Raw genomic sequence first — 41,363 nt, 5'->3', positions numbered from 1 at the left:
GCGGTCGCCGGAGTCGACGACGTCGAACACGTCCTTCCACGCCCGCTTCCACCCTTGTGGGCGGAGCGTGCCCCGCACGAACGACTCGGTGGCCCATCCGGCGGGGAAACCGTATTGGGCGATGAATCCGGTGCTGTCGCGGTTGGGGTAGACCTCGAAGACCTCGCCGTCGAGCCTGTAGTCCTCGCAGGCCTCCCAGGGGCGAGGAGTCTCGTGGACCGCACCGTCCCTGACATACCGGGCAGGGCTGGCGAGCGCGGTGAGCACTCCCAACGGGGCCCAACTGAACTGGTACCGGAACTCCCCCGGTTCGGCCGGGATGCCGCCGCAGTGCGAGGCGAGGGAGACGCGGACGTCGTCCTCGCCGAGGCGCTCGCGGGCCCGTCCGACGAGCAGGTGGGCCATGAGGTGGTCGATGCCCGGGTCGAGGCCGGCCTCGGTCAGGACGGTCAGGCGCCGCTCCCCCGCCTCGCGCGCGAGCGCCTCGATCTCCGGCGAGGTGTAGCTGGTGCAGGCGAAGTGGGCTCCGACGTCGATCGCGGTGCGCAGCAGTCCGGGGTGGTGCGCGGCCGGGAGCATGGAGACGAGTAGGTCGCCGGGTCGCAGGGCCTCGGCGGGGTCGTCGACGTCGAGCCCGCGGACGGTCACCGGTGCCTCGACGCCGAGCGTGTCGAGGCGAGCCTGGGCGCGGTCGCGGGTGCGGCCCCACAGGACGACGTCGGCGGTGCGGTCGAGGGCGGTGAGTCCGGTGCGGCCGGTGGACAGGCCGGTGCCGATCCAGTGGACGGTCCCGGTCGGTTCGGTGATGCGGTCAGACATGGTCGAGCTCCTCGTCTCGCAGGGCGGTGCGGAAGGCGCGGCGGCTGCGTTTCCAGGCATCGCCGTCAGGCAGCAGGGACAGGTGCGGCGCGAGCTGGGCGGAGAAGTCGTCGCTGGCTTCGCGCGGCAGCAGCGACGGGAGGTTGTCGATCGCGATCACCGCTAGGCCATCGGCGGAGGCGCGGACGGGGACGTCCCAGGTGGTGAGGCGGTCGTAGACCGGCAGCAGGTGGTACGGGGAGCCGACGTCGCAGGTGACGTCGACGATCAGCGACAGGCGCCGGCCAGTCCGCAGGTGCTCGGGCCCGAGCAGGATCTCGGCGGGCTCGGTCACGCCGACGGCGTTGATGAGGATGTCGTGGGCGAGGATCGCCTCGCGGTCGAGTCTCGCGGTCTCGGCGAGGTCCCACGGTACGGGTGTGATGCCGACGCGTTCGAGGGCGCTGAGGGCGCCGCGCCCGCAGCGACCGAGTGCGCCGACGACGAGTACGCGGGGCCGTCGCACAGGCGGTCGGAGGGCCGCGTCGAACTCGGTCTTGGATGCCGGGGCGAGCGGTCCGTCGAAGTCGCCGTTCCATTGCCGGATAGCCAGGGCCGCACCGGCGTAGCCGGCCCAGTGGCCGAACGCGGCGAGGCGCCGGCCTTGGCCGTCGGCGAGGTATTCGAGGTCGAGGATCTCGCCGCGTCCGGCGGCGAACCGGGCGAGCAGCGCGTCGGCGCCTTCCTGTCCCTTGTAGGCGTGGGCGAAGTACAGGTGGCGGCCGGTGATCGGCCCGTCCCCTTCAGGCAGTGCCTTGAGGCCGAGGACGAAGGCGTCGGCGGGGGCATCAGGCCAAGAGCCCGCGGCGGCGGCGCGAGCGCCGACGCGGAGGTAGTCCTCCGTCGGGTGGCAGCGCGCCGGGGAGTCCTCGACGGTCACGGTCGCGCCCTGCTCGATGAGCGCTGCCGCTCCGGCGGGGGTGAGCGGAGTGCGGCGCTCGCTCGGATGGGTCTCGGCGCGGAGCCACAGGTGGGGGCCGGTCATGACGCGTTCGCCTCGATCACGGGGATGCGGGCGTTCGGGGACGGCAGGTATGGGTGCCGTTCGGGCAGGTCGCGCGGGGTCCATCCGGCCGCTTCCGCCTCGGTGACGATGGCGGCGGTGATCTCGACGGCGACGGCGCGTCCTGGGCAGCCGTGCCGGCCGGAGCCGAAGGTGAACGAGACCGGATGCGGGCGCGCGGGATCGAAGTCATCGGGCTTGGGGTTGAGGGCCGGGTCGCGGTTGGCGGCGGCGAGGAGCAGCAGGATCGTCTGTCCTGCCTCGACTGTCTGGCCGGCGTGGCTCCACGGCTCGTGGGCGAATCGGCGCGTGTTCTGGATCGGAGCGTCGTGGCGCGCAATCTCTTCGACGAAGGCGCGCAGGTCTTCGCCCCTGTCGTGGCGGGCCAGCCCGAGGAGGGTGTTGCCGACGAGTCCGGCGGTCGCGTCGTAGGTCTGAGACAGCAACCCGATGCCGTTGGCGAGCGCCGGAGGCCGCGGGACGTGGTGGGCGGCGGCCGTCTCGACGAGGCGGGCGGCCAGGCCGTCGCGTTCGGCGGCAGCGGCGAGGAGCGGCTGGAGTTCGGCGGCGGCCTCGGCTGCGGCGGCGTGGTCGTCGACGGTGGCGGAGGCGGGGATGCAGCGGACGAACGCGGCGGTCAGACCGGCCGCTCGGCGCAGGTCGCTCTCAGGGATGCCGCACAGGGAGCCGATGGCGGCGACCGGGACGCCGAAGGCCAGTGCGCGGTAGTCGATGCCGTCCTCGAGCGCTTCGCGTGCGCAGCGGCGGGCGGCCTCGGCGATCGCTTCGGGAGCGGTTTTGGACATCGCGGTGACGACGGCGGTCTTGAGCTCGACGGCGGCCTTGTCGTCCCGCATGCGGACGAGTTGGCCGAAGACCTCGCCGGCCGGTGTGCCCGCGATGGGCGCGGGCACGGCGTTGCCGCTCGGGCGCACCCGCAGCCGGGAGGCGTTGAAGGCGGTCTGGACCGCTTCGGCGTCGGCGGCGACCCAGGCGCCGATCTCGTCGTCGAACCCGAAGGGGCGCTCGGCGGTGAGTCGGGCGTAGTACGAGTACGGGTCGTCCGCTTGGATCGCGCTGAGCGGTGTGGTCATGGGGCCTCCCGGTCGGTCGTTGTCGGTCACAGGGCCTCGGCGATGCCCATCTGGAGCACTTCGGACGGTCCTTCATAGATGCGCAGAGATCTGATCTGGCGGTAGAGCCGCTCCATCGGGCTGTCGGCGACCAGTCCGGCGGCGCCGAAGATCTGGACGGCGGCGTCGACGATCTCGCCGGCGGCCTCGGTGGCGTAGACCTTGGCGGTCGACGAGGCCTCGGCATAGTCCTCGCCGCTGTCGGCCGCCCAGGCGGCGCGGGCGGCGAGCAGGGAGGCCGCCGACAACTTGATGCGCATCTCCGCGAGCGAGGACTTCACGAGCTGGAGGTCGGCGAGCCGGCCCCTGTAGGCCCTGCGGGCCCGGGCGCGTTCGAGCGCGAGGTGGAACGCGCGACCCGCGAAGCCGGTCGCGGCGGCGGCGACCGTCATGCGGGCGCGTTCGAGGACGTCGAGGGCGACCACGTAGCCGCGTCCACGTTCGCCGAGCACAGCGTCGGGGCCTACGCGGCAGTCGGTGAACGTGAGCTCGGCCCATGACCGGGGCGCGATCGCGCCGATCGGCGATGCCTTGAGCCCGGGGGCATCGCCGGGGACGAGGAAGGCGGTGAGCCCGAGAGGGCCGGGGCCGTCGCCGGTGCGGGCGAGGACGACGTGCACGTCGGCGATGTCGCCCTGCGCGATCCAGGTCTTGACGCCGTTCAGGACGAAGCCGTCGCCATCGGGTGCGGCATCGAGAGCGACGGCGGCCAGGTCGGAGCCGGCACCCGGCTCGGAGAGGGCGAGCGCTCCGGCCCCGGTCCCGGCGGCGAGGCCCGGCAGGTGGCGTCGGCGCTGTTCCTCGGTGCCGTAGCGGGCGATCGCGGCAGCGCAGAGCTCCTGAATGGAGTAGGAAAAGTCGGCGAGGTCCTCGTGGTAGGCAAGCACTTGCCTTCTGATGCAGACGGATCGGAGGTCCGATGCACGCCGGTCGGAGTCGAGGTGGCGCAGCCAGCCGGCGCCGCCGATCTCGGCGAGCAGGGCGCGGCACCGGTCCGCGGGCTCGGCTGCGGGGTCGGTCCAGTCGCCGGTGCGCTCGGCACACCAGCGGTCGAGCCGGTCGGCGAGGTCCCGGTGGTGGTCGCCGAACAGCGGCAGGCGCAGGACGTCGGGCTCGAAGGCGGCGGGAGTCATCGCGGCCCTCCTCAGATGACCAGTTCGGCGGACAGTTCCGGTGCGGCCCTCAGCCGGTTCACCAGGTCGACCTCGAGGTGGTAGGCGAACGAGGCGTAACCGCGCCACACCCGTCGCCACCGCCGCCGCACCTCCTCCTCGCCACTGTGGCGGGCGATGTCGTCGAGGTGGACGTTGACGAGGTCGACCGACTGGCGGGCGTGCCCGGAGGAGAAGTTGTCGATGGTCAGGTGCGCCTCTTCGTAAACGGTGTCGAAGCCCCAGCGACGCAGCTTCTGGATCTCGTGCAGGCGCATCTCGCCGAGCCCGAGCATCTCGATGCCGAGGTTGTAGCCGACGATCTCGTCGTAGAGGGAGTCGGGGAATAGCGCCAGGCTCAGCTGGTGGATCGGGAAGGCGTAGATGTCGGGCAGCTCGGCCTGGTCCTTGAACTGTTCGCTGCGTATGTGCGGCAGGCGGACGCCCATGCTCTCCAGGACGCGGCGGATGAGGGTGATGTGGTTCTTGGCGACGTCGCCGCGGCCCATCTCGTCGGCGTAGATGCCCAGCAGCATGCCGTCGGCGCGGCGGTCGTAGCGGCCGAGCCCGCCGATACGGTGGGCCCACGCACCGTCAACCATGCTGCCGAACGCGGTGAGTTTCTGGCCGAAGACGACCTCGTCGCGGCCGGGCACCTCCTCGAGCCTGCGGTAGGGCTCCACGAGCTTGCGCCAGTAGATCGCCTCGGCGCGTTCCAAGAGCGCCTTGGGCGTGTACTCGAACCAGGAGGCGTCGGTGTAGCGGCCGTCGCCGCCGTGCTCGAACAGGATCTCGGCCTCGGTCAGACCCTGCTCGGCGCGCTCGCGGGCCATCGGGAGCACGTTCGGGAACTGTTCGACGTTGACCAGGCGGTAGAACAGCTCCCGGTCGTCGAGGCCGCCGGACGGTTCGAACACGATGCGCTCGGCGGCGGGCCCGGCTGCGATGCGGTCGTGCCAGCGCCGGGCCGCCGCGTCGCCGGCCTCGTTGGGGGACAGCGTGATCTCACAGCGCTCCCCGGCGTTGACGGCGTCGACCCATTCGGCGAACGTCGCCGCCTCCTCGGCGTCGAATATGCCGAACATCGGCCCGCCGAATTTGATGGCTTCCATGAATCGCACCGTGCCGTCGGCCCGGGGGCTCACCTGACGGGAAGAGCCGAGCGCATCGAGGAACGCCGCGAGGTCGGTCCGGACGGGGTCGGCGAACCAGTCCGTCAAGAGCCGCCCGCCGACCTTGACCTGCCTGTGCTGCTTGCCGGCGAAGGGCATGTGGCGGGCGATGATCGCGGCGACCTTGTCGTCGATCGAGAGGTGCTCGATCCAGGAGGCGAACTCGTCGGCCATGTCGAGGTGCTCCTCCTCGAGGGCGAGGACGGTCGTGACGGCGCGCTGGAGGCGGTTCCAGTCGTCCTCGCCGGTGGCCGAGCCGTCGCACAAGAGCCGGTACTGATCGAAGACGGCGAGCAGGTCTGTCTCGGGGATGGCGGCCTCGCCGCCGAGCACGTGATCGTCCACGCCGAGGAGGAAGTACGCGCAGTGGACACCGATGACCTCGGGGAGCCGGGTGGCCGAGACCAGGGAAAGGGCGGCGTAGAAGGCGGTGTGGACGGCGGTGAGCGGCCGGGTCTCGGACCGGTGGGTGAAGTCGGCGGCGCGCAGGGCCGGCAAGTGGATGCCGGCGGCCTCCAGAGCGCGGCGCCGCGCCGCTTCGAGGGAGTCGGTGACGACGCCGTCGCCTTTGAGCGCGAGGCGGTGGGCGCTGAGTCGGTTCACGATGACGGCGGGTTCGGTGGCGGGCTGGGAGACCATGTCGAGCCAGGAGCCGGCGATCAGCGCGAGCGGCGCGCGCTGGCGCACGAGCCCGTTCCATGCCGGGCCGCCGCGGTGACGGTCGATGCGCGCCTGCAGGGCTTCGCGCCGGTGCAGGACGAGTTCGGCCGGGTCGGCCTCGGCGTGGCCCGGGGCTGTGTCGAACACGGCGTCAGCGATCCGGAGGGCGAGGAGGCGGGCCTTCTGGGATTCGGCGTCGGTGAGCAGGCGCTCGAGCCAGACACGGGGTTGCCGGGCGAGCACCGCCCCGGCCGCGTCGGATGCCTCCGGGGAGAAGCGGTGGGGGTGGATCGGCAGGGAGGTGGTCGTGTCGAGGCGCGGCTCGGTCTGAGGTTCGGCGTTGCGCATGGTTCGCTCCGGTGGGTGTCTACTTCGGGGTGTGGCGCGGGGCGTGGTGGTGCAGTAGCAGGGCGGCCCGCATGCCGGGGACGCTGGAGGCGAGGAGGTAGGGCTCACCGTCGCGGAGTTCACCGGCTTCGGCGAGGTCGGCGAGATTGATGAGCGGGTCGGCGGCGAAGCAGTGTCCGAATCGGGTGATGTTGTCGAGGTGAAGCTGGTCCGGCGCGAAGCCCGCCTGCGCTTCCTTGAGGGACACCAGTGGGAGATAGAGGTTGTTGTGGAGGACGCGGGCGATGTCGCCTGGCACGACGCCGGTGGCGCGGTGCAGGTGTTCGTTGACTTGGACGGCGAGGTCGGCCGAGATCTGGCCGCCGGGGTCGGTGGCGGCGAGGTCCTGAGCAGCGGCCGCGGCGACGAAGCGGAAGCCGTCTCCGCGTTCGTCGGCGGTGACGAGGCAGCTCGCGGCGCCGTCGGAGAACAGCGCGAAGTTCTCGATTCGGTGTGCCCCGTGTTCGATCCGGTCCGCGGTGACTACGAGGGCGGTTCGGGCCTGTCCGGAGTCCACGGCGGCGCAGGCCGCGCGCATGGCCAGCATCAGGTTCGCGCATCGGGCGAGGCTGACGCCGGTGAGAGCCGCCCGGCGCAGGCCGAGGCCGCGCAGCACTCGGGCGGCGAGGACGGTCTGGGCGTCGAGTGAGGTCGGGAAGGCGGTGGAGCAGAGGTACAGGTCGTCGATGTCGTCGGGGTCGATGCCGGCGCGGTCGATGGTGGCGCGGCCGGATTCGATGGCCAGTTCGGCGGTGTCCCGCTCGGTGCGGCGGATCTGCCCCCATCCCCAGAGCTCGGGGACCGGTGCCATCTGGAGTTCCTCGGCGCGTTCGCGCCAGCCTTTGACGACGTCATAGGGCTCGGTGATCTCCCCCAGGACATACTGGGGCGCGCTGAGGTATGCCATGGGCCAGGTCCCCTACTTGCCCATCAGCTCGCGCATGTCGGCCATAGTCAGCGCGTCTCGGGCGAATTCGCAGGTGCCGTGCTCGAGGAGCTCGGCGGCCGCGCGTTTGAACGCGCCCAGGGCGGCACGGGACAGCGAGGAGCCGAGCGAGACCCGTCGGACCCCGAGGTCGAACAGCTCGGGGACGGTGAGCCGTTGGCCGGCGCCGAGGAGGACGTTGACGGGGCGGTCGACGGCCGCGCAGACACGGCGGATGGACTCGGCGTCGGGGAGGGCGGGTGCGTAGAGCACGTCGGCGCCGACCTTGGCGAACGCCTGGAGCCGGGCGACGGTGTCGTCCAAGTCGAGTCGTCCATAGAGGAAATTTTCGGCGCGTGCCGTGATCATGAACGGAAAATCGAGGTTTCGGGCCGCATCGACCGCCGCCTCGATGCGCTCGACCGACTCGTCGAACGGTCGAATCGGTTCTTCAACGCGACCACTTGAGTCCTCAATAGAGCCACTAACCGCGCCGATGGATGCGGTGAGCGCAATGGTCTCAGCGACCGTCTCCGGCGACCGGCCGAATCCGTCCTCGAGGTCGACCGAGACCGGCAGCGGGGTCGCCGCGACGATCTGGCGGGCGTTGTCGAGGGTGTCCTCACGGGTCACTTCGACGTTGCGGTCGACCTTGCCCAGCGCGCCGGCCAAGCCGCCGCTGGTGGTGGCGAGCGCACTGAAACCCATGGCGTGCAATATCTTCGCGGTTCCCGCGTCCCACGGATTCGGGATAACGAAGGGGGCGTCCTCGGCGTGGAGTCGGGCGAAGTCCTCGGACTTGCGGCGCTGCGATGCTTCGATTCGGGCGTCGTCCTCGGCAATGGCGAAGCGATCGGCTACCATACCTGCGTCTTCCTGTAGCTATCCGACATGGACTTCAGGGCGTCTATGCAGTCTAATTCGGCACTTTGTCAATCTTGAGATTTTTTCGTTCGGTACCGACGATGTCCGCTTGCGCCTGGATCAGATTAGCAAAGCATCGACACTTTGGAGGGACCCGTTCTTCCGCGCGACCCTCGACCGATCGTTGCGCTTTTCAACGCAAGTGTCCCATGATCCGACAGTCCAGTGGGTGTCCTCGATGAGAGCACTTGGTGAACTGAGGCTGACTGAATGTCAAGTGACAGATTTCGAATGCGATTCAGCCACATGAGCATCAGATGACAAATTCCGTGCAAATTTATCTTGAACCTGCGAGACCAACGGGGCCGACAAGAAGTGACGAACGCAACACGAACAGGTCGGAGAACGCGGGGCCGTCGAGCGGATCAGTCGCGGACCGACGGGTTTCCCCTCTGAAGGGCGAACCGATCGCTACACCTACCAGGCAAAGGGCGCCGCCGACGAGGGTCAACAGCTCGGCACCACGCCGAGGAACAACCCCTACATGACCACCACCAGCACCGGAAGGCGTGGTTCAACGTCGGCTTCTGTGCAACCGCGCGATGGCACAGGTGACGGCGACGAGCGGACAGAGCCGCAACCCGAGAACGCACAAAGGACGTGGTGTCGGGGCGTCCGCGTCTACTTCTCGAACATCCGCGCGCCGAACCAGTCCCAGCGCGGACGCCAGCCGTGATTCCGCAGGACGGTGAATACCGGGATCTTGGCGTCGGCGGGCTTGATCATGACGGCGCCCTCCCACGACGTGCGGGGTCCGGCCGGAACGGTCACGTGCACTTGTCCGTCGGCGGCCTCGACGAAGGTCCCCGACCTGGTGCCGAACGTCTTGCCCTTCTGCCACGACCACTTCCCGTAGGCCGCAGCCCCAGTGGGACCGGCCGCCGCGTTGAAGGACGCCTGCCCGGAATGCTCGATGAACTTGTACCTCCCCGTGGACGGGTCGAGGTCGACCTTCATGCACCAGGCATAGGCCCGCGACCCGCGCACGAAGAGCGTCTGCCAGCGCATCTCCTCGTGCTTCCACCGCACCTCGACTCGTACGCCGTCCCGGCTCCGAGTGGCGTCGATTCGATATGGCAGCGCGTCGCCGTTCATCGCCACCAGCGCGGTGGCCACCTGGTCCACCGGTGCGGGGTTGTCGGCACCTCGGACCGGAACGCGGGGTGCCTGAGCGCGTTCCCTCTCGGCCAGCGCGCGCCATCCGCGCATCACCGTCATGAGGCCGCGCGCCAACACCGCGAGGAAGGCGAGGACGAGGAGGGCTACACCGAGGCCTATGCGGCCGCTGAGGATCGCGAGAATCCCACCGACGACCAGAGCGCTTCCGACGAGAAAGACGACGCGTCGGCTTCTCACCGCGAACTGCTGGATCGTCGATGATCCCCGCCCGTCGCTCACCGGTCCACCGGTCCGATGCGGTCCTGTGCCGGTGCCATGCCGGCGGTCGGACGTCGCTTCACCATAATTGGCATCTCGCCGGATTCCTCACTGTCGATTGGCGACATGGGCTTGCCGCCGAGACTATTCTGCCCGCGGAAGGCGCGATCTTCAAGGCAGAACGCCGGCGGGATTCCGGCGAGACACCTCCGGGCGAGCCCGGGACGAGCGCCCGCTACCGGGAGCAGGTCCAGGTGACGGCGTTCCAGTAGTACAGGCCCGCCTCGTCGATGCCGACGAAGACGTCCCCGGCGATCAGGGTGCCGTCGCCGCTGATCTCGACGGCCTCGTCACGAGAGGGGTTGTAAGCGGCATCGACCGCTCCCGGAAGCTCGACGATGGCGTCCTCCGTCTGGAAGGCCGCGGTGGGGAGGCCGGGCAGATAGCCGGCGACGGTTCCGCCGGCGCTGACCGCCACGGAGTAGTTCAGGTCGGTCATCTCGGCGGTATCCGCGGCCAGGTTCCATCGGATGCCCGAGTTTTCGAGGCCCGGGGCGAAGATGATGCCAGAGGCCCAGTCGCCGTTCAGGTCCAAGGGCACGGAGTGTGCGTCGGCGAGTGCGACGCCTTCGGGCATCGGCAGATCCGCGGCGGTGCCGTCGGGGCGCCATACGTACGGCTTCGAGCCGGTCTCGCCGTCGGAGTGATAGCCGACGATCGTGCCGTCGTCGCCGATGCCGGTGGCCATCCCCCATTCGGCGTTCGCCGGGAGCGGCAGGTCGACCGGCCCGCTGCCGTCGGCCGGCCAGACGACCGGCTGCTGGAGGTACGAGCCGAGGGCGCCGACGATGTCGCCGTGCTCGTTGATCCCGTGGGCCTGGCCGCCGTTCGGGCTCGGCAGCTGGGAGAGCGCGCCGTCGCGCCAGACGTACGGGATGTCGTCGCCGTCGATGTTGGTGTATCCGGTGGCGGTCCCCTCGGAGTTGACGTCGTGGAGCCGAGGGTGGTCGCCGGGCATCGGCACCTCGGTCACTTGGCCGTCGGTGTACAGGCGCGGATAGGCGCCGAGTCCGTCGGGCCAGGTCTGGTCGAGCGGCAGGGCGTAGTACGCGATGACCGAGCCGTCGTCGCTCATGCCGCTGACTTGCGTCGCGATGAGGCCCTCGGGGATCGGGAGGGTCTCCATGACGCAGGTCTGCGCCGCCTCAGGGGCCGGTTCCTCAGCCGCGGCCGGTTGGACTGAGAGCACCCCGGTCGCGGTGACCGCCGCGGCCGCTGCCGTGGCGGTCAACGCCCTGCGGCCTCTTCGTTGCGCCGTCGCTGCCATTCGTCATCTTCCTTTCGGGTACAGAGGTGCGACCGGGTCTTCTGCCGGTCGCTGAAAGGCTATGCCGCGCTTGGCCCTTATTGCCGCCGTTCGCACTGATCCCGCCGGTTTCCCGCCGGTTCGACGCCTCGCCATCGTGAACTCGCACTGCTGTACTCGACTGAGAACTTGCAGCGGCGTCTTGGCGCCCTTATGAATCGGAGCGAACATGAAGAGTCTGTTCAGGGCCCTCGTGGCCCGCGCTGTCGGCGGGAAGGTCGTCACCCGCCACTATTACCGCCTCCACTACCCCGAGTAGCCATGGATCCCAACGGTCGCGGTGCCGGCTTCCGTGCGGCACCCGTAGCCTCCAGCTTCACGCCGGATACGGCCATCTCCCCGCCCGGGCCGGCCCCGCGGCCGTTCGGACTGCCTCCCGACGACTTCGACCGCGACCCGATGGCGTGCCTGTCCCGCCTCGGGGACGAGTACGGCGACGTGTTCACCTTCGCCACAGGCAGGGTCGCGCTCACCCGCCCCGAGTGGGTGCACTGGGTGCTGGCCCGCACCAACCGCGAGACCCGCGTCAACCCGCCGGAAACGCCGCGCGGACTCCGACGGCGGCCCCTCATCCGCGACCGCGTCGAGACGTGGATGGCAGGCAGACGCACTGCACAGTGGCACCGACTCGGCCGGGACATCGCCGAACGGACGGACCCGGTCATCCGCCTGCACCTCCGGCGGTTCCTGGATGCGGCCGAGCACGCCCCGGTCCGCCTCCCCGATTGCGAACGCGTCGTCCTCGAGGCGACCGGCGAGGTGTTCGTCAGGGACCTGGAAGGAGATCTGTGGAGTCTGCTCGTCCAGGCCGCGGATCATCTCCTCCCGCAGGGGACGTCCCCGATCGAGCTGCCCGAGTGGATGTCCCGCTTCGCCCGTCGCCGGGTTCGCGCCAACGACGCCTGGATCGAGGCCCTCGTGGCGCACGTCCAGATGCGCCGCCGTTCCCGTGATCCAGCCGTGCTTCCCTCGGATCTGCTCGATCTGCTCCTCGATGCCCGCGATGACGACCGTCCGGCGTTCACCGACGTCGAGATCGCGCAGACGCTGTCGATCAACCTCGGCAATCTCTACGCGGTCGGCGGCAGCGGTCTGGCGTGGCTACTGGCCGCCAACGCCGAGCACGACTTCATCCGGCCCGAGGCGACCGACCGGCGCGACTGGGCGGGGGCCGTCGTCAAGGAGACCCTGCGGGCGTACCCGGTCATCGCGCTCACCAGCCGGGAGCTGGTCGAGGACACCGTGTTCGGTGACGTATCGATCCCGGCCGGCACCTCGGTCTTCATCAGTTCGTATCTGCTCCATACCGACCCACGCTGGTGGCGGGCAGACCCGAGCCGGTTCGATCCGGCCCGATGGCTCGCTGATGAAGTCCACGACCAGCACGCGTACTTGCCCTATGGCGCCGGGCCCCGGATCTGCACCGGCGTCCACATCGCCAATGCGGTGCTCGAGACCGCCGCCGACTTGCTTCTCGACCGGACGGTGACGGCGTGGCGGGGCCCGCCGCGACCGCATTGGGGCTCGATCATGCGACCCCGGCGCTTCAGGGTCCGCGTCGTCCCTGATGCGCGATGACTGACGGCCGCGGCGTGTCAGGCGCGGCCCAAGCGTTCGGCGACCGTCATGGCTTCGGGAACGCCGCAGTCGGCGTACGCCCGGGCGGCGCGGCGCAGGTGCCGCCGCTCGGCGGCCGCGTCGCCGAGCCGGGCGCGGGCATCGCCGATACCGTGGTGGGCCCGCGCGAACTCGTACGGGTCTTCCGCGGATCTTGCGAGGGCCGCCGCACGGCCATGCTCGCCGATCGCCGCTTCCGGCAGCCCCGAGTCGGTGAGCGCGCGGCCGAGACTGTTGCGCGCCGACCGCTCCAAGGACGCGTCGGCCAGTTCCTCGGCGGACGCCACGGCCTGGCCGAGACGTGTGACGGCCTCGTCGAGCCGACCCAGCGATCGCAGGTCCTCGCCGATTTCGATGAGCGTCGTGGTCGCCCCGGCGGGGATGCTCTCTCGTCGGCACGCGTCGAGGCAGACGGAGTGCGCTTCGAGCGCCTCGGCCGGCTCGCCGCGCTCGCGGGCGAGCACCCCGCGGAAGCCCTCGAGGCGGATGCAGTTGTAGTCGTCGTGAGAGTCCATGCGGCGTTTCGCGTGCGCGAGCGTCCGTTCGGCTTCCGCGAGGCGCCCGAGCCGAATCAGCGGCACCACCAGGTTCACCCCGATGGACGCCGCCGAGGTCGTGTCTGCGGCTTCTTCCGCCAGCGCGAGCGCCGTCTGGTAGACCTCGATCGCCTTCGCGAACCGCCCCGAACGTCGGTGCAGGATGCCGATGTTGGCGAAGGTCATCGCCGCGTCGCTGATGTGCCCGACTTGACGCTTGAGCGTGGCGGAGCGGTAGAGGAAGCGCAGCGCGTCCCAGGGCCGGTCGGCGGCCACGAGGTGCACGCCCCGCTCGCCCAGGGTGTATGCCTCTTTGCGGGTGTCTTTGATACGGCGCGCGCTGTTGAGGGCGATGCGGTTGACGGCGACGTGGGCGCCGATGTCCGGGTCGTGCATGCGGAACGCGTTGAAGGCGGTGGCGAGGTGCCAGGCGCGTTCGGGGTCGTCAGCGCGTTCTGCCGCTTCGACGGCCGCGACGAGGTTGCCGCGTTCGGCTTGGTACCACGCGAGTGCGCTTCGCCGGTCGGGGAAGTCGGCGAGACCGAGGTCGTGTGCCGCAGCGCCCTCGGTGAAGATTCGCTTCTTCGGCCAGATGCGTGCGGCGGCCTGGTAGGTGAGGTGCACGGAGAGGTCGATCAGCCGCAGGAGTGCCGCGCTTGAATCGTGCTCGGTGTCTTCGGACTTCGTGAGTTTGAGCGCGTAGAGCCGCACTAGGTCGTGGAGGCGGTAGCGGCCCGGGGAACGGGTTTCGGCGAGGTGTACGTCCACCATGGCCTCTAGCATGATCGCCGTCTGCTCCTCCCCTGAGTTGCAGAGTGCGGCGGCTGCGCGGACGTCCACGTCGTCGCCGGGAACGAGGCCGAGCCGCCGCAGCAGGCGCCTGTGATCGGCGTCGAGTTCGAGGTAGGAGGCGTTGAGGGCTGCGGCGACACCGTGTCCCATGTCGAGTTCGTCGAGAGCGCGGTCCTCGTCGGCGAGGCGGACGAGCAGGTCCTTTACGCTCCATTGCGGACGGCTGCGCAGGCGAGCCGCCGCCAAGCTGATTGCGAGGGGCAGGCGCCCGCAGCTCTCAGCGACTTCGGCCGCCTCTTCCTCGGTGATCCGGTCGGCGAGGGCGGCACCGAGCATTGCGGTGGCCTCCGGCAGCGGCGGCGGTTCGAGCCGCACCGCGTATGCCCCGACGAGCATTGACAGGTCGCGTCGGCTCGTCGCCAGGACCAGGCCGCCGGGTGTTCCCGGCAGCAGCGCCTCCACCTGCTCCGTGCTCGCGACGTTGTCGAGCATCAGGAGCACGCGCCGGTCGGCGATGACACTGCGGTATCGGGCGGTCATCTCGTCGACGTCCGTTGGGACGGCCTGGTCGGCGAGGCCGAAGCTGCGCAGCACACGGGTCAACACCGATTCGAGGCTGGGGCGGGATCCGGCCGCGGGTGCGAATCCGCGGAAGTCCACGAACAGCTGACCGTCGGAGTATTCGGGGGCGAGAGCGTGGGCGGCCCACACTGCCAGGGAGGTTTTCCCGACGCCGGCCATGCCGTGGATCGTGACGACGGCGGCGCCGTCGGCCACCGCGGCGAGGATCGCCTCCTGGTAGCGTTCCCGGCCGGTGAACGCGGCGAGCGCTCGGGGCAGCTCCCGGGGTTTCACGGGTGTCCTGTCCGGCGCTCCGCTCGACAGCGCGTGCCAGTCGGACTCGTTGAGGCCCAGGGCCTTGACGAGGAGGCGCAGCGTCTTGGGCTGCGGTCGCACCCTGCCCGATTCGATGTCACGGATGGTGCGGGTGCCGACGCCTGCTTTGAGGGCGAGTTCCTCTTGCGACATCATCGCCCGCGCACGGAGCGGCCGGAGGTTGAAGCGGAGGTCGGGTTCGGGCATGGCGAGATGATAAGCATGCGCGGCCAATGGCGGCGGACGCCTCGTCTGGTGGTCCAAGTCGTCCGCGAGTTGGCCGGGCGCGCAAGCGAGCGGGTACTTGGGCCGCTGTCGATGGAGGTCTCGCGCCCGGCTGGCAAACGCCCAGCTGCTGCGGAGATCGGCGTGCAGCTGGTTTCCCGTAGGAACCCTGCTGAACGACGCCTCGCGGATCCTTGGGCACGTTGCCGGGCCGGTGCGGCATGTGCGGCCGTAAGAGCCCTGGATACGACCAAGGGTCAGGCGTCGTGAAGAAGTTCGGGGATTCTCGTGGCGGTCCCGTCCGCCGGGGCGTGGGCATGGTCAGGTGATGCGCGTCTCATGGCGATGAATCGGCGCCTCTCGTCCAGTCTCAGTCTCCGACGAACGAGACAGGAGATTGTGTCCCATGACTGATCGGAACACCACTCGACCGCAGCCGAACCGCCGAGTGCGATTGTGGCAGATGATCCATGAGGAGCGGGCGTCGCTGGCCTCTGACCTCGCCGGGCTCGGCGAGAAGGAGTGGGAGACGCCATCGCTGTGCGCCGGCTTGTCCGTGCGCGAGGTACTGGCGCACCTGACCGCCGGGGCGAGCCTCGGGCCGGCTCGGTGGATGGCCGGGGTGATCAAGTGCCGGTTCGATTTCGACGAGCAGGTGGCGATGCGGCTGGGCGAGCAACTCGGGCGGTCGTGCTCGGAGACGCTGGACCGGTTCAACCTGGTCGCTACCAGCACGACCAAGGCGATCCCGCTCAAGGCGATGCTCGGCGAGACGATTGTTCACGGCGCGGACATCCGCCGCCCGCTGGGGATCCGCCACGACCACCCAGTGGAGACGCTCACGACGTTGGCCGAGTACTACCGCGGCTCGGACTTCGTCGTCGTCGCGAGGAAGCGCGTGGTCGACTTGCGGCTTGTCGCCGGCGACGGGCCGTTCGCCGCGGGCGAGGGACCGTTGGCCTCCGGTCCGACCCTGGCATTGACGATGGCGATGACCGGCCGCGCGGCCTACTGCGACGAGCTTGAAGGCGATGGCGTCCCGATACTCCGGGAGCGCTGCGACACCATGTGACCCGGTCACCGGTGTGCGGAGATGGCATTCGGCAGCTGAGCGATTCTGCGGCCAGGGCCGCTCGGGAGTCGAGAGGCGAGGTCGGCGGCACAGGAGGGCAGGTTTCTGAGCCGGTCCGCCCGCGGACCTCGTTTTGCCGATGCGCGCGTTCGCTCGAGCCTGGTCGCGGCCAATTGGCCGCTCGGCTCTGATCGACGGCGCCTCTGTCGGAACGGTGTCAGTCCGGTAGGCGACTTGTTCCGTCGCAGGACTTTCCGTACTTGACCCGATACCCAAGGGACGGTTACGATTCGCACAAGTCCATGGAAATACGCAATATCCTGACTTATGGGGACCGGCCGGCCCCTCGAGTCGCCCTACTGCAGTCCTCCACAACGCACCAGCCCCCGAACCCTTGCAGTCCAATGCGATTGCCGGCGCGATCCCCGGTGCCGCAAGCCACCTCAGTCCATCCCGGAGAAAGAGCAGCAACCATGCCTCCATCCACCGTCCCGCGCCGGTTCGCGAAACGATCGACCATCGTGCTCGCCGCCGCAGTCCTGTCCGTCGGCGCTACCGCGCCGGCCTTCGCACACGACGACCCCGAAGCTCACCAGGAGAAGCTCGAGCAGTTCGGCGATCCCATCGACGGCGCCGTCGCCACGTCGGTCTCCTGCGAGAACGGTTCAGCCGGCGAGTACCGGTGCTCAAACGTCGACCTGCTGGCGCACATGCCGCTCAATACCATCGGCGGCGGCAGCGGCAACGACATCTGGGGGTGGACCGATCCCGAGACGGGCGGTGAGTACGCCTTGATGGGCCGCTCCAACGGCACCGGCTTCATCGACATCTCCGACCCGGAGAACCCCGTCTATCTTGGCAACCTGCCCACCGCCACCAGCAACTCCTCCTGGCGCGACCTGAAAGTCCACGACGGCCACGCCTACATCGTCTCCGAGGCCGAAGGCCACGGTCTGCAGGTCTTCGACCTCACGCGACTGCGCGGCGTCACGAACCCGCCGCAGACGTTCAACGCCGACGCCCGCGACACCTCCTTCGGCAGCGCGCACAATGTCGCCGTCAACGAGGAGTCCGGCATGGCGTACGTGATCGGCTCGGGCACCTGTTCAGGCGGCCCGCGAGTGTTCGACCTCGCCGATCCCGCCGCCCCTTCCTTCGCCGGATGCATCAGCGGTGACGGCTACACCCACGACACCCAGGCCGTCGTGTACCGGGGCCCCGACTCCGAACACCAGGGCAAGGAGATCCTGTTCAACTCCAACGAGGACACCATCACCATCGTGGACGCCACCAGCCCGTCCAACCCGGTGCAGCTCTCCCGCACCGGCTATGAGGGTGCGGCATACACCCACCAAGGCTGGCTGACCGAGGACCACCGGTACTTCCTGGTCAACGACGAGCTCGACGAAGCCAGGTTCGGCCACAACACCCGGACCCGGGTCTTCGACGTGTCCGACCTGGACGATGTGAGCCTGGTGGGCTACTACGACGGCGAGACCAAGGCCATCGACCACAACTTCTATGTCAAGGGCGACCACGTCTTCGAGTCCAATTACCAGGCCGGACTGCGCATTGTCGACCTCAGCGAGGTGGCGAATCCGGCGGCCATGGAAGAGGTGGCCTACTTCGACGTCCATCCCGACGGCGACTCGGCCGACTTCAACGGGGCCTGGAGCAACTACCCGTACTTCGACAGCGGCACGGTGATCGTCAGCAGCATCGAGCGCGGCCTGTTCGTACTGCGGCCCGACTTGGACGCCGGCGCGCCCGCGAAATGCGCCGCCACCAGCGCCACCGGCGTCGACCTGCCCGACAGGGCCGACATCACCTCCGCGATCGACCTCGACTGCGACGGCACCGCCGGAACGTCCAGCCGGGTCACGGTCGACATCGACCACACCTACCGGGGTGACCTGGTGATCGACCTGATCGCTCCCGACGGCACCGGCTACCCGCTCAAGCAGTCCGCTTGGGACTCCCGCGACGATGTCAAGGAGACCTACACGGTCGATCTCTCCGGTCACCAAGCGGCCGGGACGTGGACACTGCGCGTCCGCGACGTGCACCAGGGCGATTCGGGACGGCTCAACAGCTGGACGATCGACCTCTAGCACTCCGGGATGAGGAGCCGCGAAAAGCGGCCCTCGCGGCCGGGGAGGCGGCGCACCGTCTCCTCGGCCGTCACCCGGTGTGCGTGCGGCCCCGACGTTCACGTGCACGATCATGCTGCTGGAAGTTGTCGCCGCTCACTCCCGTGTTCGTCGAGTGGAGTCCCGACCGCTGGTACCGGGTGACCGCTCCGGTTCGACGCGGCTGCGCGGGCGAATAGTCTTGCCGGACTCGGTTGATTGGAGTGGCGGCGTGGAATTCGGATTGTTGGCGAGTCTGGCGGGGCTTGCCGTCCTGGATTCGCTGAACACGTCGACCATGCTGGCGGTGGTCGTGATCGTGTTGACCGCTCGGCGGCCGACCGCGACCACGTGGGCCTACCTGACCGGAGCGGTGCTGGCCTTCTACCTGGTGGCAGCGGCATTGCTGCTCGGCGCTTCGGCGGCCGAGGACGCGCTGACCGAGTTCTCGATGTGGGCCCGCGTGACGATCTTCGCGGCCTTGTCATTGTTCCTGACCTGGCTCGGATGGCGCCGATTGCGGACGCGCCCGAAACGACCCGTGGTGCGGCTGCCCTCCTGGGTGAATCCCTGGAGCGCCGTCGGCCTCGGGGCCATGACGACCGCGTCGGACCTGCCGAGCGCTTTCCCGCTGTTCTTCGCGGTGAGCCGACTCGTCGACGCCCCGATCACCATCGCGCAGGGGTTCGCCCTCCTCGCTGGCTATGCAGCGGTCTATGCACTGCCAACAATTGGTGTGCTCGTGCTCGGGCTCAAACTCAAGGACCGGATGCGGGACCGACTCGAGCAACTCGCGAGCGGCTACGGCAAGGGCGAGGTCGCGGCGAGTCGACCGATGGCCGTGCTGTACTTCGCGGCGGCAGCGGCCAGCGCGGCAATCGCGGTGTTCATCCTCGGCTGACCGCCTCTGCGGACGTGAGCACGCGGGTGGAGCGGCGTTGCAGCCACTCGGGAATCCGATCCTCGCACGGTGACCCACTTCCATTGCTGGTTGGTGCCGCCGTTGCAGGACCACTGCACCACCCGGGCGCCTTCGGCGGTGGAGACCTCTTGCTCGGGAGACCTGGGAAGTGAGACGTCCGTTTGTGCAGCGGGGGCCCTCGTTCTCGTTCAGCACCATGATGATCGGCGCTCATCTGCTGGAGTCACTACGCCCATCGATCGTTCGCGAAATAATATAGAAAGTTCTCAATTTATATATAGATGCTGATTGACATGGTTTGAAACCGTTGTCATCATTGGGTTTGACGACCGTCAAAGGAGATGACCATGGCATTCGATCCCAAACGCATCAAGCTCGCCCGCCGCGGCCTGTTCGCAGGCGGCGGCGCCCTCGCCCTGTCCGCGTTCCTGGAAGCGCCCGCATCTGCCGCGGAAATGCCCCCGAACCCGCTCGAGAAGCCCGGTTGGATCCTCGAGCGGAACGACGAGTTCAACGGCAGCCTGGACCCGAACCTGTGGATCACGAAGTACCTCGAGTCCCGCACCAGCACCGACCGGGCCTCGGCACGGTACGGGTTCCGCGACAACGCCCTCGTGCTGCGCATCGACGACGACCAGCCCACCTACTACACCGACAATCCCATGAAGGTCTCGAGTATCCAGACGGGGCAGCGGACTCACCTGCACAAGGACAATCGCTTCGACCACGAGATTCCCACGGACATGAAGTACGCGACCCAGTACGGCTACTTCGAGATCCGCGCGAAGAGCTCCGCGAGAAGCGGAATCCACACCGCGTTCTGGCTGATAGGCCGACAGGACACCTGGGAGCAGCGCGGAGAGCTCGACATCATGGAACACGCGGGCATCCATGGGAAGAGCCGGTTCAACTACAACCTGTTCAAGTGGTCGGACCCGAACCTCTCGGATTCCACCAACAGCGTCGGCGTCGGGTTCGACATGACCACGGAGATGCACATCTACGCGATCGAGTGGACCCCGACCCAGTTCAAGCTGTACATCGACAATGTCCTGACGAGGACCATCGACCAGTCGCCGCGGTACCCGGCGGTGTTCCTGCTGGGCGTCTACGAGAACGCCGGTTGGACCGGCTCGGTCGACCCCGACGACCCCCGGCCGAAGGAGTTCGTCGTCGACTACTTCCGCGCCTACAAGCCCGCCGACGATGCCGCCGATCCGCAGAGCGGCCGGACCTACCGGCTCCGCAACGTCTCGACCGGGCAGTATCTCGACTCGGAAGGCGACGGAGCGGTCGCGCTCGAGCCGAGCAGCATCTACGACGATCAGCTGTGGACGCTCAACGAGCAGCAACCCGGGTACTGGACGATCGACAACGTCCGAGAGGGCCGCGGATATCTCGACACCGACCCGGACGGCCAGGTCATCTGGAACACCGGATGGCTCGGCGACGACAGTCTCTGGGCGATCGCACCCGTGTCCGGCGGGTTCCGGATCGGCAACAAGCTCGGCGGACGCGGCTACCTCTACGGGTCGGGCGGCTCCGTCGGTTGGAACACCGGGTCGACGGACGCCAACACCGTCTGGGCGCTCGAACGGCAGTAGAGCCAGAAGGGCACACGCATATGAAGCGCCGACGAGCGCTCACGGTCACTGCCGCCATCGCCCCCGTGCGACCCTGACCGAGCCCCCCCAAGGTCGGTCAGGCGCCGCTCAGTGGGCGCTGGTGAGCGTGCCGGACAGTTCGCCGTGCAGGTCGGCGCTGGGCCGATTGAGGCCGATGATCTCGACGGTCTTGCCACGCGCGGCGTACTTCTCCTCGATGGCGTCGAGCGCCGAGACCGCCGAGGCGTCCCAGACGTGGGCGTCGGACAGGTCGATGATGACCTTGTCGGGGTCGCCGTCGTAGTCGAAGAAGTGGACCAGGTCGTTGCTGGCGGCGAAGAACAGCTGCCCGGTGACCGCGTAGATCTCGGTCGAGCCGTCGGGGTCGGTCACGCTGGTGACCTCGACCAGGTGAGCGACTCGGCGGGCGAAGGCGACCATCGCGACGATGACTCCCGCGCCGACGCCGACGGCGAGGTTGTGCGTGACCACAGTGGTGACGACGGTGACGACCATGATGATCGTTTCGCTGATCGGCATCTTCCGCAGGGTCTTCGGTTTGATGCTGTGCCAGTCGAAGGTCACGGCGGACACGAAGATCATGACGGCGACCAGCGCGGCCATGGGGATCTGCGCGACCACGCCGCCGAAGACGACGACGAGCACCAGCAGGAACAGCCCGGCCGAGAACGTCGACAGGCGTGAACGCGCGCCGGACTTGACGTTGATCATGGTCTGCCCGATCATCGCGCATGAGGCCATGCCGCCGAAGAAGCCGACCAGGACGTTGCCGATGCCTTGACCGGCGGCCTCGCGGTTCTTGTTGGAGCGGGTGTCGGTGGCGTCGTCGACGACCTTCGCGGTCATCAGCGACTCGAGCAGACCCACCGCGGCCAGTGCCACTGCGTACGGCGCGATGGTCGCGATCATCCCCAGGCTCAAGGGGACGTCGGGCAGTGCCACCCACGGGAGCCCGGAGGGCAGTTCGCCCTCGCCGCCGACGTTCGGGACGGCGATCCCGAAGGCGATGGTGACGATCGTCAATCCGGCGATGGCGACCAGTGGCGACGGGACGGCCCGGGTCAGGTAGGGCAGGCCCACGATGACCACGAGCCCGCCGCCGACCATGGCCCACACGGCCCACGACTCGCCCCAGAAGTACGGCACCTGCGACATGAAGATGAGGATCGCGAGGGCGTTGATGAAGCCGGTCAGGACGCTGCGGGGAATGAACCGCATGAGCTTGGCGATGCCGGTGAAGGCCAGGACCACTTGGATGAGGCCGGCGGCGATGGTGGCCGCGAGGAGGTAGCCGACGCCGTGGGAGGCGACCAGCGGGGCGACGACCAGGGCCATCGCGCCGGTGGCGGCCGAGATCATCGCCGGGCGGCCGCCGAGGAAGGCGATCGAGCAGGCCATGATGAACGAGGCGAACAGCCCGACTCGGGGATCGACGCCGGCGATGATCGAGAAGGCGATGGCCTCGGGGATCAACGCCAGTGCCACCAGCAGACCGGCCAGCAGCTCCGTGCGCAAGAACGGCACAAGGGGACGCGGAAGGGCGAAACGGGCACGGTTGAGCGTGAGTCGGGCAGGTGAGAGCATGCAGCACCGTTCGGGTTGACAAGTGAGAGGGCGCACCGCGCGACGATGAGACGGTGCCAGAACTAGGCGTAAGCCTAGCGTTCTCGATGTTGCCACTGCGGTTCGGAGAGATGAATGGTGTGCAGCATTACAGTACACAATGGATAAATATCTGGCGGGCGAGTCAGGCCTGCAGGACGGACATGGTCGCCGAGTTCGACCCGTAGACCTCGGTGCCCGCAACCGGGTCGTGACTGCGGTTCAGGCTGACCTCGCCTATCGAGGTGGTGGGAATCGAACTCCTCGAATCGCGTCGGGAGACGGGATCTGTCGGCGCTTCAGGCGCTGATGGGCATGTCGGGCAGTTCGGCCCACAGGTCGCGAGGACTGGCGAAGACCTCGTCGGGCAGCTCGCACTTCGTTGCGGGCGGCTGCAGCGACGGCCGCGTCGATCAGTTCGGCGCGGGTGGCCGCGCCGAGAGCGAAGGCGGTCTCGACGCTCTCGAGCAGTTCGGTGCGGGTTGGGAGATCACCGCGAAAGTGCGCCTGCGCGCCGCCTCTCGTGCCACCGCCTCGACCGACATGCCCCTCCTCGCGTCTCCTCGACCGACCCTCTGACCCTAACGTAACGTGAGAGTCAACCGGAGGGTGGTCAGGAACGCGGTGCTGCCGGTTCCGTTTCGGGGCCGAGCGCCGCGATCCGGTCGGTCAGGTCGGCGGCGAACTCCTCGGTGCCCGCCAGCTGATCCCGCAGCGCCTCGGCTCGCGCGCGGGCGATCGACTGGAACGAGCCGAGCGACGCGCGCAGCGCAGCGGCCTCGACCTCGTCCGCATCCCCGGAGTCGGCGCGGTCGAGGGCCTCGAGCAGATCGCGGACCTGCTCCAGGGACAGATCCAGGGGTTTGAGACGGCGGATGAGCCACAGCCTGCGGACGTCGGCATCGGTGTAGAGCCGGAACCCTCCCCGGCTTCGCTCCGAGGGCACCACCAGGCCGACCTCTTCGTAATAGCGGATGGTGCGCAGACTCAGGCACGTCCGCTCGGCGACCTCGCCGATCTGCATCAGTTCGCTGCCTCGCATCACCACTCCGTTCGGGGATTCTCGGGGACTGCCACGTTACCGGCGCTGTCCGAGGCCTGACAGCTGCCCGGCGACCGTCCACACGCGCATCGACTGCTCCAGTCGCAGCGCCCATGACGCCGGGATCGCGCCTTCGCCGCAGCGGGCGCCGGCCAGCGCGCCGGTCATCGCCGCGATGGTGTCCGTGTCGCCGCCCAGCCCGATCGCCTCGGCGATCGCGTCGGCCGGTTCGTCAGGATGGCGCAGGAAGACCGCGATCGCCGCCGGCACCGAACCGAGTGCGGTGGCATCGCAGGCGAACCGCGCGGCGATGTCGGAGGCCGCGCCTTCCAGCAGCCCCGGTACGGATCGCAGCTCGGCGGTGAACTCCGGTGTCCGGGCATACTGTGCGACCACCGCGATCAGGTCATCCGCTGCCAGACGCCTGAGCCGGGACGTGCGGGCCGCGACGGCGACCGCCACGGCCTGGACCACCGCGCCGTCGATCCCCAGCTGATGGGCGTGCGTGACCTGCGCCGATGCCGCCGCCGCCCTCGCGATGTCATCGAGGCTCAAGCCTGCGACCAGGCCGACGGGCGCGACCCGCATCGCCGCGCCGTTGCCCCACGAACCGGCGCCGCCGAAGACCGAGGCGGCCGCACGCTGCCACGGGACTCCGGAACGGACTTGGGAGAGCACCCGCACCGCGCCCATGCCGTACCCGCGGCCGGGCTCGGCCTCCCACGCCCGCGCCAGTGCCGCGGCCAGGGCTTCGCGTCGGATCTCGCCGGTGCACTCGGCCAAGTGCGCGGCGAGCACGAGCATCTGGGCCGTGTCGTCGGTCCATCGCAGCGGCGACGACGGGCGGTTCATGATGGCCGCGATGCGCGCTGGTTCGGCTGCGGGCCGTCCTTCGAAGGGCGCGCCGAGGGCGTCGGCGCATGCGGCGAGCACCAAGGCTCCGCGCACCCGCAAGCGCCATAGACTCGTATCGACTGCCAATGCCGGTTCTGCCATGCCGTTCATAACCTCCGTCACGATGCACCAACCCTACCCTTACGGTAGAGTCGAATTCATTGTGTGCCTGAACCCGCACGCTCATCCGTCGCCCGCTGGGAGGTTGCCCGTGTCCGAATCCGAGCTGCGCGCCGAGATCGCCCACCACGAGCGGGTCCGCGCCGCGATCGCGGCGATGCACCGCGACACCGCCGACCTGATCGAGGGCTTCGAGGCCGAGTTCGTCGAAGGCAAGCAGAACCGGTTCGAGGGCGACAAGGGTCCCGACAAACACCTCGGGTTCTCCATGGCCAACTTCGGGGCCGAGCGCATGGCCGACCTGTCGGTGCGCGATATAGCCCTGTTCTTCGGACGGCTGTGGTTCGAGTCCGGCGAGGACTACCACATCGGCCGCCGTCACGTCCGCGACCAGACCTCGACGCCACTGGTGCTCGACTGGCGCGCGCCGGTCTCCGAGCATTACTACCGCGCCAGCGCCCACGACCGGCGCGGCGTCGTCAAGCGTCGCCGCTTCAGGGCGTCAGCAGGTGGAGTCGGACTGCGTCAGCAGGCCGAGCCGCCAGGGCAAGAGGTTGTACGGTCCGGAGGCGTCCGGATCCTTGCCTTGGTAGAGGAACCGAAGATCGCAGGGACTGACCGTCAGCGTCTGGTCGATGCTGTTCCGGATCAGCTCCCCGTGGCTGATGTCGTTCGTCCAGACGGCGCCGTCGAAAGTGACGTTGCTCCGGGCGGCGAACGGGTTGGACCTGGTGTCGGCCAATGGAGTCCAGGGCCCGGTGATGGACTGCGACGTCCAGGACCGGAACATCCGGCGGCCGCTGTCGCCGAACGCCTCGACCATCAGCAGATACTCGTCGGTGCCCTCCAGCCTGTACACGTTGACGCCCTCGAACAGCCAGTGGTGGTTGGGATCGTGCATCGCGATCACGGGGTCTGAGAAGCCGTTCGGGAAATCCGCCACCGAGGTCTGCGCTCGGTACAGGTTGCCGTTGTCGTCCGAGGAGTACATGTGGCAGTTCGCGCTGTCGCAGATGGTCCAGAAGTCCAGCCACTGACCGCTGCCCATGTTGTCGAGCACGATCTGCGGCGTGTCGGAGTAGAACGGCGTCGGAGCGCTCCACGTGCTCGGGCTGCCGATGTGCGCCGTCGTCGAATAGGCGACGTTGTCACCGATCTGGTAGGTCAAGTACCAGCGCTGCTCCGGCTCGAAGTAGAACACCTGCGGCGCGGCCTTGTATCCCCCGCCGATCGCCGTCTGGTCGAGGAAGTGCAGCTGCGCGGAACCGGCCTGGGACCAGTCCGTGAAGCTCAGATACGCCAGACCGTAGCCCTGGTTGACGCTCACGACGCTGACGAACACGTGGTACCTGCCGCCGTGGTACACGACCGACGCGTCCTTCACGGAGACGATGTCGTGGGTCGCATCCGACTTCGGTTCGACCAGAATGCCGCTGGAGCTCCACGTGAAGCTCGATGGCAGGCTGGTGCCGCTGTTCGCGACATCGAGGTAGTCGATGTTCGCCAGGCCGTCGCCGCTGTCGGCCGCGAGCCTGATGGTGTTGGCGCCCGCCCTCAGGGACACGGTCATGCTCTTGACCGTCCAGTTGCTCCAGGCGGCGTTCGACTCGAACGGCACATTGGACTGAACTACGGTCCCGTTGACGCTGAGCGACGCAGGGCGGCTGGTGCTGCTCCCGTTCGCGTACTTGAAACCGAGCGCCACAGTGCCCGCGCTGGCGGCATTCACCGTGAACTCGACGCCCGTGCCGCTCTGGTTCGGCGGATTGCAGAAACCGGTGCCGGAGAACCCGGTGTGGTTCGAGTCGATCGTGCCGTCGCACGCGGCGTATTCGGCCTCATGCCGACTCGCCTGCGCGCCGGCGCTCGGCGCGCTCACCACGAGCAGCGCCGCCGTCAGTACGACCGGCATGACAGCGAGCCTCAGCAATCGACCCATCGCAACTCCTCGCTGACTAATCGACATACATCGATCTTTGCAGTGTGGCAGAAACATTCATCGATCACAAGGATCGTTTCAGCGTTGCGCTGCGGCAAAAAGTCGTTCGATGCCAAATTCGAACTATATATTGACATATCCATATATGGAAATTAATGTCGATGAATGGCGGTGCCGGTTCAGCTGAAACCGACGAACGTGGCGCGTCTCGATTCGCATCGCAGGAGGAGGCACCATGACACCCCGTCGAGACCGATCCGAGTCCGCAGGGCCGCAGTCGCTGAGCCGGCGGTCGATACTGACGGCGGGCGCCGCGCTACCGGTCCTCGCGACGGCGAAGCCCGCTGCTGCGCAGACCAGGGTGGTCGTCGAGCCGTCGATCGTGCAGCAGACGATCCTGGGCTTCGGCGGCATGAACCACACGGCCTGGATCGACGACCTGACCGCCGGCCAGCGCGAGACGGCGTTCGGCAACGGACAAGGGCAGTTGGGCTTCACCGTGCTGCGCATCCCCGTTCACGAGGACCGCGGGAGATGGAGCGGCGAGGTCGCGACCGCCAGGCGCGCCAGCGAGCTCGGGGCCAAGGTCATCGCCTCGCCGTGGAATCCGCCGGCCTCGATGACCGAGGCCTTCTCGGGCGGCAAGCGCCTGCGCCACGACAGGTACGCCGCCTACGCGCGGCACCTGAACGACTTCGTATCGTTCATGAGCGGCAACGGGGTCAACCTGTACGGCATCTCGGTGCAGAACGAACCGGACTACGCCCACGACTGGACGGCGTGGACACCGAGCGAGATCGTCAGATTCCTGCGCGACAACGCCGGTTCGCTCAACACCAGGGTCATCGCGCCTGAGTCGTTCCAGTACCGGAAGAACCTCTCCGACCCCATTCTCGACGACCCGCAGGCCCTGGCCAATCTCGACATCCTCGGCGCCCACCTCTACGGCACCCGGTCCGCGGACTTCTCCTACCCGCTCTTCCAGGAGAAGGGCTCCGGCAAGGAGCTGTGGATGACCGAGGTCTACCACCCCAACAGCAGCGACTCGGCCGACCTCTGGCCCCAAGCGCTCGACGTGGGCGAGCACATCCACCGGGCACTGCTGTACGGCCGGTTCCAGACCTATGTGTGGTGGTACATCCGCCGCTACTACGGCCCGATGCGCGAAGACGGCCGGATCAGCAAGCGCGGCGCGAACATGGCGCACTTCTCGAAGTGGGTCCGCCCGGGCTACTCGCGGATCACCGCGACCGTGAACCCGCAGTCGAACGTCTTCATCACGGCGTTCAAGAGCGGCTCCAGGATCGTCATCGTCGCCATCAACAAGAACAGTTCACCGGCATACCACCCTTACACCATCGAGGACACCGGTTCAGCGAGCGTCTCGACCTGGCTGACGGATGCGAACCGGACCCTCGAGCACTACAACACGTTCACCATCTCGAACGGCTCCTTCGGCGCCCAACTCCCGGCCCGCAGCATCAGGACCTTCGTCGTGGACTAGTTCCCGTCCTCCGCGAGAGTGCCCACTTGTTCGGTATTCCATCTATGCACGACCTGGCGACGCTGACCGTGGAGTTCGACCAAGTCACGACCGACCGGGGCGGCACCACCGGTGAACGGTGGCACCGCTCGGCTATACCTTGATGAGCCGCAGGCACATCGCGGAGCGCCGCAAACCTACGACGTTCGCGAAGAGACGCTTTGCATCGAGGACCGCCGTCGCCGACTGCCCTCGATGGTGAGCATCGACGAGGAGGGCACCATGGCGGAAATACGCTGGCTCGTTCGGACCAGGCGATCAGAGCAGACGATCATCACTGCACCCGATGCACCGGTTGAGGTCGGTGCCGCCGCCGAGCAACTGGAGGCTGCGCTCGACGGGTTCTCCGGAAGGAAACCTGCCTGGTTCCGCCCGCTCGAACGTCTCGGCTATTGGTGGTATCCGATCTGCATGGTCGCAACGACCGCGGCGTTCGTGGTCGCCGCGCCGAACAGCCTTGGCATGAACATCGCCTACGGCCTCGGCTTCGGCGTGACCGCCGCCGTCGTCACCGGCGCGATCCTCGCGTCCATCGCGCATCTCCAAGTCCGATTGACGAGCGGGCGCACCGTCGAGGAGACGGTCAAGGAAGTCGCCGCGCTCGCCCGCCGAGCCGGCGGCGTCGCCGACCGGGTCGAGGCGGTCCTCGCCTGGGACCCGGCACTTGAGCGCGAGGTGCACCTGCTCGCATGGCGTGCCGCCGAGGTCGACGGCCCCGACCGGTCAGCGGCCGATCGCGAACTCGATGAGTTGTGGAAGCAGGCTGATCCGGTCGCGGCCGCCAATCGCGAAGCCAAGATCCGCGAGATCGAGGAGGGGCTCGCCGCCCTGAGACGTGAAGGCAATCTCTGATCGCTCGACATGGTTCACGACGATCCCGCCGGGTCAGTCGCTCACAGCCGTGTCTGCCTGTCGAGAATGGACTCTTTTCGGGAATCACGACCGGAATCGGAACCATCACAGGCGAGAGGGATCGCTCGCCGGGATTCGAGCCTCCATTTTGTGTCTTCCCCGACCGCGTCGCCCGGTGTCAGGGTCAACCGCCGAGCGAGGAGAACCCGCCGACGATCGAGCCATAGGCCACGTGCGCGGCGATCGCGACCAGTGGTGTCTGCACCCCGTAGTTCCGCAGCATGAAGCCGGGCGGCTCCAGGAGCGGCGCATCGCCCGCTCCTGTCATCGGCGACCCCATTCGCGGATGCACCACCGGTAGCAGCACGTTGACGAGCGCGGTTCCCGCGAACACACCGTGCAGCAGGCCGAACGCGGCGCCGAGCCCCCAGCCGGCGCTCCCGATCGCGGCGAAGACCGCGTAGTAGCCGAGCGCGAACACCAGTCCGAAGCAGAAGTGCAGCGCATAGCCGACTGCTTTCGCCCGGGCGCGGTTTCCGCTCAGCGCCGTGCCGAGCAGGAAGGGCAGGTCCATCCGGGTGAGTTTCAGTTCATTCGCGGCCCTCATCAGGCTCGTGAGGACGAGCGTGCCGATCAGACCGCCTGCCAGGGCGCCTGCGACGGTCATGAGCTCGCCTCCGCGACGGCCGCCGCCGCGCTGATCAGCCCCAGGTGGGAGAGGCCCTGCGGCAGGTTTCCCAGGAACTCGCCTGCGGGATCGATCTCCTCGCTGTAGAGGCCGACGTCGTTGGCCAGGCCGACGAGCTCGTCCATCCGATCAGCGGCCTCGTCGACGCGCCCGATGCGGGCAAGCGCCTCGACGAGCCAGAACGAGCACGCCAAGAACGCTCCCTCCGAACCGGGCACCCCGTCTCCACCGGAGTAGCGGCGAACCAGCACGCCTTCGGCGAGCCCGGTCGCGATCGCATCGACCGTCGAGCTCAGTCGCGCGGCGTCGTCGCCGAAGCCGTGCAGGAGCCCGAGCAGCACGCTGGCGTCCAGTTCCTCACTGCCAGCGGAGCGGACGTAGGACCGGTGCCGCTCGGAATAGCACTGCGAGCCCACGAACCGGCGAGCCGCCGCCGCTTCCCGCAGCCAGCGGTCAAGATGCCGCCGCGGCAGCGAGCCTCGCTCCGCGAGCTGCACCGCCCTGTCCAGCGCCACGACGCACATCATCTTCGATTGCGTGAAATGACGGGGCTCGCTCCGCACCTCCCAGATGCCCGAATCAGCGGTCCGCCAGTTCGCGGCCACGAAGTCCGCGAAACCGCCGAGCCTGCGCCCCACGTCATGGTCGATCATGTTCCCTGCCTCGGCATAGAGCCAGGCCGTCTGCATCAACTCTCCGTAGGTGTCCAGCTGCAGCTGGTCGGCGGCGCCGTTTCCGATCCTGACGGGGCGCGAACCGCGGTAGCCGTGCAGGGACAGCTCGCGCTCGCTTGCACGGCGCCGACCGTCGAGGCCGTACAGCACGCCCAACCTCGGGGCGTCCAACTGCGTCGTGTGCATGAGCCACCAGAAGTAGGCCCGCGCCTCCGCGGGGCAGCCCAGACGCAGGAACGCCTCCAGCGTGAAGGCACTGTCGCGGATCCAGGAGTAGCGGTAATCCCAGTTCCGCTCGCCGCCGATCTCCTCCGGCAGCGATGTCGTCGCGGCCGCCGCGACCGCTCCCGAAGGGGAGAAGACCAGAAGTTTCAGCGCCAGGGCGCTGCGGATGACGGCCTCGCGCCAGGGCCCGTCGTACGTCCGCTCAGCGGTCCAGCGTCGCCAGATCTCACCGGTGCGTTCGAAGCGCGCATCGAGCTCTCCCCGGCTGGGGAACACCAGCGGCTCCTGGTGGGCCATCGAGAGCACCAGCAGGTGCGAGGACCCGTGCGCGGTCTCGAAGGCGCCCGACCATCCCGCCGCCGACGCGCCGGCTCCGAAGGCGATCAGCCCGACCGCGTCAGCGCCGCAGCCCGCGACCGGCAGTCCGAACCTGCGGCCGAAGCGCGGGCTCGCGCCGCCGTAGTCGAAGCGCGGCTCCACACGCCAGTGGAACCGCACGGTCCCGGCCAGGCCCATGATGCGCCGCTGAAGCTCGCGGAACGGCTCGAGTCCCTCACCGGGCAGCGTCAGGGCATCACTGACCCGTGCGCTGCCCGAAGCGGTGTGAAACGTGGTTTCTAGGACGTTCGTGTCAGGCAGATAGCGACGCTCGACGCGGTACGCGACCTCCGGTTCGAGCACGAACCGGCCACCGCGCTCGTCATCGAGGACTGCGGCGAAAACCGTCGGCGAATCGAGGTCGGGTACGGGCAACCAGTCGACTGATCCGTCCCGGGCCACCAGCGCGACGGTCCGCCCGTCGCCGATCGCCGCGTAGTCGCGAAGGGGCGCATAGCCGTCGAGGCGACGCGCCGACGGGTCCGATCGCCGCATGCGAGTCGCCTCGCTACCAGGGTCGAGACGGCAGCGTCCGGTCTCTGCGGGCCGGCGCCACCGCCAAGGCCAGGCGCCACAGAGCCAGCGCACCGAGCATCAGCCCGAAGTCGCGCAGCGCGATGTCGTAGAACTCCGGCGGATTGGCCGTCAACAGGTTGACGGTGATGGCGGCCAGCCAAGCGGCGACGAAGAGCGCCCCGACTCTGGGGGCGAACAGCACCGCGAGCCCGGCGAGGATCTCGACTCCGCCGATGACGTACATGAACTCCTGGCCGGTGCCGGGCATGATGTCGTTGATCCAACCTGCCAGGTAATTCGGCCATTGGACCGACCAGTTGAAGAACTTGTCGATCCCCGCCAGGATCGGCGCGACGGCGAAGCCGATGCGCAGAATCCAGAACACCTGGTGGGCGGCAGTGCTCACGGCCGATACCTCGACTGCGGGACTCCGAACACCGGTGGTCTTTCTGGCATGCGGATCGATAGGTGTCTCGATGGTTACGGTAGCCATGTGGTGCCTCCTCGCTCACGATCGCGGCCCATGTCAGGTCACGCTGGTCACCAGCAGGTGTTCCCCCGGCTGCCCGCTTCCAATCCTGGAAACGAGGTGCCCGGCCGCTCCACGGGCGTGGAGATCATCCGGTGGCTTTCTAGAGGCCCGACGATCGGGCAAGCGGGCCCGCCGGGTTCAGTTCGGCTCGATGTTCTGGTTCAGTCTGTAGAAGTTGGTCGGGTCGTACTGGCGCTTGAGCGCCTTGAGGCGGTCGTACTTGTCGGATCCGTACGCCTGCCTGACCCGGTCCTCGCCTTCGTCCATGAGGAAGTTGACGTAGACGCTGGTGTGGTGGGGTCCGAGGGCCGACCAGTAGTCGCGGGCCCATTGACGTTCCGCGTCAAAGCCCTCGAATGACGTGCTGTTGCCGTTGATGTTGAAGGTGAACCCGGCCTTGCGCCCGTTGAACGCGGTCGCGCCGTCCTCGATCCGTGCGACGGCTCCGCCCATCTGCCAGATCGCGACGCTGCTGATCGCCGAGGCGATGCGTTCACCGTGCTCGACGACGATGTCGATGACGCCGTCGTCGAGCGCGGCGACATCGCAGGCTCGGACGTAGTACCACCAGCCGTGGGGGAACGACGCGTCGAACATCATCTGATGCGCCAAGAACGGTTTCGGTTCACAGAGGTCGAGCAGTGGCGACCCGAACTCCTTGAGCGGTCGCACGACCCGCTCACCGTCCTCCACCGGACCCGTGTAGCAGGCGACGATCGCAGTGATGTGCCTGCCGACCAGTTCGGTCGGAATGACGGGCAGGTCTGGGGCTCTGCGCTGCACGGCAATCGTCATCAGCTCATCTGGGCAGTCCGCGATCCAATCACGGTAGAAGCGAAGCACCTCCGGAGCGTCCTCCATCGCCCAGAAGACCGGCCCTGCCACGACGTACGGGCCGACCGGGTTCAACCGGAACTGGAAGTCGGTCACGATCCCGAAGTTCCCGCCCCCGCCGCGCACGCCCCAGAAGAGCTCGGCATTTCGATCCTCGCTGGCGGTGACGAACTCGCCGTCGGCGGTGACCAAGTCGACCGATTCCAATTGGTCGATCGCGAGGCCGTACTTGCGCTGGATCCACCCGGTGCCGCCACCGAGAGTCAGACCCGCCACGCCGGTGTGCGTGACGATGCCGGAAGGGGCGGCCAGGCCGAACTGCTGTGTCTCGCGATCGAGTTCGCCGAGGAGCACCCCGGCCTGGACCCGTGCCGTCCTCGCGTCGGGGTCTATTCGGATCCCCTTCATGGGGCCGAGATCGATGAGCAGGCCGCGGTCGCACGCTGACAGCCCTGGGAAGCTGTGGCCGCCGCTTCGGACGGCCACCAGCAGGTCTCGATCTCTGGAGAATCGGACAGCGGCGCGCACATCCGCTACACCCGTGCACCTGGCGATAAGACCCGGATTGCGATCAATCGAGCCGTTCCATACCTTCCGATGCTCGTCGTAACCGAAATCCGACGGACGGATCAAGTCGCCACGAAACGACTCCTGCAACTGGTCCACCGCATCGGTTCCGATGACGGTGCCGCGGAGCGGTGAACTCATCGGGCCTCCCTGTCTTCACAGATAGATCTGCAAGTACGACCCGGGGCGATCAGGTCCCCCAGTCTATCCCCGAACCGGAACCGGCTTTGCGCAAACGCCTGGCCGACCACCCACCCGCCGCTCCGATCACGTCCTGCTGCATCCGGCGCACCTCAAGGTGTTCCAAGCTGCTGAGAGCCGCACATACTCGCCATGCGAGACTTCGACGTAGGAAGCGTGGGTGAACACATGCAGGACAGGCCATTGTTGAATCGCAGACTGGAGGGGTTCGGCACCACGATCTTCGCTGAGATGTCGAACCTGGCCCAGCGCACCGGTGCCATCAACCTCGGCCAGGGCTTTCCCGACACCGACGGGCCGCCCCAGATCGCCGAGGCCGCCGTCCGCGCCATCCGAGACGGCCGGGGCAACCAGTATCCGCCCGGCAACGGCGTGCCCGAGCTGCGCCAGGCCATCGCCGAGCACCAGCAGCGCCGCTACGGCCTGTCCTTCGATCCCGACAGCGAGGTGCTGGTCACCGCCGGCGCAACGGAGGCGATCGCGGCCTCCATGCTCGCCCTCCTCGAACCCGGCGACGAGGTCATCGCCTTCGAGCCCTTCTATGACTCCTATGCCGCCTGCATCGCCATGGCCGGCGCGACCCGCGTCCCCCTCACTCTCCGCGCTCCCGACTTCCGCCCCGACCTCGACGCACTCGCCGACGCCGTCACGTCCCGCACGCGTCTGCTGCTACTGAACTCCCCGCACAACCCCACCGGCATGGTCCTCACCCGCGACGAACTGGCAGCCATCGCCGACCTCGCCGTCGCCCGCGACCTCCTGGTCGTCACCGACGAGGTCTACGAGCACCTCGTCTTCGACGGCGAGCACCTCCCCCTGAGCGCTCTGCCCGGCATGGGTGATCGCACGGTCTGCATCTCCTCCGCCGGCAAGACCTTCTCATTCACCGGTTGGAAGGTCGGCTGGATGACCGCCGCCGCCGACCTCATCGCCGCCGTGCGCACGGCCAAGCAGTTCCTCACCTATGTCAACGCGGGTCCCTTCCAGTACGCCATCGCCGAAGCCCTGCGCCTGCCCGATGCCTACTTCGCCGAATTCTGCAGAGACCTGCAATCCAAGCGCGACCTCCTGTCCGCCGGGCTTGCGGCAGCTGGGTTCGAGGTCTACCGGCCCCAGGGCACCTACTTCATCACCACCGATGTCACGCCTTTGGGCGAGACGGACGGCTTCGCCTTCTGCCGATCCCTACCCGAGCGCTGTGGTGTCGTCGCCGTGCCCAACGCCGTGTTCTACGACTCCCCGGAGTCGGGCCGCACGCAGGTCCGCTTCGCCTTCTGCAAACGAAATCAAGTCCTCCAGGAAGCCGTCGACCGCCTCGGCGCGCTCTGAAATGCTGACGGCAAAGCCGACACCACTCCGCCTTCAAGCCGACGTGTATTCCGCGATAGACGAGTAGGGCGAGCAGATGGACGACCGCCCACGAATCCAGATAGGAAGTGCAAGCGAGGAATCGATCCTGCTCGACACCGCATCGGGCTGAAGATGACCGGCCCAGAAGTGCTCGGTGCGCCATCCGGCGACTTCTCCGGGAGCAGCCCGAGCACGGAGCCTGGACCCGGCGGCGCGGTTCGAGCTCCGGCGAACCATCCCGCCACGGCTGGCCAGGCCGAGAGCGACTTACCGCCTGGGAATCAGCGGGGTTCGACCGGCGCACCGCCACGGACCATCACGTCGAACAGCGCGAGTTCGGGTTCGGCGCCCACCTCGCGAAAGAGTCGTGGAGCTGCCGGCGGCTCCGGAGCTGCGCGCATCGCCTCCAGCGCGGCGTGGTCCCGCCACAACGTCTGAATGCGCCAGTGTCCGTCGTACCCGCTCAGCAGCTCGGTGCGCACCAGTCCGTCGGGGAGCGGGCCTTCGACGAGGTCGCGATAGGCCGCGAGGAGGTCGGCCTCACGCTCCGGCGCGACTACGGCGCTGACTTCGGTCAGTACCTGGTCGGTCATTGTCCTCGTCTCCTTTCGACGCCCCGGACATCCTGGATCGTGCCGGTGGGTGCTTTGCCGCTGACCATATGGCACCGTCGGCATGGGCAGGACAATTCATCCGTATCGAGGTCGACAGCCCGGAATAAGATGAGGCCGGTTCGTGACGTTTCACGGCAGCGCTAGAAGCCGTGGCCGGCGCTCCAGTGGCGCTGGTGCGCGCTGATCGACCATGCCGAGACCCGTTCGAGGTCGGGCTCAGGGGCCAGCGGTGCGGTTCCCGAATCGAGGAGGGCGACGATCCTCGCCCGAACGGCGTGGATCTCGGTGAGGACCTGGTCGAGGTCGGCCACGCCGCCGGACTTGACGTGGAGTACTCGTTCTCGGTCGGCTTCCGGCATTGGAAGCGTCAGCCGGGCGTGCTCGGCGATCTCCAAGCCCTGCAGTCCGAGCCTGAGCGCATGAGAGGCGTACTTGACGTCGTACCCGTAGCGCTCGACCAGCTCGGGCCGGTTCGGTGCGGAGCCTTGCCGACCGCGGCCGAGCAGCCGGTCGACCTGCCCGTCGAGATACCCGACGAAGCGATGGACCGCCCGCTGCGACAAGAACCCTGGAGCGAGACCGCGAAGTTCGCCGCCGAGGTCGGTGACCGCGTAGACCGAGTCCTCGGGAGCGAAGAGCGGCAGCAGGGTCGTGGGGTTCCCCGCTACGGCGAGCTTCAAGAACTTCCGCAGGGAGTACATGACGAGGTCGGTGTCACCGTGCCCCGACCGGTGGCCCTCGGGCTGGGTCCGCCACACGTAGTGGTCCATCGGGCCGGTCAAGCCGATCACGCACTCGGGCGGCTCGATGAAGACGCCCATCTCGTCGTGGTCGTCGGTACCGGCGATCGCGATGCCGTGCAGGCCCGAGCCGACCTCGGTGCGCAGGATCTCGCCGTCGCGGGCGATCCGGGAGTCGCCGTGCTCGGTATGGCTGAGGGTGTCGGTCATGGGGCCAGCATTCCAGGCTCGGCGGCCGCAGGCCAGCGAGATTCACCCTCGGCCGCGCCGGTGCCCAGTGCCCCCTGCCGGGATCATCGGGCACTCCCAGCGGCGCGTGGCCCGACACCGCTCCGCGGCGGCGGGCGCGTCCGAGGCCGATTTCGACCACTTCGGTGTTCCCAGCCATGGTCTAACCTTCGTTCGTCGACGTTCGACCACAAGACACCGCTCGACCGAGTCTTGTGCGATCACCCCGCCGGTGCACCTTATGCACCGCGGCGGAAAGTCCACATGCGAGCTCGACACGGCGGGAGTGCGACAAGCACGCCGAGTTTCACGATCTGTAAGGATCAATCCGGGCCGTTCAGTGCTGTACTCAAGACCATGCAGGCAACACACCTCTCGCAACCCCTGCCCACGCCCTCCCGGCTGGACGCACGGCCCAACGCCCGACATGCTCCGTCGACCGCTCAAGACGGCGGTCCGTCGAAGGGAATGCGGTGATGGCAGCGACCGAGACCGCCACGACCGCGGCAAGCGGTTCGCGTCGAGCGGTACTGCTGGGGACGATCGGCTTCGCCGTGGTGGCCGTGGCCGCCCTGACCTGGGCAAAATGGTTGCCCTACGCGCAGAAGCTTCCAGCCGTCGTCGGCGGCGACTCTCTGGGCACGTCGATCGTGAACGGCGAAGCGTCGACTCCGCCGGACCCCTCATGGCGGTCGGCGATGGACTACGCGGTCGCCTACGGCCTGGCGATCTGGCCCGCCCTGGTGGCCGGTCTGCTGCTCGCCGCGTCGGTGGAGGCCTTCCTACCGCGTCGCCGGCTGCTGAAGCTGTTCCAGTGGGACCGTGGGTCAGCGGTGAGCACGGCGGCAGGAGGCGCGCTGTCCATGTCGTCGATGATGTGCACGTGCTGCGCGGCCCCGGTCGCGAACAGCGTCCGGGAGCGGGGCGTGCCGATGCCGTCGGCGCTGGCGTACTGGCTGGGCAATCCGGTCCTCAACCCGGTGGTGCTGGTGTTCATGGCCGTGGTGCTGCCCTGGCAGTTCGTCACCGTCCGCGTGATCACCGGCGTCGCACTGGTCTTCGGAGTCACGCTGCTGGTAGCCCGGTTGGCCGGCGACCGCAAGACCGTCACCGATCCCGTCCTCCGGCCGGAGGACGATTCGTCCGCCCCGGACGATCCGGTCAGCATGGGCGACGCGCTCCGTCGGTTCTTCAAGACGCTGCTCCGGCTGTCGCTGATCCTGCTGCCCGAGTATCTCATCGTCGTCCTGCTCCTCGGCGGTCTGCGCGGCTGGCTGTTCCCGGCGGGAGTGGCAGAGTGGGGCCTGTACGCCGTGCTCCTGTTCGCGGTGGTCGGAACGCTGTTCGTCATCCCGACCGCAGGCGAGATCCCGATCATCCAGGGGCTTGTCCTCTTGGGAGTCGGGCTCGGCCCGGTCGGCGCGCTGATCCTCACACTGCCCGCGCTGTCCCTGCCGTCGATGCTGATGGTCCGGCGAGCCTTCCCGACTCGCGTGGTCGCGGCCACCGGCGGCTCGGTCGCCGCACTGGGCCTGGTGGGCGCGGGACTGCTGGTGGTGCTGTCATGACCCCGGCGGCCGTGTGCGACGGGGGCGCGCTCGACTGCGGGGGCGGGCTGCTCATCGCCATCCGGCGGGCGCTGAACGGGATCGGGGTCGGCGAGATCCTCGAGATCCGCAGCCGAGCCCCGTCGGTGGAGATCGATCTGCCCGCCTGGTGCGACCTGGCAGGTCACCCGCTCGAGCAGACGGCTCGCGACGGATCGACGACGAGCTACTTCGTACGAAAGGGACGTTGACAATGGCGACACCTGATGTGGTGCTGGACGCGGACGGAGCCGACTTCGGCAGCGGGCTGCTGGTCAAGCTGCACGCGGCGATCGAGGCGATGAACCCGGAGGAGATCCTGGAGGTGCGGGGCGGCGATCCGTCGGTTCGCGATGACTTGGCGGCGTGGTGCGTGCTCACCGGCAACGCCCTGGTCGGACCGCTACAGGTCCGCAAGGGAGCGGTGGAGGTCGAGCCGGAGCCGCCGAAGCTGGGATCCCGTCTTTGGCTGTACAGCAACTTCAACTGCAACCTCGCCTGCGACTACTGCTGCGCGGAGTCCTCACCGCGCGCTCCGGCCCGGCACCTGCCGGTCGAGCTGGTCCGGGAGGCGGTGGCGGAGTTCGCGGCCGACGGCGGCACCGAGGTGCTCATCACCGGCGGGGAGCCGTTCATGCACCCTGATCTCGGCGAGCTCATCGGGGCGGTCCTCGAACGCCTTCCGGTCACCGTTCTCACCAACGGCATGGTGTTCGGCCGAGGCGACCGCCGCCGCACGCTGGAGGCTCTGGACCGCGAACGGGTCACCTTGCAGATATCACTGGACTCGGCGACACCGGAGCTGCACGACCGGCACCGGGGCGCGGGGGCCTACGCCCGCGCCCGCGAAGGCATCGCCCTGGCCCGGACGCTGGGCTTCCGGGTCCGAATCGCCGCCACCATCGACGCCGCCGACGCCGAGGAGGTGGCCGCGCTGCGCGAACTGCTCGACACCGAAGGCATTCCAGCTGAAGACCAGGTGATCCGCCGGATCGCCCGGCAGGGTTTCGCCGAGTCGGGAGTGGTCCTGACCCGCGACGACCTGTACCCCGAACCCGCGGTGGCCGCCGACGGCGTCTGGTGGCATCCTGTGGGCATCACCGACCCCGAGCTCCGTGTCACCGACTCTCCACTTCCGATCCGCACCGCGATCGAGGCGATGGACCGAATTCTCGATGCCACGGCAGAACAGCGGGAGAGCACCAGGAAGGCGTTCCGATGCGCATGAACCGGCCCACGACACCCGGCGACCGCGCCGCCCACTGGAACTCCGTCTACGACACCAAGGGCGAGGACGGGGTCAGCTGGTACCAGTCGGTACCGACCGTCACTCTCGATCTGCTGGACGCATTGCGCGTCCGCACCAGCGCGTCGATCATCGACCTCGGGGGCGGCGCCTCGGTCGTCGTCGACCACCTGCTCGCGCGGGACTTCACCGACGTCACGGTCCTCGACGTGTCAAAGGTCGCCTTGGAGGACGCCGAAGCCCGCCTCGGCCCGGCCTCCGAACGAGTGCACTGGCTGCACAGGGACGTCTTCGACTGGGCGCCCGAGCGGCGGTTCGACCTCTGGCACGACCGTGCCGTGTTCCACTTCCTCATCGAGGAGGACGAGCGCGAGGCCTACCTGCAAGTGCTCCGTTCCGGTATCGCTCCGGGCGGCCGGGTCGTCGTGGCCACCTTCGACGCCCACGGTCCGACGCACTGCTCCGGACTTCCGGTGGTGCGCTACGGCGCGACGGAGCTGGCCCAGATCTTCGCCCCGCACTTCGACCTCGTCGACACCCGCTCCGAAGAGCACCTCACCCCGGCCGGTCTCGTGCAGCCGTTCACCTGGGTCGTCCTCAGCCCGTCGTCCTGAACGGAGGACGATCGGGGCTCCTGCGACTCGTTCCCACCTGGCATTCCGAACCTTGACATCGAATATCATCGATATCTATCGTGAGTGGATGAACCGTACTCTGGAACGCAAGAGGCTCCTGGCCGTCGTCGGAGCACTCGGCTTGACCGCGACGGCCGCCGCGTGGGCGCCCTCGGCCCTCGCAGACGGACACGACCCGCTACCGCTGCAGGCAGTCGAGTTGACCTTGACCCAGGTCGCCGCCTCGGACTCGCCGACCGCCGGCGTCGCCGGGCCCGGCGACACGATCTGGATCGCCGAGCGGGCGGGACTGGTGAGAGTGCTGGACGAGCAGGGCCTGGGCGCACCGGTGCTGGATCTCAGTGCCGAGGTGTCCACCGGAGGCGAGGGCGGACTGCTCGGCATCGCGTTCGACCCCGGCTTCGAGCACTTCTACGTCTCGTTCACCGACCTGGGCGGCGACACCGGCATCGACGAGTTCGCGGTCGCCGACGGACAGCTGCAGCTCGACACCCGCCGCACCGTGCTGACCCAAGACCAGCCGTTCTCGAACCACAACGGCGGCAACATCGTCTTCGGCCCCGACGGGATGCTGTACATAGGGCTCGGCGACGGCGGCAGCAGCTTCGACCCGCAGGACAACGCCCAGAACCTGAACACCTTCCTCGGCAAGATCCTGCGCATCGACCCTGCCGGCGGTGAGCCGTACGCCGTCCCGCCGGACAACCCGTTCGTCGGCGACCCGGACGCCCTGGACGAGATCTGGGCCTACGGGCTGCGCAACCCCTGGAAGTTCTCCTTCGACGCGGCCACCGGCGAGCTGTGGATAGGCGATGTCGGCCAGAACACCCGCGAGGAGATCGACCGGGCGCCGGCCGGTGTAGGCGGGCAGAACTACGGCTGGGCCCGCATGGAGGGCACCCTGCCGGTCTCCGGCGACGAACCCGCCGACCACGCTCCACCGGTCTTCGAATACGACAACGACGGAGCCCGCTGCTCGGTCACCGGCGGGTTCGTCTACCGAGGACAGGCCATCCCCGCGCTGCAAGGCGCCTACCTGTTCAGCGACTACTGCGAAGCCGACATCCGGGCTCTGGAGATCCAGGACGGCCAGGCAGTGGAGACCACCCTCGTCGACGTCCTCGGCGGCGCCACCGTCTCATTCGTCCAAGGCCCCGACCTCGAAATCTATGTCCTGGACGCCAGGCGGGGAGCCGTCTCGCGCATCGACTCCGCCGACGATCCGACGGACCCGACGACAGGTCCGACCGACCCGGCCGAGAACGAGTGCAGCGCGAGCATCGACATCGTCAACGACTGGGGCTCGGGCTGGCAGGGCAATGTCACCGTCACCGCCGCCGACGGCGACCTGAACGGATGGACGCTCGATTGGACCTGGCCGAGCGGGCAGACCATCCAAAGCCATTGGAACGCAGAGCTGAGCGTCTCCGGTTCCTCGGTGACCGCCTCGGACGTGGGCTGGAACGGCGGCATCGCCGCCGGACAGAGCGTCGAGGTATTCGGATTCGTCGCCACCGGCGACAGCGTCTCACCGCAGGTGACCTGTAGCGCCTAGGGCGCGCCGGGTCCGTTGACACCCGTTTCGTCCGACATGAGAGTATTTCCGG

General features: G+C 68.3%; 34 protein-coding genes and 1 pseudogene. 15 read left to right on the top strand and 20 right to left on the bottom strand.

What is annotated here, in order from left to right; translation table 11 throughout:
• The 9 genes from L0U85_RS08835 to L0U85_RS08795 form a co-directional block, all read right to left on the bottom strand.
• On the bottom strand, positions 1-819 hold an 819-nt coding region (locus tag L0U85_RS08835; RefSeq protein ID WP_241377389.1), incomplete at its 3' end, for a saccharopine dehydrogenase C-terminal domain-containing protein.
• Complete coding sequence (locus tag L0U85_RS08830; RefSeq protein WP_241377388.1) at positions 812-1,843, bottom strand: saccharopine dehydrogenase; 1,032 nt, start codon at positions 1,841-1,843, stop codon at positions 812-814. The genes L0U85_RS08835 and L0U85_RS08830, both read right to left, overlap by 8 nt.
• The gene (locus L0U85_RS08825; protein ID WP_241377387.1) at positions 1,840-2,955 is read right to left on the bottom strand and encodes a cytochrome P450; all 1,116 of its coding nucleotides are present in this window, start codon (positions 2,953-2,955) and stop codon (positions 1,840-1,842) included. The genes L0U85_RS08830 and L0U85_RS08825 overlap by 4 nt, the downstream gene beginning before the upstream one ends.
• 26 nt (positions 2,956-2,981) lie before the next feature.
• Positions 2,982-4,127 carry an acyl-CoA dehydrogenase family protein gene (locus L0U85_RS08820; RefSeq protein WP_241377386.1) on the bottom strand — a complete coding sequence of 382 codons (1,146 nt, stop codon included), beginning with the start codon at positions 4,125-4,127 and terminating at the stop codon, positions 2,982-2,984.
• 11 nt (positions 4,128-4,138) lie between these two features.
• Positions 4,139-6,325: an iron-containing redox enzyme family protein gene (locus L0U85_RS08815; protein ID WP_241377385.1), complete on the bottom strand. Its 2,187-nt coding sequence runs from the start codon at positions 6,323-6,325 to the stop codon at positions 4,139-4,141.
• A gap of 19 nt (positions 6,326-6,344) precedes the next feature.
• Positions 6,345-7,271, bottom strand: a complete 927-nt coding sequence (locus L0U85_RS08810; RefSeq protein WP_241377384.1) for a 3-oxoacyl-[acyl-carrier-protein] synthase III C-terminal domain-containing protein — start codon at positions 7,269-7,271, stop codon at positions 6,345-6,347.
• 12 nt (positions 7,272-7,283) lie between these two features.
• Positions 7,284-8,153 (bottom strand): isocitrate lyase/phosphoenolpyruvate mutase family protein, encoded by an 870-nt coding sequence (locus L0U85_RS08805; RefSeq protein ID WP_241377383.1) that lies wholly within the window; start codon positions 8,151-8,153, stop codon positions 7,284-7,286.
• 681 nt (positions 8,154-8,834) lie between these two features.
• On the bottom strand, positions 8,835-9,611 hold the full coding sequence (locus tag L0U85_RS08800) for a hypothetical protein (protein WP_241377382.1): 777 nt from the start codon (positions 9,609-9,611) through the stop codon (positions 8,835-8,837).
• A gap of 214 nt (positions 9,612-9,825) precedes the next feature.
• Entirely contained in the window at positions 9,826-10,917 is a 1,092-nt protein-coding gene (locus L0U85_RS08795; protein ID WP_241377381.1) for a hypothetical protein, read from the bottom strand.
• A gap of 300 nt (positions 10,918-11,217) precedes the next feature.
• On the opposite strand from L0U85_RS08795, the gene L0U85_RS08790 reads away from it, so the two are divergent.
• On the top strand, positions 11,218-12,534 hold the full coding sequence (locus L0U85_RS08790) for a cytochrome P450 (RefSeq protein WP_241377380.1): 1,317 nt from the start codon (positions 11,218-11,220) through the stop codon (positions 12,532-12,534).
• A 17-nt stretch (positions 12,535-12,551) separates the two neighbouring features.
• Here the strand turns inward: L0U85_RS08790 and L0U85_RS08785 are convergent, their stop codons facing one another.
• Positions 12,552-14,984, bottom strand: a complete 2,433-nt coding sequence (locus L0U85_RS08785; RefSeq protein ID WP_241377379.1) for a helix-turn-helix domain-containing protein — start codon at positions 14,982-14,984, stop codon at positions 12,552-12,554.
• Between the two features lie 424 nt (positions 14,985-15,408).
• Between L0U85_RS08785 and L0U85_RS08780 the strand changes: the two genes are divergently transcribed.
• The 4 genes from L0U85_RS08780 (at position 15,409) to L0U85_RS08765 (ending at position 20,729) form a co-directional block, all read left to right on the top strand.
• Complete coding sequence (locus tag L0U85_RS08780) at positions 15,409-16,074, top strand: maleylpyruvate isomerase family mycothiol-dependent enzyme (protein ID WP_241377378.1); 666 nt, start codon at positions 15,409-15,411, stop codon at positions 16,072-16,074.
• Positions 16,075-16,547: 473 nt separating this feature from the next.
• Positions 16,548-18,185, top strand: coding sequence for a choice-of-anchor B family protein (locus L0U85_RS08775; RefSeq protein WP_241377377.1), 1,638 nt, complete (start codon positions 16,548-16,550; stop codon positions 18,183-18,185).
• 112 nt (positions 18,186-18,297) lie between these two features.
• Positions 18,298-19,104 (top strand): hypothetical protein, encoded by an 807-nt coding sequence (locus L0U85_RS08770; protein WP_241377376.1) that lies wholly within the window; start codon positions 18,298-18,300, stop codon positions 19,102-19,104.
• Positions 19,105-19,472: 368 nt separating this feature from the next.
• The gene (locus L0U85_RS08765; RefSeq protein WP_241377375.1) at positions 19,473-20,729 is read left to right on the top strand and encodes a family 16 glycosylhydrolase; all 1,257 of its coding nucleotides are present in this window, start codon (positions 19,473-19,475) and stop codon (positions 20,727-20,729) included.
• A 108-nt stretch (positions 20,730-20,837) separates the two neighbouring features.
• Here the strand turns inward: L0U85_RS08765 and L0U85_RS08760 are convergent, their stop codons facing one another.
• Positions 20,838-22,334 (bottom strand): SulP family inorganic anion transporter, encoded by a 1,497-nt coding sequence (locus L0U85_RS08760; RefSeq protein WP_347177397.1) that lies wholly within the window; start codon positions 22,332-22,334, stop codon positions 20,838-20,840.
• A gap of 333 nt (positions 22,335-22,667) precedes the next feature.
• Here L0U85_RS08760 and L0U85_RS08755 point away from each other — a divergent pair, with 333 nt between their 5' ends.
• Entirely contained in the window at positions 22,668-22,931 is a 264-nt protein-coding gene (locus tag L0U85_RS08755) for a hypothetical protein (RefSeq protein WP_241377373.1), read from the top strand.
• A gap of 34 nt (positions 22,932-22,965) precedes the next feature.
• Here the strand turns inward: L0U85_RS08755 and L0U85_RS08750 are convergent, their stop codons facing one another.
• The 3 genes from L0U85_RS08750 to L0U85_RS08740 form a co-directional block, all read right to left on the bottom strand.
• Positions 22,966-23,394 carry a MerR family transcriptional regulator gene (locus L0U85_RS08750; RefSeq protein ID WP_241377372.1) on the bottom strand — a complete coding sequence of 143 codons (429 nt, stop codon included), beginning with the start codon at positions 23,392-23,394 and terminating at the stop codon, positions 22,966-22,968.
• Between the two features lie 36 nt (positions 23,395-23,430).
• Complete coding sequence (locus L0U85_RS08745) at positions 23,431-24,342, bottom strand: ADP-ribosylglycohydrolase family protein (RefSeq protein WP_241377371.1); 912 nt, start codon at positions 24,340-24,342, stop codon at positions 23,431-23,433.
• 568 nt (positions 24,343-24,910) lie between these two features.
• Positions 24,911-26,347 carry a non-reducing end alpha-L-arabinofuranosidase family hydrolase gene (locus L0U85_RS08740; RefSeq protein ID WP_241377370.1) on the bottom strand — a complete coding sequence of 479 codons (1,437 nt, stop codon included), beginning with the start codon at positions 26,345-26,347 and terminating at the stop codon, positions 24,911-24,913.
• 235 nt (positions 26,348-26,582) lie between these two features.
• Here L0U85_RS08740 and L0U85_RS08735 point away from each other — a divergent pair, with 235 nt between their 5' ends.
• Together L0U85_RS08735 and L0U85_RS08730 are read left to right on the top strand one after the other, a co-directional pair.
• Complete coding sequence (locus L0U85_RS08735; RefSeq protein WP_277605568.1) at positions 26,583-27,851, top strand: glycoside hydrolase family 30 beta sandwich domain-containing protein; 1,269 nt, start codon at positions 26,583-26,585, stop codon at positions 27,849-27,851.
• Between the two features lie 261 nt (positions 27,852-28,112).
• On the top strand, positions 28,113-28,742 hold the full coding sequence (locus L0U85_RS08730; RefSeq protein ID WP_241377369.1) for a hypothetical protein: 630 nt from the start codon (positions 28,113-28,115) through the stop codon (positions 28,740-28,742).
• A gap of 184 nt (positions 28,743-28,926) precedes the next feature.
• Here the strand turns inward: L0U85_RS08730 and L0U85_RS08725 are convergent, their stop codons facing one another.
• The 4 genes from L0U85_RS08725 to L0U85_RS08710 form a co-directional block, all read right to left on the bottom strand.
• The gene (locus L0U85_RS08725) at positions 28,927-29,409 is read right to left on the bottom strand and encodes a hypothetical protein (RefSeq protein WP_241377368.1); all 483 of its coding nucleotides are present in this window, start codon (positions 29,407-29,409) and stop codon (positions 28,927-28,929) included.
• Complete coding sequence (locus L0U85_RS08720; protein WP_241377367.1) at positions 29,406-31,202, bottom strand: glycoside hydrolase family 15 protein; 1,797 nt, start codon at positions 31,200-31,202, stop codon at positions 29,406-29,408. Before L0U85_RS08720 ends, L0U85_RS08725 begins: the two co-directional genes overlap by 4 nt.
• A 13-nt stretch (positions 31,203-31,215) precedes the next feature.
• Positions 31,216-31,629 (bottom strand): DoxX family protein, encoded by a 414-nt coding sequence (locus tag L0U85_RS08715; RefSeq protein WP_241377366.1) that lies wholly within the window; start codon positions 31,627-31,629, stop codon positions 31,216-31,218.
• Positions 31,630-31,893: 264 nt separating this feature from the next.
• Complete coding sequence (locus tag L0U85_RS08710) at positions 31,894-33,297, bottom strand: FAD-binding oxidoreductase (RefSeq protein WP_241377365.1); 1,404 nt, start codon at positions 33,295-33,297, stop codon at positions 31,894-31,896.
• A 228-nt stretch (positions 33,298-33,525) separates the two neighbouring features.
• On the opposite strand from L0U85_RS08710, the gene L0U85_RS08705 reads away from it, so the two are divergent.
• Positions 33,526-34,686: a pyridoxal phosphate-dependent aminotransferase gene (locus L0U85_RS08705; protein ID WP_347177396.1), complete on the top strand. Its 1,161-nt coding sequence runs from the start codon at positions 33,526-33,528 to the stop codon at positions 34,684-34,686.
• Between the two features lie 302 nt (positions 34,687-34,988).
• Here L0U85_RS08705 and L0U85_RS08700 read toward each other — a convergent pair whose 3' ends face one another.
• Together L0U85_RS08700 and L0U85_RS08695 are read right to left on the bottom strand one after the other, a co-directional pair.
• Positions 34,989-35,300 (bottom strand): hypothetical protein, encoded by a 312-nt coding sequence (locus tag L0U85_RS08700; protein ID WP_241377363.1) that lies wholly within the window; start codon positions 35,298-35,300, stop codon positions 34,989-34,991.
• Positions 35,301-35,461: 161 nt separating this feature from the next.
• Positions 35,462-36,271, bottom strand: a complete 810-nt coding sequence (locus tag L0U85_RS08695) for a nucleotidyltransferase domain-containing protein (protein WP_241377362.1) — start codon at positions 36,269-36,271, stop codon at positions 35,462-35,464.
• Between the two features lie 494 nt (positions 36,272-36,765).
• On the opposite strand from L0U85_RS08695, the gene L0U85_RS08690 reads away from it, so the two are divergent.
• The 6 genes and pseudogenes from L0U85_RS08690 (at position 36,766) to L0U85_RS21250 (ending at position 41,311) form a co-directional block, all read left to right on the top strand.
• Positions 36,766-37,857 carry a permease gene (locus L0U85_RS08690; RefSeq protein ID WP_241377361.1) on the top strand — a complete coding sequence of 364 codons (1,092 nt, stop codon included), beginning with the start codon at positions 36,766-36,768 and terminating at the stop codon, positions 37,855-37,857.
• On the top strand, positions 37,854-38,087 hold the full coding sequence (locus L0U85_RS08685) for a sulfurtransferase TusA family protein (RefSeq protein WP_241377360.1): 234 nt from the start codon (positions 37,854-37,856) through the stop codon (positions 38,085-38,087). Before L0U85_RS08690 ends, L0U85_RS08685 begins: the two co-directional genes overlap by 4 nt.
• Before the next feature lie 2 nt (positions 38,088-38,089).
• Positions 38,090-39,103: a radical SAM protein gene (locus L0U85_RS08680; protein WP_241377359.1), complete on the top strand. Its 1,014-nt coding sequence runs from the start codon at positions 38,090-38,092 to the stop codon at positions 39,101-39,103.
• Positions 39,094-39,735 (top strand): class I SAM-dependent methyltransferase, encoded by a 642-nt coding sequence (locus L0U85_RS08675; RefSeq protein WP_241377358.1) that lies wholly within the window; start codon positions 39,094-39,096, stop codon positions 39,733-39,735. The genes L0U85_RS08680 and L0U85_RS08675 overlap by 10 nt, the downstream gene beginning before the upstream one ends.
• Positions 39,736-39,823: 88 nt before the next feature.
• A pseudogene (locus L0U85_RS08670) lies at positions 39,824-40,972 on the top strand (PQQ-dependent sugar dehydrogenase); the annotation flags it as partial.
• Positions 40,961-41,311 (top strand): cellulose binding domain-containing protein, encoded by a 351-nt coding sequence (locus tag L0U85_RS21250; RefSeq protein ID WP_347177401.1) that lies wholly within the window; start codon positions 40,961-40,963, stop codon positions 41,309-41,311. The pseudogene L0U85_RS08670 and the gene L0U85_RS21250, both read left to right, overlap by 12 nt.
• The last annotated feature ends 52 nt before the right edge of the window (positions 41,312-41,363 follow it).

This window comes from Glycomyces sp. L485 (assembly GCF_022548875.1).
In the GTDB taxonomy this organism is placed as follows: domain Bacteria; phylum Actinomycetota; class Actinomycetes; order Mycobacteriales; family Micromonosporaceae; genus Glycomyces.
Note: the sequence above shows the minus strand (reverse complement) of the source record. Positions and strands in the feature narration are given on the sequence as shown.

Coding starts and splice junctions, on each gene's coding strand:
- L0U85_RS08765 (WP_241377375.1), top strand. CDS start 19,473: ATGGCATTCGATCCCAAACGCATCAAGCTCGCCCGCCGCGGCCTGTTC.
- L0U85_RS08695 (WP_241377362.1), bottom strand. CDS start 36,271: ATGACCGACACCCTCAGCCATACCGAGCACGGCGACTCCCGGATCGCC.
- L0U85_RS08760 (WP_347177397.1), bottom strand. CDS start 22,334: ATGCTCTCACCTGCCCGACTCACGCTCAACCGTGCCCGTTTCGCCCTT.
- L0U85_RS08820 (WP_241377386.1), bottom strand. CDS start 4,127: ATGACTCCCGCCGCCTTCGAGCCCGACGTCCTGCGCCTGCCGCTGTTC.
- L0U85_RS08770 (WP_241377376.1), top strand. CDS start 18,298: ATGCTGCTGGAAGTTGTCGCCGCTCACTCCCGTGTTCGTCGAGTGGAG.
- L0U85_RS08785 (WP_241377379.1), bottom strand. CDS start 14,984: ATGCCCGAACCCGACCTCCGCTTCAACCTCCGGCCGCTCCGTGCGCGG.
- L0U85_RS08790 (WP_241377380.1), top strand. CDS start 11,218: ATGGATCCCAACGGTCGCGGTGCCGGCTTCCGTGCGGCACCCGTAGCC.
- L0U85_RS08700 (WP_241377363.1), bottom strand. CDS start 35,300: ATGACCGACCAGGTACTGACCGAAGTCAGCGCCGTAGTCGCGCCGGAG.
- L0U85_RS08830 (WP_241377388.1), bottom strand. CDS start 1,843: ATGACCGGCCCCCACCTGTGGCTCCGCGCCGAGACCCATCCGAGCGAG.
- L0U85_RS08705 (WP_347177396.1), top strand. CDS start 33,526: ATGCAGGACAGGCCATTGTTGAATCGCAGACTGGAGGGGTTCGGCACC.
- L0U85_RS08810 (WP_241377384.1), bottom strand. CDS start 7,271: ATGGCATACCTCAGCGCGCCCCAGTATGTCCTGGGGGAGATCACCGAG.
- L0U85_RS08755 (WP_241377373.1), top strand. CDS start 22,668: ATGTCGGGCAGTTCGGCCCACAGGTCGCGAGGACTGGCGAAGACCTCG.
- L0U85_RS08720 (WP_241377367.1), bottom strand. CDS start 31,202: ATGCGGCGATCGGACCCGTCGGCGCGTCGCCTCGACGGCTATGCGCCC.
- L0U85_RS08780 (WP_241377378.1), top strand. CDS start 15,409: ATGACTGATCGGAACACCACTCGACCGCAGCCGAACCGCCGAGTGCGA.
- L0U85_RS08740 (WP_241377370.1), bottom strand. CDS start 26,347: ATGGGTCGATTGCTGAGGCTCGCTGTCATGCCGGTCGTACTGACGGCG.
- L0U85_RS08805 (WP_241377383.1), bottom strand. CDS start 8,153: ATGGTAGCCGATCGCTTCGCCATTGCCGAGGACGACGCCCGAATCGAA.
- L0U85_RS08775 (WP_241377377.1), top strand. CDS start 16,548: ATGCCTCCATCCACCGTCCCGCGCCGGTTCGCGAAACGATCGACCATC.
- L0U85_RS08815 (WP_241377385.1), bottom strand. CDS start 6,325: ATGCGCAACGCCGAACCTCAGACCGAGCCGCGCCTCGACACGACCACC.
- L0U85_RS08685 (WP_241377360.1), top strand. CDS start 37,854: ATGACCCCGGCGGCCGTGTGCGACGGGGGCGCGCTCGACTGCGGGGGC.
- L0U85_RS08710 (WP_241377365.1), bottom strand. CDS start 33,297: ATGAGTTCACCGCTCCGCGGCACCGTCATCGGAACCGATGCGGTGGAC.
- L0U85_RS08750 (WP_241377372.1), bottom strand. CDS start 23,394: ATGCGAGGCAGCGAACTGATGCAGATCGGCGAGGTCGCCGAGCGGACG.
- L0U85_RS08675 (WP_241377358.1), top strand. CDS start 39,094: ATGCGCATGAACCGGCCCACGACACCCGGCGACCGCGCCGCCCACTGG.
- L0U85_RS08690 (WP_241377361.1), top strand. CDS start 36,766: ATGGCAGCGACCGAGACCGCCACGACCGCGGCAAGCGGTTCGCGTCGA.
- L0U85_RS08680 (WP_241377359.1), top strand. CDS start 38,090: ATGGCGACACCTGATGTGGTGCTGGACGCGGACGGAGCCGACTTCGGC.
- L0U85_RS08795 (WP_241377381.1), bottom strand. CDS start 10,917: ATGGCAGCGACGGCGCAACGAAGAGGCCGCAGGGCGTTGACCGCCACG.
- L0U85_RS08730 (WP_241377369.1), top strand. CDS start 28,113: ATGGCGGAAATACGCTGGCTCGTTCGGACCAGGCGATCAGAGCAGACG.
- L0U85_RS08725 (WP_241377368.1), bottom strand. CDS start 29,409: ATGACCGTCGCAGGCGCCCTGGCAGGCGGTCTGATCGGCACGCTCGTC.
- L0U85_RS08735 (WP_277605568.1), top strand. CDS start 26,583: ATGACACCCCGTCGAGACCGATCCGAGTCCGCAGGGCCGCAGTCGCTG.
- L0U85_RS08825 (WP_241377387.1), bottom strand. CDS start 2,955: ATGACCACACCGCTCAGCGCGATCCAAGCGGACGACCCGTACTCGTAC.